Here is a 56,920-nt window from a genome sequence, read left to right on the forward strand (position 1 = left end):
CCGCGCCCCTTCCAGCCAGACACCGCACCGCATCGCGCTGCTGTTCAACGCCAACAAGGTCTACGACCGCGAGATCATCAGCGGCATCGGCCAGTACCTGCGCTCGACGCGCGTGGTGTGGGACCTGTTCCTCGAAGACGATTTCCGCTGCCGGCTCGCCGGCATCGAGCACTTCGACGGCGACGGCATCATGGCCGACTTCGACGATCCGGCCGTGGCCGACGCGCTCGCCGGCTCGCCGCTGCCGATCGTCGCGCTCGGCTCGTCTTACGAGGATCCGGCGCAGTATCCGGACGGCGTGCCGTATATCGCGACCGACAACGCGAAGCTCGTGTCGCTCGCGTACACGCACCTGATCGGCGCCGGGCTCGCGCACTTCGCGATGTACAGCCTGCCCGTCGCGCAGCAGAACCGCTGGGCGCAGCAGCGCGAGCTGGCGTTCGACCGGCTCGCGCGCGCGGACGGGCTCGACGCGCCGATCTACCGCGGGCTGTCGACGAGCGCATCGGCCTGGAACCACGCGATCGAGCAGTTGATCGGCTGGCTGCACGCGCTGCCGAAGCCCGTCGGCATCATCGCGGTGACCGATGCGCGCGCGCGGCACCTGCTGCAGGCCTGCCTGATCGCCGGCCTCGCGGTGCCGGAACAGGTCGCGATCATCGGCATCGACAACGATCCGCTCACCCGCACGCTGACGCGCATCCCGCTGTCGTCCGTGATCCAGGGCACCGAGGAAATGGGCCGGACCGCCGCGCACCTGCTGCACCAGATGCTGCGCGGCGCGCGTTTTCCCGACCGGCGGATTCTCGTGCCGCCCGTCGGGATCAACGTGCTCGAATCGACACGCCACCAGCCGCTCACGAGCCCGTACGTGATGCGTGCACGCCATTTCATCCGCCAGTACGCGTGCCAGGGCATCAAGACCGAGCAGGTCGCCGACTACGTCGGCGTGTCGCGCTCGCTGCTCGAGGAACACTTCCGGCGCGAACTGCAGCGCACCGTGCACCAGGAAATCCTGCGCCACAAGCTCGAAGCGGCACAGGCGCTGCTCGCCGGCCGGCAGGCGTCGAGCGCCGAAGTCGCGATCCGCTGCGGGTTCACGTCGCTCCAGTACATGTACGCGGTGTTCCGGCGCGAACTCGGCTGCACGCCGCGCGAATACCAGGAACGCGCGATCGCCGCGCATTGAAGCCGCCTTTACCCATCGAATCCGCCCATGCATATCGATACCGACTCTCTCCACCGGGCGCCCGGCGCCGCACGCGTGCATGCCGAGCCGTGGGGCACGCTGCCCGACGGCGACGCGGTGCGGCGCTATACGCTGCGCAACGCGCACGGGATGCGCGTGGTCGTCAGCGATCTCGGCGCGACCGTCGTGTCGTGGCTCGCACCCGACCGTGCCGGACGCTTCGCCGATATCGTGCTCGCGCACGACACGCCCGCCGAATACGTCGATTCGGGCGTCTACCTCGGCGCGACGATCGGCCGGTGGGCGAACCGGATCGCCGGCGCGCGCTTCACGCTCGACGGCGTCGACTACCGGCTCGATCGCAACGAGCGCGACAACCTGCTGCACGGCGGCGCGAACGGCTTTCACCGCCAGCGCTGGGCGGTCGTCGACGATGGCGGCGGGCTGACGCTGCAGCTCGATTCGCCCGAAGGCGACGCCGGTTTTCCGGGCAACGTGAGCGTGCAGGTTCGCTACGCGCTCGACGACGACGGCACGCTGACGATCGACTACACCGCCGTCACCGACGCGCCCACGCCGCTCAACCTGACGAATCACAGCTACTTCAACCTCAGCGGCCGCGCGGGCAGCGACGTACGCGGCCACGTGCTGAGCATCGACGCGGACGCGTTCCTCGAAGTCGACGACGCGCTGATCCCGACCGGCACCGCCGATGTGACCGGCACGGCGTTCGACTTCCGGCAGAGCGCGCCGCTCGGCGCGCGCCTCGACTGGCCGCACGCGCAACTCGCGCGGGCGCGCGGTTTCGATCACTGCTTCGTGCTGCGCGACGGCGCGCGCGCGGTCAGGCCGGTCGCGACCATCTACGATCCGGAAAGCGGCCGCGAGCTGATCGTGTCGACCGATCAGCGCGGCCTGCAACTCTATACGGGCAACTATCTGGATGGCGTGCGCGTGAGCGGCGGCACGCGCTGCGCGCGACACGCCGCGCTGTGCGTCGAGGCCGGCGGCTTTCCGGATCAGGTCAACATGGCCGACCTGCGCGACGACGTCATCGTTCAACCGGGCGCCGTCTATCGGCAGACCACGCAATACCGCGTCGGCGTTCGCGCATGACGCGGCGTGCGGCGTCGACCTGTCGAGCCGCCGCGCCGCACGCATTGTCGCGCGATCCGCTACACGCGCCGCATCGTCGCCGATACCAGCGCCGCATCCTCGCCCGTCCCGGCCGGCCGTGCCGCCGGCGCCGCATCGGCCGGCCGCGCACCGAGCCCCGTGCCGCCCGCGCGCCGCCGCGTCGCATGCCGCTCGATCACGCGCTGCAGCACGCAGAACACGCACAGCAGCGCGCCGATCACGATTCGCGTCCACCACGAACTCAACGTGCCGTCGAACGTGATCAGCACCTGGATCGTACCGAGGATGCCGACGCCGAACACCGAGCCGATCACGTAGCCCACGCCACCCGTCAGCAGCGTGCCGCCGATCACGGTCGCGGCGATCGCGTCGAGCTCCATCCCCTGCGCCTGCAGCCCGTAACCCGACAGCACGTACAGCGTGAACACCACGCCGCCGAGCGCCGAACAGAAGCCGCTCAGCGCGTAGACGCCGATCTTCGTGCGCGCGACCGGCAGCCCCATCAGCAGCGCCGAGCGCTCGTTGCCGCCGATCGCATACACGTTGCGGCCGAAGCGCGTGAAATGCGCGACGTAGATCGCGACGGCCAGCGTCGCGAGCGCGATCAGCGCGCCCGCGCTCAGCATCCCGCCGCCGACCGGCACGCTGATGCCCGCGATCGCATGGAACACCGGTTCGTTGATCGTGATCGACTGCGTCGTGATCAGGAAGCACGCGCCGCGCGCGAGAAACATCCCGGCCAGCGTGACGATGAACGGCTGCAGACGGAAGTAATGGATCAGCGCGCCCATCGCCGCGCCGTACAGCGCGCCGAACGCGAGCACGAGCGGCACGATCACCCACACGGGCCAGTGCAGCCGCTCGGCGCCGACCGCGCAGAAGATCGTTGTCAGCGCAACGACCGAGCCGACCGACAGATCGATGCCGCCCGACACGATCACGAAGGTCATCCCGATCGCGACGATCAGCAGGAATGCGTTGTCGACGAGCAGCCCGGTCAGCACCTGCATCGAGAAGAAGCCCGTGTACATCACGGACCCGAAGCCGAACAGCGCGGCGAACAGCACGATCGTCACGACGATCGGCAGCGTGCGCGGATCGGCAAGCCGTGCGAGGAATCGGTTCATCGCGGCGTCGCTCCGGTGGTGGCGCGCGAACGCGCGGCAGGCAGCAGTCGCGACGCGAACCGGACGACGAGCGCACGCGCCGCGTCCGACTGGATCAGCGTCACGACGATCACGACGACCGCCTTGACGACGAGCGTCGCCTCCGGCGGCACGCCGATCGAATAGGTCGTGTAGGTGAGCGTCTGGATGATCAGCGCGCCGAGCACCGAGCCGGCGAGGCTGAAGCGGCCGCCGAGCAGCGACGTGCCGCCGAGCGTCACCGCGAGGATCGCGTCGAGTTCGAGCAGCAGGCCCGCGTTGTTGCCGTCCGCACTGCGCACGTTCGAGCTCGCGAGGATGCCGGCCAGCGCCGACATCACGCCCGAACACAGATAGACGCCGAACACGACCGCGCCCGAGCGCAGCCCGACGAGCCGCGTCGCGACCGGGTTCACGCCGATCGCGCGAATGAACAGCCCGAGCGCCGTGCGGTTCACCAGCAGCGCGGTCGCCGCGATCGTCGCGGCCGCGATCCACACCGCGCACGGCACGGTCGCGAGATAACCGCCGCCCAGCGCGAGGTAGCCCGGCGCGCCGATCGGGATGATCTGACCGCCCGTCAGCAGTTGCGCGACGCCGCGGCCGGCCACCATCAGGATCAGCGTCGCGATGATCGGCTGCATCCCGACGAATGCGACGAGCAGCCCGTTCCACGCGCCGGCCAGCAGCCCGACACCGAGCGCGGCCGCGAGCGCCAGGCCGACCCGCGACGGGTCCGCATCGAGCACGATCGCCGCGGCCGCGCCGGCAATCGCGACGATCGCACCGACCGAGATGTCGATCCCGCGCGTCGCGATCACGAGCGTCATCCCGAGCGACACGAGCACGAGCGGCGCCGCGCGGTTCAGGATGTCGATCGGCGCGCCGAACAGGTGACCGTCGAGCAGCGCGATCGACAGGAAACCCGGACGATACGCGACGTCGAGCGCCAGCAGCAGTACGAGCGTCAGCACCGGCCACGCGAGCGGATGACGAAACAGCGTGCGCAGCCGCGTCATGACTGGCCTCCCGCGATCAGCCGGTACACCTGCTCCTCGGAAGCGTCGGCGCCGGTCAGTTCGGCGACCTTGCGCCGGTCGCGCAGCACCGCGATCCGGTGGCTCACGCGCACCACCTCGCCGATCTCCGACGAGATGAACAGGATCGCGAGCCCTGTCGCGCACAACGCGAGCACTCGCTCCATGATGTCGAACTTCGCGGCGACGTCGATGCCGCGCGTCGGCTCGTCGAGGATCAGCAGCTTCGGGGCCGTCGCGAGCCAGCGCGCGAGCAGCACCTTCTGCTGGTTGCCGCCCGACAGCAGCCCGATCGGCTGCTCCGCGTCGCGCGCCTTGATGCCGAGCCGGGCGATGTACGTCTCGGCGATCTCGCGCTGCCGCGCGCGCCCGATCAGCCGCCACCAGCCGCGTCGCGCCTGCAGCGCGAGGATGATGTTCTCGCGGATCGACAGCGCGGCGACGATGCCCTCCTTCTTGCGATCCTCCGGACAGTACGCGATGCCGTGCCGGACCGCATCGTGCGGCGACGCGAGCCGCGTGCGCGCGCCGTCGATCTCGATCGCGCCGGTGTCCGCGCGCTCGGCGGCAAACGCCAGCTGCGCGGTTTCGGTGCGCCCCGAGCCGAGCAGCCCGGCCAGCCCGACGATTTCGCCCGGACGCACGTCGAGATCGAGCGCACTCATCATCCCGCGCCGGCCGACCTGCTGCATCGACAGGAACGGCGCGGCGCCGCCGGCCGTGCGCTCGACGGCCGCCGCGCCGGCTTGCAGCGTGTCGGACATCCGTTCGCGGCCGGTCATCTTCGCGACCAGCGCGTCGACCGGCAGGTCGCGTGCCAGATACTCGCCTTCGCGCTCGCCGTTGCGCATCACGGTGATCCGGTCGGACACCGCATAGGTCTGCTCGAGAAAGTGCGTGACGAACAGGATCGCGATGCCCGACGCCTTCAGCCGGCGCAGCACGTCGAACAGCCGCGCGACCTCGCCGTCGTCGAGGCTCGACGTCGGCTCGTCGAGAATCAGCACGCGCGCGTCGACGGACACGGCGCGCGCGATCGCGACCATCTGCTGGACGGCGATCGGATACGCATCGAGCGAGCGCGTGACGTCGAGCGACAGGTCGAGCTCGCCCAGCGCCGCGCGCGAGCGCGCATGGATCGCGTTCCAGTCGATCGCGCCGCGCCGCATCGGCTGCCGGCCCGCGAAGATGTTCTCCGCGACCGACAGGTTCGCGCACAGGTTCACTTCCTGGTAGAGCGTCTGGATGCCGGCCGCCTCGGCCTCGCGCGGCGCGGCGAAGCGCACCGGCCGGCCGCCGACGCGAATCTCGCCTGCATCGTGCGCATGCACGCCGGTGAGCACGTTGATCAGCGTCGACTTGCCCGCGCCGTTCTGGCCCATCAGCGCGTGGATCTCGCCCGGAAACAGCCGGAAGTTCACGCGCTGCAGCGCGCTGACGCCCGGAAACGACTTGTCGATGCCGATCATCTCGACCACCGGCGGACTCTCCATGCAGCCTCCCTCGAAGCGGTTGCGATCCTCGGGCGGCCGCGATGCGGCGGCCCGAGCCGGACCTGCCCGGCCGGTCAGTACTTGCGGGTCGGCATCACCTGCGCGGCGACGCTCATCGGGAACACGGTCTCGTTCGTGACGATGCGCTTGGGCAGCGTCTTGCCGGCGACGACGTCCTTCACCGCGCTCATCAGTTGCGGGCCGAGCAGCGGGCTGCATTCGACGTCGACGTTGATCTTGCCGGCGATCATCGCCTGGAAGCCGCCCTTCGTCGCGTCGAACGACACGACGCTCACGTCCTTGCCGGGCTTGATCCCGGCTTCCTCCATCGCCTGGATCGCGCCGAGCGCCATGTCGTCGTTGTGTGCGTAGACGACGTTGATCTGCTTGCCGTAGGTCTTCGCGAACGCTTCCATCACCTGCTTGCCGCCGGCGAGCGTGAAGTCGCCGCTCTGCGACGCGATCACCTTGAATTTGGGATTGTTCTTGATCACTTCGAGCAGGCCCGCGCGCCGGTCGTTGGCCGGCGCGGAACCGACCGTGCCCTGCAGCTCGACGATGTTGATCGGGCCCGGGTCGTTCTTGTAGCGCTCTTCCATCCAGTGGCCCGCGCGGCGCCCTTCCTCGAGGAAGTCCGAGCCGATCATCGTCACGAACAGCGACGGATCCTTCACGTCGACCGCGCGGTCGGTCAGGATCACCGGGATGTGCGCGGCCTTCGCTTCGGTCAGCACGGGCTCCCAGCCCGATTCGACGACCGGCGAGAACGCGATCACGTCGACCTTCTGCGCGATGAACGAGCGAATCGCGCGAATCTGGTTCTCCTGCTTCTGCTGCGCGTCGGAGAATTTCAGGTTGATGCCGGCATCCTTCGCCGCGCTCTTCACCGACACGGTGTTCGCGGTGCGCCACGCGCTTTCCGCGCCGACCTGCGAGAACCCGAGCGTGATCGGCTTCTGCTGGGCGAACGTGTCCGGCGCCCATACCGTCGCCGCGGCGACGAGCGCACCGGCCGCCAGCTTCCTGATGAATGTCATGGTCCGTCTCCGATGATGTAATTGTCTGCCGCGGCGCTGTTCTGATTCTGCATGGCGCGAACGCGGTGCGGGGCCGGTGCCGGCCGGCGCGTTCGGCCGGCCCGGTCTGCATGCCCCGCATCAGTCTAGGAACAAGTCCGATAACCTTCCAATGAAATATTGGATTGAGGCGATATCGGAATCGGCATACGTATAAACACCTAAACGCACACCCCGCCCGTTACAGCCGGCCCTGGCCGCGTTTGCGACGCCCTCGCCCGCCACGCCATGTTCCGTTCGGCGAATCCGCCGAATGCCGCCTTCGTCATCGTGTGTTCGTTCGCACGCGTGGTATCGCGGCCGCAGCCGGGCCGGGAACGGCGCACGATTCTTGCTCCCCGGGGCTCGAACCGACGAACGAGCAGGAGCAGAACATGCGTGCAGGATGTCCGCCCGGAACACGGCCTGGCGATACGCGGATCGGCACACGCGTCGATCGACGCGCCGCGGCATGACGAAGCGCACGCCATCGCGGCCGAATACGCGCATGCCCGGCGGGCCCCTGCGTCATGTCGACGACCGTCGCCCCGGCTATACGCGCCGGCGGCTCCGCCACGGCTTTGCCTATTACGGACCTGACGGTGCGCGGGTTCGCGACGCCGACGAAATCGCCCGCATCGACGCGCTTGCGATTCCACCCGCGTACACCGACGTATGGATCTGCATGGACCCGCGCGGACATCTTCAGGCAACCGGCCGCGACGCGCGCGGGCGCAAGCAGTATCGCTATCACCCGCTGTGGCGCGAGACGCGGGACGCGAACAAGTACGCGCGGATGGCCGCCTTCGCGCGGGCGCTGCCGCGCATCCGCGCGCGCGTCGCGCGTGATCTGGCGTTGCCGGGCATGCCGCGCGACAAGGTCGTCGCGACGATCGTCCGATTGCTCGACACCACGCTCGCACGGATCGGCAACGCCGAATACGCGCGGGAAAACGGCTCGTACGGGCTGACGACGCTGCGCAAGCGCCATTTGAAGATCCAGTCCGGCCAGGTGCGGCTGCGCTTCGCCGGCAAGAGCGGGATCGAACACGACGTGACGGTCGACGACGCGCGGGTCGCGCGGATCGTGCGGCGCTGCGCGGAGCTGCCCGGTCACGAGCTGTTCCAGTACGTGGACGACGACGGCGCGCGCCATCCGGTCGGCTCGTCCGACGTGAACGACTACCTGCGTGACGCCGGCGGCGCCGATTTCACCGCGAAGGATTATCGGACCTGGGCCGGCAGCGTGCACGCACTCGGCTTGTTGCGGCGCGTGGAGCACCGCGGCATCACGCACGCGCGCAAGCAGATCGTCGAGACCGTGCGCGCGGTGGCGGACCTGCTGCGCAACACGCCGGCCGTGTGCCGGCGCTGCTACATCCATCCGGCCGTGCTGGACGCCTTCGAGGCGGGTGCGCTCGCCGCGCTCGCGGTCGAGCGGACGCCGCGCGGCCTGCGTGCGGACGAAGCGGCCTTCGTGGCGGTGCTCGGCGCCGTCGGCCGGCGCGCGGCGAAATGACCGTGCGCATCGTGCCGCCGCCCGTTTAGCGACCGGCACTGCCCGGAACCCGTGTCGTCTTCAACCGGGTTCCGGGCGCATGACCGACAGCCGGATCTGCCCGTTTCCCCGAACTCGTTCACACCACAGGCCCGCACGACGCCGCTGCATGCCAGCCCGGCCGCCCCTAGACGCGGCCCGCCAGATGAAACCGCGATGCCGGATGCCAAAGCTGCACCGACGTCGCGACGTGATCGCCCACCCAGGTACGGCGCCGCAGCAACAGGCACGGCTCGCCGATTTCCATCACGAGGTGCCGACGCACCTGCGCATTGGGCTTCTCCGCGTAGATCCTGAACTCGGCACGCTGGATCGGTGCCAGTCGCACCATGTAGTGATTCGGCGTCTCGAGCGTGAAATCCTGCTCGAGATAGTCGGGAAACAAGACCGGATTGACGTAGCGATCCTCGAACTGGATCGGCTCGTCTTCCTCGAAATGCACGATGCGCGAGTGAAACACCGGCCCCGACCGCAGCCCGAGCGCATCGATCGCTTCCGGGTCGACGCTGCGCTCGATCAGCAGCACCCGCGCGCTGTGCCGATGGCCCCGCTCCGCGATCTCGTCCGCGATGTTGCGGATTTCGAGCACCGTCGATTCGTAATGCCGGCGTTCGACGAACGTGCCGGCTCCCTGGATGCGGGTCAGCACGCGTTCGGCCGTCAGTTCGCGCAGCGCGCGCGACACCGTCATCCGGGCCACGCCGAATTCCTTGACCAGTTCGGCCTCGGTGGGAATCGCGCCGCCGGGCTTCCAGTCGCCCTTCGCGATCCGTTCGACCACGTAGCGCTTGATCTGCTGATAGGCCGGCAGTGCACGCGCCGGCCGGGCGGAAAGTTCGCGTTCCGTTTCGTTCATGCGCCCTCGACCGAATGAAAATTGGATGATTCGCCGCGCCCGGTCATCGTCACTGCAACGACGGCGGCACGCCCGCGACGATGCCTGCCGCGATCGCGATATCGTCCGCGAGCGGCCGGTCGTCGTGATACGCCGGCACGCGTTCGCGCACCTGCCGCCACAACGCATCGGTCGACGCGGCCCGCCCCGTTTCGCCCGATTGCAGGTCGTATGCCTGCGCGGCGGCCAGCAGCTCGATCGCGAGCACGCGCGTCGTATTCTCGATGATGTCGAGCGCCTTCAGCGCGGCCGGCGTCGCATGACACAGGTGATCTTCCTGCAGCCCCGACGTGATACCGCCGTCGAGGCTCGCCGGCGCCGCGAGACGCTGGTTCTGCGCGACCAGCGCGACCGCCGTGTACTGCGCGATCATGAAACCGGAGCAACTGCCGCCCGGCGTCGCGAGAAACGCCGGCAGCCCGCTGACGAGCGGATTCACGAGCCGGTCGAGACGTCGCTCGGCGATCGCCGCGACCTGGGCCATCGCGGCCGCGAGGCTGTCCATCGCGAGCGCGATACCCGCACCGACCGCATGGGCCTGCGAATGCGCGACGGGTGCCTCCCGCGTGCCGGCGACGATCGGATTGTCGGTGACGGACGCGAGCTCGCGATCGACCACCTCCGCCGTCACGGCGAACACGTCGCGCGCCGCGCCATGCACGTGCGGAATCGTGCGCAGGCTGAGCGGATCCTGCGTATGCCGGCCGCTCGCCGCGCACAGCATCCCGCTGCCCGCCAGCAGCGCACGCAAGCGCGCCCCGACCTGCCCGATGCCCGGCGAAATCCGCAGCGCGAGCGACGCCGGATCGAATGACGCGAGTTGCCCGCCGAGGTTCTCGAAGCTCATCGCCGCGATCCAGTCGGCCCAGTCGAGCAACCGTTCCGCGCGCGCGAGGGCGAGCGCGGCCAGGCCGGTGACGCACGGTGTGCCGTTGACGAGGCTCAACCCTTCCTTCGCGCCGAGGACGAGCGGCTCGCGACCGATACGGCGCAGCGCCTCGTCGCCGCGCATGCGCTCGCCGCGATGGCGCGCATGACCGTGACCGATGCAGACGAGCGCGACGTGAGCCATGTGGGTCAGATAGCCGACCGACCCGTGCGCCGGCACTTCGGGCAGGCAATCGTGCTCGAGCAATGCGACGAGCTGCTCGACGACGTCGACCCGCACGCCTGAATACCCGTGCACGTAATTGTTGATCGCCGCCGCGATGATCGCGCGCGTTTCCGCCGCGCCGAGCGGCACGCCGACGCCCACCGCGTGGCTCATCAGGATGTTGCGCGACAGCTCGCTCTGCTGGGCCGGCGATACGATCACGTTGCACAGCGCGCCGACCCCCGTGTTGACGCCGTACGCGCGAATGCCGCGCGCGACGATTTCGTCGACGAGTTCGCGAGCGGCGACGACGCGCGCGCGGGCGTCGTCGGTCAATGCCAGCGGCGCGCCTGCCGCCACCGCCGCAACCTGGCGCCAGTCGAGCGGCCGTGCCGCGCGGAATACGGTCATGACGGCCTCAGTTGGTGGTGCGGTCGTGGTGGCTCGACACGAATTGCCGGAAGCGCTCGGAGGTCTGGCCGCCGAAGACCGCGTCGGGCGTCCCGTCCGTGTCGACCTCGCCCTGATGCAGGAACATCACGCGATTCGACACGTGCCGCGCAAAGCCCATTTCATGCGTGACGACCAGCATCGTGCGGCCCTCTTCCGCGAGCGAGCGCATCACGCGCAGCACCTCGCCGACCAGCTCGGGGTCGAGTGCCGACGTCGGTTCGTCGAACAGCATCACTTTCGGATGCATCGCGAGCGCGCGGGCGATCGCGACGCGCTGCTGCTGCCCGCCCGACAGGTGGGCAGGATAGTAGCCGCGCTTGTCCGCGAGGCCGACGCGCGCCAGCAGCGCCTCGGCCTCCTCGACCGCTTCGGCGCGGCTGCGCTTTTGCACGCGCAGCGGCCCTTCGACGAGGTTGTCGAGCACCGTCATGTGCGACCACAGGTTGAAGTTCTGGAACACCATGCCGAGCTGCGAACGGATCCGGTCGACCTGGCGGCGGTCGCTCGGGTGCAGCTTGCCGTCGCGCGCGCGCTTCATCGCCAGTTCCTCGCCCGCGAGCGCGACGGAGCCGTCGTCGGGGGTCTCGAGCAGGTTCAGGCAGCGCAGGAACGTGCTCTTGCCCGATCCGCTCGCGCCGAGGATCGAGATGACGTCGCCCTCATGCGCGTCGAGCGAAATGCCCTTCAGCACATGATGATCGCCGAACGACTTGTGGATGTTCTTGACCGACAGCGCAACGGGAGCAGCGGTGTTCATCGAATTCTCCAGGAAGGAATGGCGCGCTCAGGAGGCGACGCGCCGGGCATTGCGGGCCGACGCGGGCGCACTGGACGGCTTCGGCGCACGCAGGTGCGCCGAGAGCCGCCATTCGAGCGCGCCGAGCAGGCGCACGACGATGAAGTTCAGGCCCAGATAGATGACGGCGGCGCAAACGAACACTTCGGTCGTCCGATAGGTTTGCTGAATGATCTGCTGCGCGACGCCCGTCACCTCCCACACGGTGACGAGGCTCGCGAGCGCGGTCGACTTGACGAGCAGCACGGCCTCGGTCGAATACGCGGGCAGGCACTGGCGCAGCGCGATCGGGCCGATCACGCGCCGCAACAACGCGAAACCGGACAGACCGATCGAGTAACCGGCTTCGATCTGCCCGACCGGCACGGCCATCAGCCCGCCGCGCAGGATCTCGGCCGTGTAGCCGGCCGTGCACAGTGCGAGCGACAGAACCGCGCAGACATAAGGTTCGCGCAGCAGCGGCCACATGAAGCTCTCGCGGATCACGCCGAACTGGCCGAGCCCGTAATACACGAGAAACATCTGGATCAGCAGCGGCGAGCCGCGAAACACCAGGATGTACGCGCGCGCAAAACGGTTCGGCAGCCAGTGCGGCGACACGCGCATCGTGACGATCACGAGCGACAGCAGGCCGCCGAGCACGAGCGACGCGAAGAACAGCCCGAGCGTGGTCGGCACGGCCGCGAGCAGCTGGCGCAGCGTATCGAGGAGAAAGCCGAAATCGATGGACATGCGCGTTCTCCGTCAGTTGCGCGCGAAATTGCGGCGGAACGACCGGCCGACGATCGCTTCCGCCCGGTTGAACACGCGGTTCGACAAGCCCGTCATCAGCAGGTACAGCGCACCGCCCGCGACGAAGAACACGAAGTACTGGTGGGTCGAATTGGCGGCGATCTGGCTCGTGCGCAGCAGCTCGGCCAGGCCGGTGACCGAGATCAGCGCCGAGTCCTTCAGGCTCAATTGCCATACGTTGCCGATACCGGGCAGCGCGAAGCGAAGCACCTGCGGAATCAGGATGCGGCGCAGCACCATGCTGCGGGGCATGCCGATCGAGCGTGCCGCCTCGAGCTCGCCCTTCGACACCGCGAGCACCGCCGCGCGATAGACCTCCGCCTGGTAGGCGCCCGAAATCATTCCGACCGCGAGCGCGCCGATCACGAACGGCGGCACGCCGATGAATCCTTCCGCGCCGAACCACTGGCCGACGGCCGTGACGAGCGTCGAGCCGCCGAAGTAGAACAGATAGATGACGAGCAGTTCGGGCACGCCGCGAAATACCGTCGTGTACAGGTCGCCGAGCAGCCGGGCGCTGCGGTAGCGCGACAGCTTGGCCGCCGCGATCGCCGCGCCGATCACCGCGCCGACCGCGAGCGCGGCGAGCGTCAGCGCCACCGTCATCAGCGCGGCGAGCAGCAGCACGCCGCCCCAGCCTTCGGTTCCGAAGCCGAGCATTTCAATAATCGCCATGCGTGCCTCCCGGCAAGCGTTGAGTGAATCGGCAGGATGCCGGCCGCCGCGCGTGTCGCTTACGCGGCGGCGGCCCAATGCGCGCTTACGGCGTGACGTCGGTCTTGAACCACTTGTCGGCGAGCTTCTTCACCGTGCCGTCCGCGAGCGCCGCGCCGATCGCCGTATCGAACTTCGTCTTCAGGTCGGCATCCTGCTTGCGGAACGCAAGCCCTTCGCCCGGCCCCCAGATCGGCCCGCCGAGCTTCGGACCCGCGAGCACGATCGACGCGTTGTCCTTCTTCGCGTTGTTCGCCGCGTAGTACGTGACGTCGTCGAACGATGCGTCGATGCGCCCGGCGACGAGGTCGAGATCGCGCTCGGGGGAGGTCTTGTACACGCGAATCGACGCGATGTCCTTGAAGCTGTCGTTGATGAATTTCGTGTAGACGGTGCCCGACTGGATGCCGATCGTCTTGCCCTTCAGCTGCTTGCGCAGCGCGTCGACGGTGGGCTTGTCCGCGTTGGCGTCGCCCGTCAGCTTGACGATCGGCGCGCCGGGCGCGGCCTTCGGCAGGATCTTGGTGTCGGTGACGGCGAACGTCGCGGGCGTCGCCGCGTACGGACGCGAGAACAGCAGGATCTTTTCGCGGTCCGGCGTGATGGAAATCGCATCCATCAGGATATCGAACTTGCCGGCCTGCAGGCCGGGGATCATCCCGTCCCAGTCCTGCGCGACCATGTTGCACTGCACCTTGATCCGTTCGCACACGTTGGCGAGCAGCTCCGGTTCGAAACCGCCCAGCTTGCCGCCGGGCAGCGTGAGGTTCCAGGGTGCGTAGCCGCCTTCGAGCGCGACCGTCACCGTTTTCCATTCCTTGGCCTGCACGGGAGCCGCGAGCGTTGCCGCCGCGGCCGCGATGATGCCGATCGTCCTGAGTGCCCAGTTGATGCGCTTGCCGTTCACGAGATTTCTCCTTGCGTTGAAGTTCGCCATCCCTTCGGTGCAGCAAGCCGCCTCAGGAATTTGTCTATACAAGCATGCAAGAAGAAAAACGGCGATACAAGCGATGATCAAAAAAAACCGGGGAAACGCGGGAAATCCCCTAATTTCAAGGCTTTCATGTGCCCCATCGAAGAGAATTCGGGCACGGGTTTGGTGCAGTTCGTGCAGATCAATCGCAAGGATGACTAGACAAATTCCGGATTCGATCGGCATCGCCGCTGCCGCGCGACGAGCCATTTCCGTCGATCCGATTCGCTATGCGCGCGCGATTAAAAGCAGTTGGTCGCCAGGGCTGACGTCACGCGTCGAATGTGCGCCAACGCTCACCCCGTGTATCAACACGGCTTCGATCCAGTGCCGCTCGTTGTCGGGTTGTGTGCATGCCGATGCGGAGCGGTCCGGGCTCCCGAAGGTGGAAGCCTGAACCGGCCCGACTGCAAATCCTTCGATCGCTCGATCGGCTTGCGCTTGCCGATCGATCCGGCACGGACGACATCGCGTACCGGACGGCACATCCGTGAACAGGCTTCCGGAAAACCTCGGCAGCGGGCATTTCAATCCCGGTATTTCGTTGCACTCGCCCGTGAATGGCCAGTTTCACGTCCTCCCGTTCGGGACGGGCACACCCGCGTTGCCGTCACGATGGTCCGGGGCCGATGCGGACCGGCATTGCGCCCCATCAGGCGCGCGCGTCGGGTTCAGTTCACGCAGCACGCTGGCGCGGCTGCCGTCGTCATTCGGCAATTGGGGCTGCCCGCGCGCGAACGCGGGCGCGACCGCCGCCGCGAGCAGCGCGGCGATCGCCAGTCGGGAAAAGCTTTTCATCGCCCGACTCCCCGCTTACTGCGCGCTGGCGGCCGGTACGGACACCGACGCGGTCGCCGTGCTCTGCTCGCCATGCGCAATTGCATAGAGTTCGCGATTGCGCGCGATCGTCTGCGTGCTCGGCGGATAGTCCCAGTTCGACGTCGGCACGGTGCCGTCACGCTGTGCCTGAACGAGATCGGCGATCACGTCGGCGCGGGTCGGACCCGATGACGACGTCTGTGCGAAAGCGGCCATCGGCGTGCCGATGGCGAGGGCGAGCAGCGCGGCAGCTGCGATCAATCTGCGATTCATGATGAAACTCCCCAGAACGGTTCGATGAGGACGCATCGTCGATGCGCCGCCGGCGGAACCGCGGATGCGATTCGCCGCCTGACGCTTTCATTCTGGTGATCGCGACCGGCACGACGCTGACGCCCGGATGACAATCCTGAAATCCGCCGCATCGCGCGCAGGTTCACGACGACGATAATCGACCTGCGCGGGCTGGCCGATCGGCGGCGGTACCCGAACGCGCGCCAATGCGAAACCGGCACCCGCCCGAAGACGGCCTGTCCTTCGTCACGCCGTCCGCCCGGGCGCGGCCGGCCAACGTCGGCGTGCTGGCCGAGTTCTTCGTCGCGAAGCTGACCGCGACCGGGTGGCGCGCCGGCAGCGTGTCGGGCCGCCCGACGATCAGCCGGCCGAGCGGGACGATCGACTGCCGCAGCCGGTCGGCGGGCAGGCTCGCGAGCGCGGCGCGAGACGCGGCAGGCACCGGGTCCACGAAATTGACGTCCGGACGGAAGCACGGCGACACGATCGCATCGAAGATGCGGTGGCACGATGCTGCCGGCCGCGCAGGCGCGCTTCGAGAATGCGGCGCCCGCGCGCCGCCCGTTCGACCATGGCGCGTTCTTCGCGACCGGCATCTTCGTGATGGCGTTGACGGCGATCGGCCTCGACTCGACGACCACCGCGATCGCGTCGCTGCGCGAACGCAATACGTTCAAGCTGTACGTGTGCTTACCCGTCTCGCGCGGATGGCGATGATCGCGCTGCAGGCGCTCGTGCTCATGACGGTCGCGCGCAGTCGCTCACGGCCGCCGAACTCGCGTGCAACGTCACCGACTACCCGCTGCCGTTCTTCAGCGACCTGACGATCCCGATGCACGACGCGTCGCCACGCTGTTTCGACGAAGGAAAGACACCAATGACATCGAGCAATCCCATAACCGGCTACCTGCTGCACGCAAGCAACCTCCTGCCCTCGATCGTGCTCCTGTTCTACGGGCGGCTCCGCCCCGCCCAGCCGGACCTGCGCGGGACGCACGCGTTCCTGATCGGCGACATGCTCGCGCTCGTGCACGGCGCCTGGCCGATCCGTCGCGCGAAACGCAACAGCATCGCGATCGGCATCGACCTGTTCTTCGTGATCGGCGCGGCGCTGGCGCTGGTGTCGCCGGCAGGTAGCCGTCTGTGGGGCGACTGTGGAGCGAGGAACTCGGGCTGGCCGCGACGCCCGTCCGCGTGCTGGTGGTCGGCATCATGCGTACCGCGTGGCCGGACGGCGGTTTCGTCGACGGCACGTTCGTCGACCATGCGCGTGCACGCTCGCTGTCGCTCGTGCTGCTCGCCGTCACGGCCGTCGCGCTCGCGGTGTCGATCACGATGCGGCACAGCCCGCTGTGGGGCGGCGTCGGGCCGGTCAATATCGCGTACGCGCAGCGGCAGCTTGCCGCCGCCGTCCCGCACGCCGTCGACCCGCCGGGCCTGATCGGACGGGTCCGCTACTGACACGCCGGTTCGCGGCGCCACGGAGAATGTCGCATGACGTTTCGACAGCCGCGCGGCCCGGGCACCGCGTCCGAACCGGACGCCGATCCCCGGCTTGCCGGCATCCGGGCCACGCTGTCCGATTCGGGGCGGTCGTGAACGTGCGCGGCGTGGCTGACGTGATCACGCCGCCGCCGCACGATCACGCGCGTCAGAACACCGCGTGCCCGCTGATCAGGCTCGGCAGCCAGGTCGAGAAAAACGGCATGTACGTGACGATGTTGATCGCACTGAAGATCGCGAGGTAGTACGGCCACGCCATCTTCGTGGTCTCGCCGATCGACACGTTGCCGATCGCGCAGCCGACGAACTGCACCGACCCGATCGGCGGATGCACGAGGCCGAGCGAGCAGTTCAGCAGCAGCATGATCCCGAACTGCACCGGCCCGACGCCGCACGCCATCGCGATCGGCAGGAACAGCGGTGTCGTGATCAGGATGTGCGCGGCCATGTCGACGAACGTGCCGAGAAACACCTGGATGATGTTGATGTACAGCAGCATCAGCCACGGCGCGGCGGTCGACTGCTTGAGTAGCCCTTCGATCGCATCCGGAATCTCCAGGTACGACATCTGGAAGCGCAGCATGTTGGACACCGCGATCAGCAGCAGCACGACGCCCGTCGTGCGCGCCGCATGCGACAGCGCGCGGCGCAGCTTCGCGGCCGTCAGCGTGCGGTAGACGAGCGCGGTCAGCACGAGCGAGTACACGACGGCGATCGCGGCCGCTTCGGTCGCGGTGGCGATGCCCTTCGCGACGCACACGAGGATGATCGCGATCACCATCAGCCCGGGCACCGCGCCGACGAAGCTGCGCAGCACCGCATACCAGCCGGGAAACGCGGGCAGCGCGGACGAGCCGTCCTCGCGGCGCGGGTAGCCGTGACGCACGGCCTGCCAGTACGCGGCGGCGAGCACGAAGCCCATCACCCACAGCACCGGCAGCAGCCCCGAGAACAGCAGGTCGCCGATCGACACGCCGCTCACCGGCTGGCCGTGCAGCATGCCGGTGATGCCCTGCGCGGCGAACGCGTAGATGATCATGTTGGTCGACGTCGGCATCAGCGCGCCGGCGAGCGACGCGTGCGTCGTCACGTTGACCGCGTACGCGGCGCTGTAGCCTTCGCGCTTCATCAGCGGAATCACCACGCCGCCCATCGCGGACGTATCGGCGGTCGGCGAGCCCGACACGCCGCCGAACAGCGTGCACGCGACGACGTTCGCCATCCCGAGGCCGCCGCGGAAATGGCCGACGGTCGCCTGCGCGAAGCGCAGGATCCGGTCCGCGATGCCGCCGTGCAGCATCAGTTCGCCGGAGAAGATGAAGAACGGCACCGCGAGGAACGAGAACGCGTTCATCCCCGAGATCATCGCCTGCATCGCGGTCGCGATCGGCAGGCCTTCGACCATGTAGGTCAGCACGCAGGCTATCCCGAGCGCGAACGACACGGGCACGCCGAGGACGAGAAAAATCAGAAAACTGACGGACAGGATCGCGAGTTCCATGGCGTTATTGTCCCGACGAAGAACGACGAAGCGCGAGCAGGTGCTCGAGCGAGAAGAGGATGATCGCAACCGCCGCGGGCATCGCGATCAGGTAGCGCACGCCTTCGGGCAGCCCGATGATCGGGATGCGGTCGCCCATCGTCTCGGCGGCCATGCTGCCGCAGCCGACCATGATCATCACCGCGAACGCCATCAGGCTCAGGTGCTGGATCCCGATGACCACGTTGCGCGCCTTCGGCGACAGCCGGCGCACGAGCGAATCGAGGCCGATATGGCCGCCGTCGCGCACCTTCATCGCCGCGCCGAACATCGCGATCACGATCACGAGCAGCAGCGCGATCGGCTCGACGAAATCCGGCGCGTTCTCGAACACGTAGCGCATCACGACCGCGTAGAACACCAGCACCGTGAGCACCGCGAGGCACGCCGACGCGATCACGGCCAGCACGCGGAACAGCACGTCGTTCACGCAGCGCAGGAGTGGCGCGGCATGCGGCCGCGCCGGCCCGGCGCCGTCCGGGGCCGAGGCCGACGAGCCGCCGGCCGCGGCGCCGTTCAGGGAAGTGCGACGCGTCACTTGGTGGCCTCGATCTCGTCGACGATCTGCTTCATCTGCGGCGTCTTTTCATACTTCGTCCACAGCGGCTGCATCGCCTTCACGAACGCCGCGCGGTCGATCTGCGCGGCCGGCAGGATCTTCGCGCCGCCCTTCGTCACCATCTGCTGCGCGGACGCCTCGCGCGCGGTCCACAGCTTCTGGTAGTACGGCACCGAATCGGCCGCCGCCTTCCGGATCGCCACCTGCTCCTGCGGCGACAGCGTGTCCCAGATCTTCTTCGAGAACACCAGCACTTCCGGCGTCATCGCGTGCTGCGTCTCCGAGTAATCGGGCGCCACTTCGTAGTGCTTGGTTTCCTCGTACGACGGCAGGTTGTTTTCCGCCGCGTCGACGAGGCCCGTCTTCAGGCCCGTGTACACCTCGGCGAACGGCATCGGCGTCGGCGTGCCGCCCATCGCCTTGATCTCGTCGACCATCAGGTCGGACGGTTGCACGCGCACCTTCAGCCCCTTCATGTCGGCCGGCGTGCGCACCGGGCGCTTCGCGTAGATCGAGCGCGCGCCGCTCTCGTAGAACGTCAGCGCGATCATCCCCTTCGCGCTGAACGCATCGAGGATCTTCTGGCCGGCCGGGCCGTACATCGCCTTGCGGAAATGGTCGACGTCGCGGAACAGGAACGGAAACGACGGGATCAGCGATTCCGGCACGATCTCGTTGAACGACGCGCCGTTCACCCGCGCCATGTCGATCGCGCCGATCCGCACCTGGTCGACCGTGTCCTTCTCCGAGCCCAGCGCGCTGTTGCCGAACACCTTGATCGAATCCTTCCCGCCCGTCGCCTTCGACAGCTCGTCGCCCATGAACTTCACGGCCATGTTGGTCGGGAAGTTGTCGCCGTGCACGTCCGCCGAGCGGAACACGCGCGCCTGCGCGGACATCGCGAAGCCGGCCATCAATGCGACGGCCAGGACGGTACGAGAGCCGGTGAATCGGTGCTTCATGGTGAGTCTCCTTGATGGTCGATCGTTGTTGTGCGGCGATCCGTCGGCAGGCACATGCGTCGGCGAGACGCTCCGCTGAACCGCAGAGTCATACGTCGTATGACGTGTCGAGCGAATGTACGTCGGTTAACCGTTTAACTCACTTGGTGCATACCCCTATGACCGTTACCATCAAGGGTTTTTGGCGTGAATCGGGGAATCGTTTCCTCTGTTTTTGCGCGTTTTTGGCGAAACGTTTTCCGGAAACGGGGCGGGATTCGGATCGAACAGGGGCGGGGCGATTTCCTGACGGCCAATCGCCTTCTTTCGTAGTGCCCCGTCTTGTTATAGGATGACTGACCACGGTGCGACCACGTCGACGCACTTTGCCGACCAAGTCCGAGCGTGCTCGGCCGGCTTGCCGCCTTGCCCGCGACGGCGGCGGCGGCGGCACTCACCGCGTGCGGCGGCGGCGATTCGAGCGCCCGCCGCGCGCCAACCGGGCGTCAATGCCCGGTTGGCGAATACCCCTTCAACGTGATCGGGCTGTCGACTGCCTCGACCTCGCGCCTGCCGTCACGGCGAGCGCCTGAAATAATGCTGCGCCAGCGCGACCCAATAGAGGACGCCCGCCGGAATGATGTCGTCGTTGAAGTCGTATTTCGGGTGATGCAGCGACGGGGCATCCGTTCCGGCCGGCGCATTGCCGATCAGCACGTAAGCGCCGGGCCGCTCTTCCAGCATGAAGCCGAAGTCTTCGGACGTCATGTTCGGCGGCACGTCGCGCAACAGGCGGTCGTCGCCGAACGTGTCGCGAACGACCGTTTCGCACAGCGCCGTCTCGGCCGGCGTGTTGACGGTCGCCGGATAGTACTGGAAGAACTCGACATCGACCTGCGCCCCATGCGCGGCGGCCAGCCCTTCGCATACGAGCCGGACATCGCGCTGCAGCCGTTGCTGCAATTCGGACGACAGCGTGCGAATCGTCCCGCGCAGCTCCGCGCTGTCCGGAATGACGTTGTCCGTCGTGCCCGCCTGGAACATGCAGACGGAAATGACGGCCGGATCGACCGGATCCTTGTGCCGCGCGGCGATGGTCTGGCACTGCAGCACCATCGCGCACGCGAGCGGCACCGGATCGATGCCCAGGTGCGGTTGAGCCGCGTGCGCGCCCTTGCCGGTGACCGTGATCCGGAAACGGGAACCCGCGGCCATGATCGGGCCGGTGCGCATCCCGAAATGCCCGGCCGGCAGGCCGGGCCAGTTGTGCATGCCGAATACGGCTTCCGTCGGGTAGCGATCGAACAGCCCGTCGTCGATCATCTTGCGCGCGCCCGCGCCGCCCTCTTCCCCGGGCTGAAACACGAAATGCACGGCGCCCGGCAGCTGCGGCAAGTCCTTCAGGATGCGCGCGGCGCCGAGCAGCATGACGGTATGGCCGTCGTGCCCGCACGCATGCATGATTCCGTGCGTGCACGACGCATGCGCGAAGTCGTTCGCTTCGTGAATCGGCAATGCATCCAGATCCGCGCGCAGCACGATGCCGCGGCGCGGGTCCGCGCCGGGCAGGCTCGCGACGACGCCCGTGCCGCCGAGCCCGCGCGACACCGCGTAGCCGAGCGCCTCGAGCTCGCGGGCGACGACGTCGGCCGTCCGGTGTTCCTCGAATCGCAGTTCGGGGTGCGCATGCAGATCGCGGCGCAATGTCGCCCAGTGCGCGTGATGCAGGTCCAGCGACGTGTCGGGGATGACGATGTTTTCCAAGTCGGCACCTCTGCCAGGCAAACCGGTTCAAATCGGGACCGCCGCCGCATCGCGTGCGGCGACAGCTTCAGTCGTCGAATCCGAGGATCGACTTGATTTCCATGTATTCCTCCATCCCTTCGATCCCGTACTCGCGGCCGTTGCCCGACTGCTTGTATCCGCCGAACGGCGCCTGCGGATCCCACGCCGGGTAGTTCAGGTGTACCTGGCCGGCCCGGATGCGCGCGGCCACCGCGCGCGCCTGCGCCTTGTCGGTGCCCTGCACATGCGCGCCCAGCCCGTAGACCGTGTCGTTCGCAATGGCGATCGCCTCGTCCACGGTATCGTAGGGAAGAATCGCGAGCACCGGACCGAAGATCTCCTGCTGCGCGATCGTCATGTCGGTGCGAACGTCGGAGAAAATCGTCGGCCGCGCATAAAAGCCCTTGTCGAACCCTTCCGGCCGGCCGGGACCGCCGGCGATCAGCTTCGCCCGTTCGTCGAGGCCCACGTCGATCATCTGCGCGACCCGGCCGAATTGCGCGCGATTGGCAAGCGGCCCGTGCGTCGTCGTCTCCGCGAACGGATCGCCGACCACCAGTTTCTGCGCGGCCGCGAGAGCCAGCGCCTCGACCGTGCCGAGCAGGTTGCGCGGCACGATCATGCGGGTCGGCGCGCTGCACGACTGCCCCATGTTCCGGAACGCGGCGGCCACGCCGGGCGCAATGGCCCGCTGCAGGTCCGCATCCGGCAAGACGATGTTCGGCGACTTGCCGCCCAGCTCCTGCGCGACGCGCTTGACGGTCGGCGCCGCCGCCTGCGCCACCAGCACGCCGGCACGCGTCGAGCCGGTGATCGACACCATGTCGACTTCCGGGTGCGAAGACAGCGCGGCGCCCACCACCGCGCCGTCGCCGCTCACCAGGTTGAATACGCCCACGGGCACGCCCGCATCGGCGATCACTTCCGCGAACAGCAGCGCGCTGAGCGGCGACAGCTCGCTGGGTTTCAGCACGACCGTACAGCCGGCCGCGAGCGCCGGGCCGACCTTCGCCGTGATCTGGTAGATCGGCCAGTTCCACGGCGTGATCAGCGCGCACACGCCGATCGGCTCGCGCACGATCGCGGTCGTTCCCCGCCGCGAGACGAACGGATAACGCGCGAGATTGTCGCGCGCGACGCGGATATGCTCGGCCGCGAGCGGCACGTGCGCGGCGCGCGCATAGCTGATCGGCGCGCCCATTTCCGTGGCCAGCGCCGCGGCGAACAGCTCCGCGCGCTCCAGCATCAACGCATGCACGCGATCGAGCAGCGCGGCGCGCGCCTGCGGCGACGTGGCCGCCCACGGTTCGAAGGCCCTGCGCGCGGCGCTGACGGCCCGGTCGGCGTCACGCGCGTTGCCGAGCGGGATCTCGCACAGTCCGTCTTCGGTGGACGGGCTGACGACCACGAACCGGTCGCCGCCGTCGGGCACGACCCAGTCGCCGTCGATGAAGAGGCGATCGAGCCTTCCGTTTTGCATCAGGTGAACAACAGGAGAATTCATTGCAGCGTGTCCTTGAGTCGATACCAGGCACCGACGAACGGCAGGAACCAGGGTTTGCCGAAGTGCCCGGGAATGGCCGGCCAGTCGAAGTCTTTCCAGGGGTTGAGATCCGCGCGCCCGTCCATGATCTCCGCCATCAGCGTGCCCATCAGCGTGGCCATGTGCGTGCCGTGGCCGCTATAGCCCATCGCGTAGTACACGCCGTCGCGCTCGCCCGCGCGCGGTAGTCGGTTGGCGGTCATGTCGACCATCCCGCCCCAACAGTAGTCGATGCGTACGCCGGCCAGTTCGGGAAACACGGCGGCCAGCTGCTGCCGCAGGATCGCCCCGCTCTTTTCGTCCGAACGCGGGTTCGACGCGGCGAACCGCGCGCGGCCGCCGAACAGCATCCGGTTGTCGGGCGTGACGCGAAAGAAATTGACGAAGTTCTTCGTGTCGGTGACCATCCGGCGCGTCGGCAACAGCCGGTCGAGCAGGTCGTCCGGCAACGGCTCGGTGACGATGATGAACGCACCGACCGGCACGATCCTGCGGCGAATCCAGCCGAACGGGCCGACCTGCGAAATGCCGCTCGCGAGCAGCACCTGGCGCGCACGGATCTCGCCGAGCGGCGTACGCGCCGCGTAAGCGCCGCCCGCTTGCCGCTTCAGCCCGAGCACCGGCGCATGCTCGAGGACGTGCGCGCCGCGCGCTTGCGCGGCGCGTGCCAGGCCGCGCACGTAACGGCCGACGTGCATCCCGGCACTCTTGCCGAACAGCAGCCCGCCGTGATAACGGTCCGAGCCGATCTCGTCACGCAGCTCGGCTTTCGTCACCATGCGCGTGTCGGGGTCCACGCTCGCCGCGAGCAGTGCCTGACTTCGCGCGAGCTTGTCGTAATGCTCAGGTTTCGCCGCGAGCTTGAGCTTGCCGCGGCGCACGAAATCGCAATCGATCGACTCCTCCCTGACCAGCCGCTCGACCGTGTCGACGCCTGCGTCGAACGCGCGATAGAGCCGATTGGCCAGTTCCGTGCCGATGCGCTGCGATAGCGCCGCGTAATCCTGCGCGAAGCCGTTGTTGCACATACCGCCGTTGCGTCCCGATGCCGCCTGCCCGACGGTGCCCGCCTCGCAGACGATCACGCGCGCCCCTTTCCTGGCCAGCGCCAGTGCGGCCGCCGAGCCGGTGATCCCGCCGCCCACCACCAGCACGTCGCAACTGCCGTCGCGCAACGCCGACGAGTTGCTCGCGAATGGCTCCGACGTATCGAGCCAGTAGGAACCGAAACGCATCCGTCACTCCCAGGTGGCCGCGCCGGACGGTCAGGCCGGCGAAGGTTCGCCGCGCCGGTCCGGCCGCTCGCGTGCGAGCGTCGCGGCCTTGCATCAGAAATCGGCGACCTTGCCCCATGCGGAATCGCTGAACCGGGCCGGCTGGTACGGCACCGGATCGACCAGCGGCGGCGCGCCCGTCGCAAGATCCGCGATCAGGTGCCCGGCGCCCGGCCCGATCCCGAAGCCGTGGCCGGAAAAGCCCGCCGCGAGGATCAGCCCCGGCACGCCCGGCACTTCGCCGATGCCCGGCACGCCGTCCGGCGTGCTGTCGACGAACCCGGCCCACGCGTGCGTGATCTTCGCGTCGCGAAGTTCGGGCATCAGTTCGACGGCGCGGCGGTAGGTTTCGTGGACCGTCGACATGTCCGGCTTCGGATCCAGGATGCGGACCGCCTCCATCGGCGTCGGCGCATCGAGGCGCCAGCGCTTCAGCGTTTCATGACCACCGCGCAGCCCTTCGAGCCCGCCCGGCAGCAGATTGCGCCAGCGCTTCGCGAACATCGGCACGAATTGCGGCGCGAATCGCAGGAACTGCGGCGTCAGGTCCACCCGAGCGCGGCCGCTGATCGCCAGCGCGTAGCGTCCGTCGCTGCGGCGCGTCACGGACACGCCGGACGTGTACATCGCATCCGGCAGCGGATGCTCGACCGGCGACACGCTCAGGATCGACTGACGGATCGACGCCTGCGGAAAACGGATGCCGAGCTGGCGGCAGAACGACGACGCCCAGGCGCCGCCCGCGAGCACGACGGTCTTGGTCTTGATCACGCCGGACTCCGTGACGACGGCGCTCACGCGTCCGCCCTCGCGTTCGATGCCGCGCGCCGCGCAGTACTGGTGGACACTGCCGCCGAGCTTCATCAGCGCGGCGGCGACGGCCGGCGCGGCCTTTTCCGGGTCGGCCGTGCCATCGGTCGGCGAAAACACGCCGCCTTTCCACGGCCGCCCGGTCGCGTGCCCGCGCTCGGTGGCCTGCTTGCCGTCGAGCATGTACGTCGCCACGCCCGCCGTCTTCGCGAACTCGCCCCAGCTGGCCCAGCGGGCCAGCTCGGCCTCGTCATTGCTCAGGTACAACAGGCCGCAGCGATGAAAACCCGTGTCCTCGCCCGATTCGATCGCGAATCGTTCCCACAGGTCGATGCTCTTGCTTGCCATCGGCAACTCGCGCGCATCGCGGTTCTGCTGCCGGCACCAGCCCCAGTTGCGGCTCGACTGCTCGGCGCCGATGCGCCCCTTCTCGACGAGCGCGACCGATACGCCGCGCCGGGCCAGATAGTAGGCGGTGAAGACGCCGATGATGCCGCCGCCGATCACGACGACATCGGCCGAAGCCGGCAGCGTGGCCGGGGTTTCGATATGGCGTAGCGGAGGAGTCATGCTCAGGCTCGCTCGGTGGATGCGTTGACGTTTTGCACGACGTAGAACTTCGCCACGCGTTCGCTGCTTTCCCACCCGATCGGCGTGCCTTGCGGCACGAACAGCGCATCGCCGGCGCCGAGCGACAGCACGCTGCCGTCCGGCGCGGCGAACCGTACGTCGCCGTCCAGCAGGAACATGAATTCGTTCACGCGATGCGGCCGGACGATCCGGTGATAGGGCGTCGAATCCCATGTGCCCGCGCAGTACGCGGCGCCGTCGTCGACGAACACGTTGTCGCTGCGGCACTGCGGCGCCGGGCCGAGCAGCACCTCCGCCGGCAGCGTGGCCGACGGCTTGAAGTCGGCATCGGCTCGCAGCGCGAACACGCCGCGCCGGGTCGGTGCCGCGCACGCGGCGGCGCAGAACGTGAACAGCACGCGCGATGCCGCGGTCACGCGCAGCGCCGTGCCGCCGCCGATCACGGCCCCGTCTCCCGGGCCCAGCACCAGCGGCGCGGCGCCGGCCGCTTCGAGCGTCAGCTCGCCCTCGATGATCGCGATGGTTTCGATGTGCGGAAAGCTCGCCACGTCGAGTTCGCCGGTGAACGCGACACGTCCGGCGGCCATCGCGTCGGGACCTTCCCACGCGATCTCCCGGGCTTGCGCGAAAGGATCGTTCGCGCCGAACGCCTGCTGGCGAAATACGGTTGACGAAGGCGCGCCATCGGCGCGGTGCAACACGAAAACTGCGGTCATATCTGCTCCTGTGCGGCGCGCGGCGGTGCGGTTAAACACTGCCGCGCGATATCGGAAATCGTCGTTCGCCGGCTCTGCTGCCGGACCTCCCCGGCATGCGAACCGTGCGTGTGTGCGCCTACGCCGCGTGACACGACGCTTCGCGGCGCTCGGCATGCCTGCGCGTCGAAGACGTGCGCGCCGTCGCACCGCCTGCCCGCGCGACCACGTAATCGCGCGGCGTGATCCCGAGCACCCGCCGGAAATGCCGGCACAGATGGCTCTGATCGAAGAAACCGACGTCGGTCGCGACGACCGACGGCGCCAGACCGGCGCGCAACAGGTCCTGCGCACGGCGTACCCGCACCAGGCACAGATACCGGTGCGGCGACAAGCCGGTTTCGCTGCGAAAGCGCGCGGTGAAACGCGACACGCTCAATCCGGCCACCGCCGCGAGCGTGTCGAGGTTCAGCGGCTGCGCGAACGATGCATCGATCGCGCGCAGCACGTCGCCGATCGCCGGCGAGACGGGCCGCGCGACACGAGACGAGCCAACGAGTTGCACTGTCATGTCGTATCCTCCCGGGCGCTCGCTTCAGTGCAGGAAATCCTGCATCCGGTAATACGCGCCGACGAGCGGCAGGAACCACGCGTGCCCGAAATGGCCCGGTATCGCCGGCCATTCGAGCTCGCGCCACGGGTTCGACGCGGCTGCGCCATACAGCACGTCGGCCATCACGCGGCCCATGTGCACCGACATCTGCACGCCGTGGCCGCTGTAGCCCATCGAGTAATAGAGCCCGTCGTGCTGGCCCGCGCGCGGCAGCCGGTCGGCGGTGATGTCGACGAGGCCGCCCCAGCAGTAGTCGAGCCGCACGTCGGCCAGTTCCGGGAAGTAGCCGGCCATGCCGGCGCGCAGGACGTCGCCGCTTTTCGTATCCGAGCGCGGGCTCGACATCGCGAAACGCGCGCGGCCGCCGAACAGCAGCCGGTTGTCGGGCGTCACGCGGAAGTAGTTGCCGATCTGGCGCGACGTCACGTAAGCGCGGCGATGCGGGAACAGCCGGTTCAGTTGCGCGTCGGCCAGCGGCTCGGTGACGACGATGAAGCTGCCGACCGGCGCGATGCGCCGCCGGAACCACGCGAACGGGCCGTGCTGCGATGCGCCGGTCGCGACCAGCACGCGATCGGCGACGATCGTGCCGCGGGTGCTGGTGATCGAGTGACGCTCGCCGTCGAGCCGGTCGAGCTGCGTGACGGCCGCCTGCTCGTACACGCGTGCGCCGGCACGCACGGCCGCTTGCGCGAGGCCGACGCCGAACTTGCCCATGTGCATCTGCGCGCCGTTGCGCTGCAGGAGCCCGCCGTAGAAACCGTCGGATGCGATTTCATCGCGGATCCGCGACGGCTCGATCAGCTCGATGTCGGGATCGACGTCGCGGCGCAACGCATCGAAGGTCTTTTCGAGCCCGGCGAAGTGCTGCGGCTTCGCGGCGAGCTTCAGCTTGCCCGCGCGCCGGAAATCGCAATCGATCGCCTGTTCGGTCACGATCGTCTCGACGCTCTTCACCGCGCTTTCGTACGCGAGATAAAACTGCTTCGCCTGCGTGGCGCCAATGCGCGCGGCCAGCGACGCGTAGTCCTGCGCGACGCCCGTATTGCACTGGCCGCCGTTGCGGCCGGACGCCTCGCCGGCCACCTGCGCGGCTTCGAGCACGACCACCGACACGCCGCGCTGCGCGAGCGCGAGCGCCGCCGACAAGCCGGTGAAACCGCCGCCGATCACGACGACGTCGGCCCGCCCTTCGACGGGACCAACGCTTCCGGCACGAAACGCGGGGCGGGTATCCAGCCAGTACGATTCCAGTTTCATTGGATCCTTCTTGTGCATGCCGGCAATGTCGATCGGCGAACGTTCAATGAGAATCATTTAATCACCGTCAAAAACCGCAGTTGCCGCGTATTCGCGCGCGGCACGCGTGCAAATTGCCGTTTTGCGCGACCGCCGCAGCAGACTATGCGGCGGGCCGTCCACCGCACCGCGCGATGAACGGTTCGCGCGCCTCGCACTACAGCTGTACCGGCGCGACGCCAGCGGAAATCGGCTCCGCCTGGAAGCGCGCGAGATCTTCCTCGCTGCGATGGCACAGCACCTGCGCGCCGTTCCCGAGCGTGCGCAGCGACGGGGCCGTGCGGTTGCACACGCCGTCCACACGCATCGCGCAGCGCGACAGGAACGGACACAGCTCGGCCTCGTTCTCGCGCTCGCCGATCGGCACCAGCGGCCGGTGGCAACGCTCGGCCGCATCGTCGAGCCAGCCCGCGCGCAACTCCGGCGCGGACGACACCAGCAAGTGCGAATACGGGTGATAAGGCGGCGCGCACAGCGCGTCGCGGCTGCCCGTCTCCACGCGGCGGCCCGCATACAGCACGACGATGTCGTCGCTGATCGCGCGCACCTTCGCGATGTCGTGCGTGATGAACACGTACGACACGCCGAGCTTCGCCTGCAGGTCGCGCAGCAGCTCGATGATCGCGGCGCCGACCACGGTGTCGAGCGCCGACGTGACCTCGTCGCACAGGATCAGGTCGGGCTCGGCCGCGAGCGCGCGCGCGAGGTTCACGCGCTGCTTCTGGCCGCCCGACAGCTCGCCGGTACGCCGCGAGGCCACCGCCGGCGGTAGCCGCACGAGTTCGAGCAGCTCCGCGACGCGCTGCCGCGCACGCGCGCCCTTGATGCCGTGATAGAACGCGAGCGGCCGTGCGAGCGTGCGCTCGACGGTATGCACCGGGTTGAGCGCGGTATCGGCGTTCTGGAACACGATCTGCACGCGGCGGTGCTGCTCCTTGGTGCGCTTGACGATATCGAGCGCGAGCGGCTCGCCGTCGAGCAGGATCTTGCCGCCCGTCGCCGGCACGAGGCCCGCGATCACCTTCGCGAGCGTGGTCTTGCCGGAGCCCGATTCGCCGATCACGCCGACCGTCTGGCCGCGCCCGATGCGCAGGTCGACTTCGTGCAGGATCACCTTCGCGGGCCACCCTTTGGCGGTACGGCCGCCGTAGCCGGCGATCGCGCCGCGCACGTCGAGCAGCGGCGTCGGCGCGGCCGGCTCCGGTGCTTGCCCCTGCGCGTCGCGTTCGGCATCGTTCGGCGTGACCGCCGCGATCAGGCTCTGCGTGTACGGGTGCGTCGGCGCATGCAGGATCTGTTCGGTGTCGCCCGCCTCGCGGATCACACCGTCGCTCAGCACGACGATCCGGTCGGCCATCTGCGCGACCACGGCCAGGTCGTGGGACACGTACACCGCACTCATCCCGTAGCGCCGGATCACGCTCTTGAACGCCTGCAGCACGTCGATCTGCGTGGTCACGTCGAGCGCGGTGGTCGGCTCGTCGAGGATCACCAGCTCCGGATCCGTGATCAGCGCCATCGCGGCCATCAGCCGCTGCAGTTGACCGCCCGATACCTGGTGCGGATAGCGCTTGCCGATCGTCTCCGGCTCCGGCAGCGCGAGCGCGCGAAACAGCTCGATCGCCTTCGCCTGCGCGTCGCGCTTCGTCATCGTCTTGTGGATCAGCGCGCTCTCGATCACCTGGTCGAGAATCGTGCGCGACGGGTTGAACGCGGCGGCCGCGCTCTGCGCGATATACGCGACCTTGCGGCCGCGCAGCGCGGTCAGCGCCGCTGCGGAAAGCGTGCACACGTCGGTGCCGTCGAGCTTCACCGAGCCGCCGGCGATCCGGCATCCGGCGCGCGCATGGCCCATCAGCGACAGCGCGATCGTCGTCTTGCCGGAGCCCGATTCGCCGATCAGCGCGAGCACCTCGCCGCGCGCGATGTCGAAGTCGACACCGTGGACGATTGTCGTTTCCTCGCCGCCCGGCCGGCCGCCGACCACGCGCAGCCCGCGCACCTCGACGAGCGGGTTCGATTCGTGTCGCATCAGTGTCCTCCGGCGGCGCCGGCCGCGCCCTTGCGGCGGCCGCGATGCGGCAGGCCGTCGATCATCAGGTTGACGCCCACCGTCAGGATCGCGATCGCGACCGCGGGCACGATCGCGACGGCCGAGCCGTCGCCGAGGCTCGCGATGTTCTCGCGCACGAGCGAGCCGAGGTCCGCGTACGGCGGTTGCACGCCGAGCCCGAGAAAGCTCAGGCCGCTCAGCAGCAGCACGACGAACGTGAAGCGCAGCCCGGTGTCCGCCAGCATCGGGTGGATCATGTTCGGCAGCATCTCGACGCACGCGATGTACAGCGCGCTTTCGCCGCGTGCACGCGCGACCTGCACGAATTCCAGTGTGCTGATGTTGACGGCGAGCGCGCGCGCGATCCGGTACGAGCCGGGCATGTAGCTGACCGCGGCGGTAAGGACCAGCAGCGGCAACGACGAGCCGAACGCGGCGACGAACATCAGCGCGAACATCTTCGACGGAATCGACGTGAGCGCGTCGAGCAGCCGGCTCATCGTCTCGTCGACCGCGCGGCCCGACACGGTCGCGAGCAACCCGAGCGTCGTGCCGGTCACGGCGGCGAGCAGCACCGCGGCCAGCGCGAGCAGCACGGTCAGCCGCGCGCCGTACAGGATCCGGCTCAGCATGTCGCGGCCGAGGAAGTCGGAGCCGAACGGCAGCTTCGCGCTGAACGGCGCGAACACGTCCGGCGTGACGATCGCGCCGACGTCGTGCGGCGCGAGCAGCGGCGCGAACACGGCGATGAACAGCATCAGGCCGACCATCGCCAGACCGACGCGGCCGCCGGTCGTCAAGGCGATGCGCGCGGTGCGGCGCTTGCGCGGCTGGTCGGGGGCAGGCGCGGCCGGCGGCATGCTGCCCCGCCCCAGGGGCGGGTCGTCGGATGGCGGCAGCGGGCTGCTGCGTTGTACGGGTTCGATCGGTTGCATGGGCGGCATCTCGGAAGGAAGACGAAACACTCAGGTGCGCAGTCGCGGGTTCGACACGATCGAGCACAGGTCGGCGAACAGCACGAGCGTCAGGTAAGCGACGCAGAAGATCAGCGTGCACGCCTGGACCAACGGGAAATCGCGGTTGCTGACGGCGTCGACCATCAGGCTCGCGAGGCCCGGATAGTTGAAGATCGTCTCGACGACGATCACGCCGCCGAGCAGATACGACAGGCTCAGCGCGATTGCATTGGCGATCGGGCCGATCGCGTTCGGCAGCGCATGGCGCAGCACGACGCGCGCGGGGCTTGCGCCCTTCAACGTGGCCATCTCGACGTACGACGCGCTCAGTTGCTCGATCACCGCGGCGCGCGTCATGCGCGCCATCTGCGCGATCACGACCGCGCACAGCGTCAACACCGGCATCGCATACGCACGCAGGAAATCGTGCAGGCTCTCGATCGGGCCGCTGTACGACAGCGCGGACAGCCAGTGCAGCTTCACCGCGAACACGAGCACGGCGACCGTCGCGATCAGGAATTCCGGCGTCGCGACGAGCGACAGCGTGCCGAGGCTGATCACGCGGTCGACCACCGTCTCGCGCTTGACCGCCGCGAGGATGCCGAGCAGCAGCGCGATCGGCACCGACACGGCGGTCGTGATCGCCGCAAGCGCGAGCGACTTCGGCAGGCGGCCGCCGATCAGCTCCGACACCGGCATGTCGCCGGACAGCGACCGGCCGAAATCGCCGTGCAACAGCCCGGCGAGCCAGTGCACGTAACGGACGTGCGCCGGCATGTCGAGACCGAACTGCTGGCGCAGCGCGGCGACCGTCTCCGGCGTCGCCGACTGGCCGAGCGCGGCCTGCGCGGCGTCGCCCGGCAGCAGGTTCGTGATCGTGAAGATGATCGCGGACACGATCAGCAGCGTCAGCGCGGTGACCGCGATGCGCCGGCCGATCAGCCCGATGAGAATTCGGTTCATGGAGCAGCACTCCCGAAAAAACCGTGCGTGGCCGGCGCGGGGGCCCGCACCGGCCGCGCGACGGCGGCCAGCCACGACGTCACGCGTTCCACCACACGTTCTCGGCGAACATGAAGCCCATCATCCCGCCGGTCGGGATCGAACCGAGGCCCGCGAGCCGCTTGTCGTACCCGTCGAGGAAGCTGATGAACGCCGGAATGCCGACCCGACCCTGCTGCGCCACGATCACCTGCATGTCGCCGTACATCTGCTTGCGCTTCGCGTCGTCGGTTTCCGAACGCGCGGCGAGCAGCAACTGGTCGAACTTCGCGTTCTTCCAGCCCGATTCGTTCCACGGCGCATCCGACTTGAAGAACTGCGTGAACAGCACGTCGGCGCTCGAACGCGGGTTGATGTTGCCGAACGTGAGCGGGTGCTTCATCCAGTGGTTCGACCAGTAGCCGTCGGGCGACGCGCGGTTGACCTGCAGGTTCAGCCCGATCTTCTGGCCGGCCTGCTGCAGCAGCACGGCCATTTCGATCGACCCGTTCGCGTCGGACGTCGCATAGATCGGCGGCAGCGTGGTGCCGAGCGCGCCCGCCTTCTGGAGCAGGAATTTCGCCTTGTCCGGATCGTGCGCCCGCTGCGGCAGCGACGCGTTGAAGTAGCGATGCCCCGGCGGGATCGGCTGGTCGTTGCCGATCACCGAGTAGCCGCGGAACACCGCCGTGCGGATCTGCTCGCGATCGAACAGGTACTTCATCCCTTCGACGAAATCGGGATTCGAGACGATCGGGTTGTCGCTGCGCATGATCAGGTCGGTATAGAGGCCCGACTTGGTTTCCTTCAGCGCGTAGCCCGGCGTCGACGAGACCCGCTGCGTCGAGCGCGGATCGATCGCGTTGATCAGGTGCACGTCGCCCGACAGCAGCGCGTTCAGGCGCGCGGCGCTGTCGCCGATGCCGATCAGCTCGATCTCGTCGAGATACGGCCTGCCCGGCTTGAAGTAGCTGTCGTTGCGCACGCCGATGGTCGCCACGCCCGGCTTGAACGACTTCAGCTTGTACGGGCCGCAGCCGATACCGGTGCTGAAGTCGGTCGTGCCGTCCTTGACGATCACGAGCTGCGGCGTCGCGAGGATCACCGGCAGATCGGCGTTCGCGCTCACGAGCGTCAGCGTGACTTCGTCGGGGCCGGTCGCCTTCGCATCCGCGAACTGTTCGGCGAGCGGCTTGACCTTCGACGCGGTGGCCGGGTTCTTGTGGCGCATCAGCGAAAACACCACGTCGGCCGGGCCGACGGGCTTGCCGTCGTGGAACGTGACGCCCTTGCGTAGCTTGATGATCCACGTCTTCGCATCGGTCGTCTGCAGCGACTCGGCGAGGTTCATCTGCGGCGTGAGGCTCGCATCGAGCTGCGTGAGACCGCTGTAGAACATGAAGAAACGGGTGTAGTCCGCGCCCGTCGAGCCCTTGGCCGGATCGAGCGTATCGGCCGTCGAGCCGGCTTCGTTCGCGACCCGGATCTTGCCGCCGCGCTTCGGCGCGGGCGCGGCGAATGCCGACTGCGCATCCATCAGCAGCCCGCCGCCGCCGACGGCCATCATGCCGCTCGCCGCCATGACCCGCATCATGTCGCGGCGCGTGAAGCCGCCCTTGCCGTCATTGTCGATATCGTCGCTCATCCGAACTGCTCCTGACTGTGGGAAGTGGGTCCAAGGGTCCAGCGTGGTTGTTCAATCCCGCCGCGCCCGCTTGCTGGTGGCGGGCGCGACGTCGTACACATGCAGTTCATTTAAGCATCGCCAAAATGCGGTTTGTCGCGATTCGGGCGGCCCGCACGATACGAATCGACCGTTTTGAGCCGCCCGCGCAGCATGAATTGCTGCGTGCGCGCATGTGTCGTCGTGCGCCCGGCGGCGTGTCGCGGCGGCTGCCCGACCCGTGTCGATACGGGAAATCGTAAGGCCGCAGCCGCCGCAGATTGCGCCGACAAAATTGCCCGTTCGGCATCCGGCGCGCGTTTGACTCACGCAAACCGCACGTTTGTGTCGAATGTGTGTGTGCGTGCCCAAGACGGTCGAAACGAGCGGCACGTTGCGGCGGATCGCCGCACGCACGAGCGGCGACGATGGGGATCGCGACGGGACGTCGCGCAGGAAAGTTCGGAAGAATGCCGCTCGATCGGAACGGCTTGGCGGGAAGACGGGAAGATGACGGGACTGCCCGGAAACCGGGCCCGTGCAGCCGTCAGGCGCCGCGGCCGCGAGCGGCGATGCATGCGTCACCGGGCATGTCGGCGCGCTCGCCGGGCGGGCGCCGGCACGGCGCCCAGGCGGCAGGATGATGCGCCCCCGCGAGCGGACGGCGCGAAGCCGTCACGCAGCGAGCCGGAATACCGATACGGCGGCCCGCAGGCGCGCCGCCTGCTCGTCCAGCGACGAGGCGGCGGCCGCTGCCTGCTCGACGAGCGCGGCGTTCTGCTGGGTGACTTCATCCATTTGCGCGACGGCCAGCCCGATTTGTTCGATGCCGGTGCTTTGCTCCGCCGATGCCGCGGAAATCTCGCCCATGATGTCCGCCACCCGGTCGATCGACCGGACGATCTCGGTCATGCGCTCGCCGGCCGTCTCGACGAGCCGGCTGCCGCTGCCGGCCCGCTCGACCGACGCGTCGATCAATCCCTTGATGTCCTTCGCGGCCGCCGCGCTGCGCTGCGCGAGCGAGCGGACTTCCGATGCGACGACGGCGAACCCCCGCCCCTCCTCGCCGGCCCGCGCGGCTTCCACCGCGGCGTTGAGCGCGAGAATGTTGGTCTGGAATGCGATGCTTTCGATGACGACGGTAATGTCGGCGATCCGCACCGATCCGTCCGAAATCTGCCGCATCGTTTCGACGACCGCGTGCACGGCGGCGCCGCCGAGCTCGGTCGCATCCTTGGCCTGGGCCACGAGCGCATTCGCCTGGCGCGCGTTGTCGGCGTTCTGTTTGACCGTGGACGTGATCTGCTCCATGCTCGCTGCCGTTTCCTGCAGCGACGCGGCCTGCTGCTCCGTGCGCTGCGACAGATCCAGGTTGCCTTGCGCGATCTCGCCGGTGCCGGTGGCGATCGAGTGGGTCGTGGTCTGGATCTCGGCGATGGTGTCGGTCAGCCGCGCCTTCATGTCGCCCAGCGCGACGAGCAAGCTGCCGGGCGCGGCGTGCGCCGTATCGAACTGCACGTCCAGTTCACCGGCGGCGATGCGGGCGGCGATCTGCGTCGCATGCGCGGGTTCCCCGCCCAGCGTGCGCCTGACGCTGCGCAGCACGCCCCATGCGATGGCCGCGAGCGCCGCGGCGATGACGAGCGCGACGGCGCCCAGCACCATCGCGAGCCGGGCAAACGCCGCGTTGATGTCGTCGTAGAAAAATCCCGTGCCGATCCACCAGTTCCAGTCCGGAATCGCGACCACGCCCTGCAGCTTCGGCTCCAGGTCCGCGTCGGGGCTGCGCTTGACCAGCACGTCGACGAGCGCGAAATGCGCCTGCGCCATCCCCGCGCGGTACGCCTCGCTGTCGGTCATGCCGCTGGTCGTGCGGTTGCCTTTCGCGCGCGTGCCGATGAATTTCGCGTTCGGGTGCACGAGGTTGACGCCGTCGGACGTCGTGACCCAGAAGTAGCTCTTCGAATTCGCGTTGAGCGCCGCCAGCGCGGCCTTGGCCTGCTGCTGCGCCTGCTCCTGCGTGAGCGTGCCGCTCGTCTGCATCGCGCGATACGAATCGACCAGATGCTCGGCCTTGGTCAGCAGAATGACGATCTCTTCGCGGCGGCTGTCGATCAGCGCGTCGCGCAGCGTGTGCAGCGACAACGCGGCCAGCAGGACGACGCCGAGCAGCGCCGCGGCGACGAGCATCAGCAGTTTGGTGGACAACTTCATGCGGGGGCCTCGAAATATTAACCGTTCGGTACATATATCGGCCCGGGCGGCCCCGCCTTGAACGACTCAATATCGGTAATTACCCTCATTTCGTGCGCTGACCGAACGCGCCGGGACGCGACGGCATCACGGCCGCGCCCCGGCGCTCGACGAATCGGCCGGCGCGGCCGGCTTACAGCCCGAGTTGCGTCGCGAGCTGACCGATGTCCGACACTTCGTAATAGTTGTAGAACGGCGTGCCCGGCTCGTGGCCGCGGTTCACGAATGCCTTGTGCTTGATGCCGAGATCCTCGGCCGTCATGAGGTCGTAGCGCAGGCTCGACGACACGTGCAGCACGTCCTCGGGCTTGCAGCCGAGCTTGTCGAACATGTATTCGAAGCCCTGCATCCGCGGCTTGTACGATTGCGCCTGCTGCGCGGTGAACACGGCGTGGAACGGCGCGCCCAGCTTGTCGACGTTGCTCATGATCTGCTCGTCCATCGCATTCGACAGGATCACCAGCTTGTACTTCGACGCCAGCCGCGACAGCCCGGCCGGCACGTCCGGATGCGGGCCCCACGTCGGCACCGCATGATAGAAAAGCTCGGCCTCGGCCTCGTCGAACTTCACGCCGAGCCGCGCGCAGGTGCGGCGGACCGCGTTGACGACGACGTCGCGGTACGGCTTCCACGCGCCGAGCACCTCGTCGAGCCGATAGGCGGCGAACGCGCGCACGAATGCCTCCATCGCGGCCGGCGACAGCCGGTCCGCATAGATTTCGCGCGCCGTCTCGGCCATCCGGAAATGGGTCAGCGTGCCGTAGCAGTCGAAGGTGATGTACTTCGGTTCAAACTGGATCATGGTGACGTCCTGTCGGTGTGAAGCCCCGGCAGGGCCGGGGACGGGCTGGATTTAACGAAATTGAATCAGGGCAAAAAGTCGTCCGCGCATCGTTCGGCGCCGCTCAAAACGCAGAATCGCCGCGTGTTGCCCGCCACATGCAGCACGATCTGCGGCACGATCGGGCGCGGCGCGGGCGGCGGGCGCCGATGGGCGCCGCGCTACCGCGGCGAGCCCGTCTGCCGATGCGGCCCTTCGGCAGGCGGCAGTGCCGCCGTGCCATTGATCGTAGTGGTATTCCACAGCACGCGTGGCCGGATTGACCCGTCTCGCCAGCACGATCCGGGCGTTCGTTCGCGCCGATCGAGCCGGTTTGCATCGAATTCGCGGGCGCGCCCGCCGCCGCCGGAAAACAGGCGAATCGTCCTATCCGCCCTGCGGCCTCGCTGGCACAGTGATGCGTCATTCCCACCCCTCCGGAGTCCGGCGTGTCCGACCTCAATCCTTCCAGCACGCTTACCTATCGCCCGTTCGCCGAAACCGACCTGCCCGCCGCGCACCGGCTGTCGGAAGCCGTCAAGTGGCCGCACCGGCTCGACGACTGGCGCTTCGTGTTCCAGCTCGGCGGCGGCTTCGTCGCCGAAGACGAAACCGGCGTCGTCGGCACCGCGCTCGGCTGGCGCTTCGGCGAATCGCACGCGTCGCTCGGCATGGTCATCGTGTCGCCCGAGCGCCAGGGCCGCGGCATCGGGCGCGAGTTGCTCGCCCGCCTGGTCGACAGCTTCGGCCCGCGGACCGTGTTCCTGCACGCGACGCCGGCCGGCGAGCCGCTGTACGCGAAATTCGGGTTCGAAGCGATCGGCACGATCGATCAACACCAGGGCGCCGCCTTCCAGCCGCCGCTGATATCGCTGCCGCCCGGCGAGCGCCTGCGGCCGATCGGCGCGAACGACGGCCCGCGCCTTGCCGCGCTCGCGTCGCGCGCCGCGGGCTATCAGCGCGACGAAGTGATCGGCGCGCTGCTCGACGTCGCGAACGGCATCGCGCTCGATCGCGACGGCGAGCTGCTCGGCTTCGCGCTGTTCCGCCGCTTCGGCCGCGGCCACGCGATCGGCCCGGTGGTCGCACCGGACGCGCAGCGCGCGCAGGCGCTGATCAGTCACTGGCTCGCCCTGCACGAGGGCATGTTCGTGCGGCTCGACGTGCCGGGCGACAGCGGGCTGTCCGACTGGCTGCAGGGGCTCGGGCTGCCGCGCGTCGATACCGTCGTCGCGATGGCACGCGGCGCCGCGCCCGAGCGCGATCCGGCGCTGCGCGCGTACGCGATCGTGAACCAGGCACTCGGCTGAGCGGAACGAAGATGAGCTTCCTGTACAAGGCCGACCCGGTGCGCGGCGCGCAATGGGCACAGCGCTTCGCGCAGCGCGCACCCGATCTCGCGTTCCGGATCTGGCCGGACATCGGCGACCCGGAGGCGGTCCGCTATCTCGCCGCGTGGCAGCCGCCGGACGATCCGGCCGCGCTGCTCCCGAATCTCGAGGTCGTGTTCTCGGTCGGGGCCGGCATCGATCAGTTCGACCTGTCGCGCGTGCCGCCGCACATCCCCGTCGTGCGGATGATCGAGCCGGGCATCGTCGAGGGCATGGTCGAATACGTGACGCAGGCGGTGCTGACGATTCACCGCGACCTGTTCGACTACGCGGCGCAACAACGCGCGCAGGTGTGGCACGAGAAACCGGTGCGCGCCGCCGCGTCGACGCGGATCGGCGTCCTCGGGCTCGGCACGCTCGGCCAGGCGGTGCTCGACATGCTCCGGCGCTTCGGCTTCCCGTGCGCGGGCTGGAGCCGCACGCCGCGCACGCTCGACGGCATCGCGTGCTACGCCGGCGACGACGCGCTCGAACCGTTCCTCGCCCGCACCGACATCCTGATCTGCCTGCTGCCGCTGACCGACGGCACGCGCGGGCTGCTCGGCACACGCGTGTTCGATGCGCTGCCGCCCGGCGCGTCGCTCGTGCAGGTCGGGCGCGGGCCGCAGCTCGATGCGGCCGCGCTGCTCGCCGCGCTCGACAGCGGCCGGCTCGACAGCGCGATCCTCGATGTAACCGACCCCGAACCGTTGCCGGCCGGTCATCCGTTCTGGGCGCATCCGCGCATCCGGATCACGCCGCACATCGCGAGCGCCACGCGGCCCGACACCGCCGTGGACGCCGTGCTCGCGAATCTCGCGCGCCATCGTGCAGGACAACCGATGATCGGCGTCGTCGACCGCACACGCGGCTACTGACGCGCGCGTCCGGCACGGCGGGGTGCGCAGCAGAAAATGCCGAAGCGCCCCGTGCAAACGCCGCGCCCATACGTTTCGGGGCGCAAATTGAAAGCGCATGCGGATCGTTCGCCCGGTAGCATGAACTCACCGCTGACACCTGACGAGAGTCCTGCCCTGCCATGAACCACGCCGACCACGCTGCGCTGATCGAAGCCGATCGTCAGCATCTGATCCACCCCGTCGTCAACTATCGCGCACACGAGGCGCGCGGCGCCACCGTGCTCGAATCCGCGGACGGCGTGTTCCTGCGCGACGCCGACGGCCACACGCTGCTCGACGCGTTCTCGGGCCTGTGGTGCGTGAACGTCGGCTACGGCCGCGACAGCATCGTGAAAGCGGCCGCCGACCAGATGGCGAAGCTGCCCTACGCGACCGGCTATTTCCATTTCGGCTCGCAGCCGGCGATCGAGCTGGCCGAACGGCTCGCCGCGCTCGCGCCGCCGTCGCTGAACCACGTGTACTTCACGCTCGGCGGCTCGGATGCGGTCGACTCCGCGGTGCGCTTCATCACGCACTATTTCAACGCGACCGGCCGTCCGTCGAAAAAGCAGATGATCGCGCTCGAGCGCGGTTATCACGGCTCGTCGTCGATCGGCGCCGGCCTCACCGCGCTGCCGGCGTTCCACCGTCACTTCGACCTGCCGCGCGCGGACCAGCATCACATTCCGTCGCCCTACCCGTATCGCCATCCGCTCGGCGACGATCCGCAGGCGCTGATCGCCGCGTCGGTCGCCGCGCTCGAAGCGAAGGTCGCCGAACTCGGCGCGGACAACGTGGCCGCCTTCTTCTGCGAGCCCGTGCAGGGTTCCGGCGGCGTGATCGTGCCGCCGGCCGGCTGGCTGAAGGCGATGCGCGACGCATGCCGTCGCCTCGGCATCCTGTTCGTCGCCGACGAGGTGATCACCGGCTTCGGCCGCACGGGGCCGCTGTTCGCGTGCGAGACCGAACAGGTCGATCCGGACCTGATGACCGTCGCGAAGGGACTGACCGCCGGTTATGCGCCGATGGGCGCGGTGCTGATGTCCGATGAAATCTACGAAGGGATCGCGGGCAGCCGCGCCGAATCGGCCGTGGTCGGCCACGGCCATACGTATTCCGCGCATCCGGTCAGCGCGGCGATCGGCCTCGAGGTGCTGAAGCTCTATCACGAAGGCGGGCTGCTCGCGAACGGCCAGGCGCTGGCGCCGCGCTTCGCGGCGGGCCTCGACGCGCTGCGCGCGCATCCGCTCGTCGGCGATGCGCGTTCCGTCGGCCTGCTCGGTGCGCTCGAACTGGTGACCGACAAGGCCCGCAAGACGCGCTTCGACCCGGCGCTGAACGTGCCCGACAAGATCGCGGCGGCTGCTTACGCGAACGGCGTGGTGTTCCGCGCGTTCGGCGACGGCGTGCTCGGCTTCGCGCCGGCGCTGAGCTTCACCGCGGGCGAGTTCGACCTGTTGTTCGAACGCGTGCGCAAGACGCTCGACGACGTGCTGGGCGATGCCGGCGTGCAGCGCGCGCTCGACGCCGCGCACGCGCAGCCGGCCTGACCGGCCAAGGGAAAGCCGGGCTTGTGGCGGCCCTCGTTCGACTCTAAAGTAACCGGACATTCCATTTTTTCGCCTCTCACGTGAACATGACGGACAGCAAGCTGGATCGCATCGACCTGCGCATCCTCTCCCAGTTGCAGAAGCGCGGCCGCATGACCAACGTCGAGCTGGCCGATGCGGTCGGGCTGTCGCCCAGTCCTTGCCTGATCCGCGTGAAGCGGCTCGAGAAGGCCGGCTACATCGGCGGCTACGGCGCGCACATCCAGCTCGAGAAACTCGGCGACGTGCAGGTCGTGTTCACCGAGGTCACGCTGGCCGACCACCGGCGCGAGGACTTCGACCGCTTCGTCGCGGCGATCCGCAACGTCGACGAGATCGTCGAGTGCCATCTCGCGAGCGGCGGCTACGACTACCTGCTGAAGTTCATCACGCGCAGCGTGAGCCATTACCAGACGATCGTCGAGGGGCTGCTCGAGCAGAACATCGGCATCGAAAAGTATTTCAGTTATGTGATCATCAAGTCGCCGTTCGTCAAACGGCACTATCCGCTCGAATCGCTGTTCGGCGACCGGCACTGACGCACGGTGCCCGCCTGCCTCGAACGCGGCAGCGTGCTGTCCGCGCGGGGTAGTCGCGCGCCCGCGCCGCCGCCGAACCGCTTCATCCAAGGACCTGTCATGCCGCTTACGCTGTCCCGAACCGAACTGCTGCGTACCGCCAACCTGATCGATGGTACCTGGCGCGATGCGCTCGACGGCGCACGCTTCGACGTCACCGATCCGGCGACGCTCGAGACCGTTGCCCACGCACCCGACAGCGGAGCCGCCGACGCGCGCGCCGCGACCGACGCGGCGGCACGCGCGCTGCCCGCATGGCGCGCGACGCCCGCTCGCGAACGCGCCGCGATCCTGCGCGCGTGGCACGCGGCGATCATCGCGCACACCGACGATCTCGCGAAGCTGATGTCGCGCGAACAGGGCAAGCCGCTCGCCGAAGCGCGCGGCGAAGTCGCCTACGGCGCGTCGTACGTGCTGTGGTTTGCCGAGGAAGCGACGCGCACGTACGGCGACCTGATTCCGCAGCAGCAGCGCGGCAAACGGCTGAGCGCGGTCAAGGAACCGATCGGCATCGTCGCCGCGATCACGCCGTGGAATTTCCCGCTCGCGATGATCGCGCGCAAGATCGCGCCCGCCCTCGCGGCCGGCTGCACGGTCGTCGCGAAGCCGGCGGAAGACACGCCGCTGACCGCGCTCGCGCTCGCCTTCCTCGCGCAGGAAGCCGGCGTGCCGCCCGGCGTGCTGAACCTGATCGCCGCCTCGCGCGAGCGCGGGGTCGCTGCCGTGGCCGATTGGCTCGCCGACGGCCGCGTGCGCAAGATCACGTTCACCGGATCGACGCCCGTCGGCAAGCTGCTCGCGCGCGAATCGGCGGCGACGCTGAAGAAGCTGTCGCTGGAGCTCGGCGGCAATGCGCCGTTCATCGTGTTCGACGATGCCGAGCTCGATAGCGCGGTCGACGGGCTGATGGCGTCCAAGTTCCGCAACGGCGGCCAGACCTGCGTGTCGCCGAATCGCGTGTATGTGCAGCGCGGCGTCTACGACGCGTTCGCCGCGAAGCTCGCGGCACGCGTCGCCGCGCTGAAGGTCGCGCCGGCGACCGACCCGGCCGCGCAGATCGGCCCGATGATCAACGCGCGCGCGGTCGACAAGATCGCCCGCCACGTCGGCGACGCTGTCGAACGCGGCGCGCGCGTGCTCGCCGGCGGCAAGCGTCTGGCCGAACTCGGCCCGAACTTCTACGCCCCGACGGTGCTCGCCGACGCGACCGCCGACATGCAACTGAACTGCGAGGAAACGTTCGGCCCGATCGCGGCGCTGTTCCGCTTCGATACCGAGGACGAGGCCGTCGGCGCAGCGAACGACACGCCGTTCGGGCTCGCCGCGTATTTCTACACGCAGGACGTGCGGCGCATCGCGCGCGTGTCGGCACGGCTCGAAACGGGCATCGTCGGCATCAACGAAGGCGCGCTCGCGAGCGAGGCCGCGCCGTTCGGCGGGGTGAAGGAATCGGGCTACGGCCGCGAAGGCTCGCGCTACGGCCTCGACGATTACCTGTCGATCAAGTACCTGTGCCAGGGCGGGCTCGAGTGAATCCGGCCGGACGCGACGGCCTGCCGCGCACCGCAGGGTCGGGCCGGCCGTCACGCATCGTCACGTCTGCATGACCAGCGACGTCAGCTGCGCCGCGCGCGCCACGTCCGTCTTCGTGTAGATCGACTTGATCTGCGCGCGGACCGTACCGATCGACACGCCGCGCAGCGCCGCGCATTCCTGCGGCGAGCGCCCGTCGCAGCACAGCAGCACCGCGAGGTCGGCTTCGGCCGACGACAGCCCGTAGAACACGCGCAATCGCTGCGCGCGCGCCGACGGCGAGCGCAGGTCCGCGGCGGTCATCAATGCCGTCACGCCCGGCCGTTCGCGCGCGAGGTGCGACTGTTCGGGAACGGGGATCAACGCCAGCGGCAGCGGCTCGCCCGTCGTCCGCCGCAGCAGCAGCCCGCCGCGCGCGAACGCATGCCGCCATTGCGCGTCGTCGACGCATCCTTCCGGCGCGAAACGCCCGTTCACGACCCGCAGCGCCGGTTCGGCGGCGATCAGTTGATCGGCCGCACGGTTCGTGTAGCGCAGTTCGCGCCGCGCGCCGAGCAGGAACACCGGCACCGGAATCGCGTCGAGCGCCGATTCCGCGGCGGCCACGCGCGCTTCGAGTTCGCCGATGCGCGCCTGGATCCGCAGCGCGCGGCTGATGTGCGCGCCCATGATTTCGATCATGCGGCGCTGATCGTCGGACAGCCCCTGCGAGTCGGGGCCGCCCTGCACGCTGAGGAACGCGCCCGAGCCTTCGCCGCGATGGATGTACAGGCCCGAGATGCTGCCGAGCCCGAACGGGTGCATGAATTCCTGATAGAACACGCTGTGCGCGCGCTGGTGCGCGGACAGGTGCTTGACGTCCTCGAACCAGCGCCCCGTCGGCCAGTCCGCGGCGATCGGCACGACCGGGTCGTACAGGTAGAACTCGGTGTTGTAGCTGTGGTAGCACGCGGCGACCCACGACGCGTCGTCGCCGGCCGCCTGCTCGATCGCCGGCACCCTCGCCTTGTCGTCGAACGACAGCAGCGTGGCCATGCGCACACCGACAGACGATCGCAGCCCGTCCAGCACCGCTTCCCATCGTTGATCGCCCAGTGCCGCCGCGTAGATGTCGTCGATCCACGCCGATTGAATCAATCCGTTCAGTTGCATCTGGCTACCCCGCGCCGTGCGTTTCTGTCGAACGTCTTCAGCGCATCTTACTCAATGAACGAGATCGTTCAAATTAACCGGGTACGTTTGGTCTGAAATACCACGTTTGTTACCGTTTCTCGTCTGATGTATTGGCAATCCTGGCAAGACAGCGCGGCCGACGCCGGCACGAACCGCGCCGCGGCCGGCTTTTCATCCGGATCAGGGTATGCCATGATGCAGCGCATGACGATCCGAAACGCCACGTCCTCGCTGCACCATCACCACGGCCGCCCTCCATTGCGCCGTGGGTCGTTTCGCATCCAGTCATCGATCGGGTAGCTCCCCGGTCAACACGACAACCAAGGCGCCTCCGGCGCCTTTTTTGTTTTTTGCCGCCGAAAAAGCCCGCTGCGCCGCCCCATCGATAACGTCCGGAGTGTTTTCAATGCAACAACCGTGGAAAGACATTGCCCTGTCGGATTTGCCGCTGCGGGACGATCTGACGTTGCGGCATGCGTACGGCGCGCCGCAGCTCGACGTGCCGGTCCGCCTGAACGTCAACGAGAATCCGTATCCGCCGTCGCCGGCGCTCGTCGAACGCATCGCGACCGCGGTGGCCGATGCGGCGCGCGACGCGAACCGCTATCCCGATCGCGACTTCGCCGAACTGCGATCGCATCTCGCCGCCTACCTGACGCACGACACCGGCGTGCCGGTCGACGCGAGCCGCGTCTGGGCGGCCAACGGGTCGAACGAGGTGATCCAGCAGATCCTGCAGGCATTCGGCGGCCCGGGGCGCTCGGTGCTGGCCTTTACGCCCGCGTATCCGATGTATGACGAATACTGCCGGACGACCTTCACGCGCCTGCACACGTTGCCGCGCGACGAGGATTTCGCGCTGGACCTCGATCGGGCGCTCGACGGCATCCGCGAACACCGGCCGAGCGTGATCCTGCTCACGTCACCGAACAACCCGACGGGAACCGCGCTGCCGATCGACGACATCCGCGCGATTCTCGACCTCGCGCCGGGTGTGGTCGTCGTCGACGAAGCGTATGCGGAATTCCGTCGTCACGGCGTCCGCAGCGCGGTGACGCTGCTGCCCGACCATCCGCGGCTGATCGTGACGCGTACGTTGAGCAAGGCATTCAAGTTCGCGGGGGGCCGCATCGGGTATTGCGCATGCGCGCCGGCGATCGTGGACGCGCTGAAGCGGGTTCGCCTGCCGTATCACCTGTCCGCGTTGACGCAGGCGGCGGCCTGCGCGGCGCTCGCCGCGCGTGACGAAATGCTGTCGCAGGTCGACGCGATCAAGGTCGAGCGCGACGCGACCGTGTGCTGGCTGCGCGGCCGGGGCCTCGCGGTCGCCGATTCGGATGCGAACTTCGTGATGTTCGGCAAGTTTGCGGATCGCCACCGGATCTGGAGCGGACTCCTGCGCCACGGTGTCCTGATTCGCGAGTCCGGGCCGCCCGAGTACCTGCGCGTCTCGATCGGCACCGCTCTGGAGATGGCTGCGTTTCGCGCGGCGCTGCTCGACGTGATGGCGCGCGAATAAGCAATGGGGTGCTTACTTCATCGTCGCGAGCCGCGATTCCAGTTCGTCGATCTTCGCGAGCACGGCTTCGCTGAGCTTCCTGACGTGACGCGGCACGTCGGGCGCCGACAGCAGTTCCTCGATGCGCCCGCGCCAGTAGCTCGGATGCCTGACGCGCGCCGCGCCCGACATCGATACGTCGTCAGCGATCGCATCGCTGTCCAGGAGAGCCACCATTCTCTGGATGTGAGAAAGCTCTCGTTCCACGTAGTCTCTTGCCAGCATATTGATTGCCATTCCCCGAAATACGACATCAGGCCTTCCGTCGTCAGCGCCATCGTGCCGCGATGCCAACGATGCACCGCCCACGCCGTGCGTCGTCCGCATGCAACGGCCGTGTCGTTCAACTGCGCGGACGATCGCATGCAATCGACACGGAATGGCAGGCCTGTTCGTTTGTTTTCGTTACATCCGCTCCCCGGTGCACTGTCGTCAATCGTAGGCGCACCGGCCCGCGCCGGCATCCCCAAAAATGGGGATGCCGGCCGATATCGTTTGCGCGACGGGTTACGGAAATGCCGGAGGCGGGGCACCTCCCGCCGATAAGACGGCGGTGCGAATTCGACCGGATCGGGGTTCAGGCGCGATGCGGCCCGCAATTCGGACGCGTTTGCCTTGCACCGTCGCGGCATGTCAGGTTCCGGGCACCGGTTGCGTCCGCAACGCCTGATGCCAGGTCTGCTGCGGGCCGTCCGCGACGGCGATCGGCGACCGTCCGTCGTGGAGCCGGCGGCACGTCAGACAGCGCATGGAGCCGGTCCAGCGCGCCACTGTCCATGTCGACGCGGGCAGCGGGCACGCGCCGCCTGTCGCACCTTGCATGTCGATTGGCGCGCTTTGCAAGTGAATTGGCGCGTAAAAGGCGGCATCATGACGCATCGCCTCTGCCACGGAACCCACGCCCATGAATATCGATACCGACCTCCCCGTGATGGTGACCGGCGCCACCGGATACGTCGCGGGCCGGCTCGTGCAACGGCTTCTCGAGGCCGGCCTGACAGTCCACGCGGCCGTCCGCGACCCCGACAGCCCGGACAAGCTGAAGCACCTCCGGCGCATCGCGGCGGGCACACCCGGCACGATCCGTTTTTTCCGCGCCGATCTGCTCGAACCCGGCTCGTACGCGGCTGCGATGGCCGGTTGCGGCATCGTGTTCCACACCGCGTCGCCGTTCACGGTCACCGTTCGCGACCCGCAGAAGGAACTCGTCGATCCGGCGCTGCTCGGCACGCGCAACGTGCTCGAAACGGCCAACCGCACACCGTCGGTGCGGCGCGTCGTGCTGACCAGCAGCTGCGCGGCGATCTACGGCGACAACGCCGATCTCGCCGCGACGCCGAACGGCGTGTTCACCGAGGCGATCTGGAACACCAGCTCGTCGCTCGCCCATCAGCCGTATTCGTATTCGAAGACCGTGGCGGAGCGCGAAGCGTGGAAAATCGCCGGCGCGCAGCACCGCTGGGATCTCGTGACCATCAATCCGTCGCTCGTGATCGGCCCCGGCATCAATCCGTACGCCACGTCGGAAAGCTTCGAGATCGTGCGGCAGATGGGCAACGGCACGATGAAAGCGGGCGTGCCGAATCTCGGCCTGGGCGCGGTCGACGTGCGCGACGTCGCCGATGCGCACGTCCGGGCCGCGTTTCTGGCGAGCGCCAACGGCCGCTACATCGTGTCCGGTCACGATACCAGCCTGCCGGCGATGGCCGCCACGCTGCTCGAGCGGTATGGCGCCGACTACCCGATTCCGCGGCGCATCCTGCCCAAATGGCTCGTGTGGCTGGTCGGTCCGCTCGCGAACAAAGGCGTGACGCGCCGCGTGATCGCGCGCAACGTCGGGCTTCCCTGGCGCGGCGACAACAGCCGCAGTCGCAACGAACTCGGCCTGCGCTATCGCCCGCTCGCCGAGTCGATGAACGACTTCTTTCAGCAGTTCGTCGAAACCGGGCAATTGCGGCGATGAACCGCTTCGCGATTTTACCGGGCTACCAGATCGTGATGGCCGACCTCGGCCTGCGTACCGACGAACTGCTGCGGCGCGCGCAATTGCCCGCCGATCTGTTCGCGCGGCCCGGGAACGGGCTGACCACCCGCGAGTACTTCCGCATGTGGCAGGCGGTGGAGGAGCTGGCCGGCGTGCCGGCCGTCGCGCTGCGCCTCCTCGACCTGCTCTCCGTCGAGGCCTTCGACCCGCTGTTGTTCGCCGCGCTGTGCAGTCCGGACCTGGAGGTCGCCATCCGGCGCATCGGCCAGTTCAAGCCGCTGATCGGCCCGATGCGCGTGCACGTCACGCACGATGCCGACGCGCTCGTGCTCGCCGTCGACTTCCTCGAACGCGAGGTGCCGCCGCCCGGCATGCTGCTCGCGGCCGAACTGGGCTTCTTCGTGAAGCTGGCGCGGCTGGCAACCCGCACCGCATTGCCCGCCCGCGCCGTCACGCTGCCGCGCGGCCTCGCGCCGCATCCCGGCTATGCGCGTTTTTTCGGCGTGGCGCCGCAATACGGCGACGCGCCCGCCGTGAGCTTCGCGCTGCAGGACGCGCGGCGCCCGTTCGTGACGGCCAACCATGCGATGTGGGCAATCTTCGAACCCGATCTGCGCCGCCGCCTCGACGCGCTGTCGGCGGGCGCGGGTATCGTCGAACGCGTGCGCGCGGCACTGCTCGAATTGATCCCGGGCGGCCTCGCCACCGCGGACGACGTCGCACGGACGCTTGCGATCAGCAAGCGCACGCTGCAGCGCCGGCTCGGCGACGACGGCGCAACCTTCAAGACCATCCTGGCCGATGTCCGCGAGAAGCTCGCGTGGCACTACCTCGATCGCTCGGATCTCCCCTACAGCCAGATCGCGTTCCTGCTCGGCTACCAGGATCCGAACTCGTTCTTCCGCGCGTTCAACGAATGGACCGGCATGACCCCCGACGCCGCACGCTCGCGGACGATGCCACGCTGACGCACAAGGTTGCCCCATCGTTGGACCGGCGGGCGATCAGCGTGTGGCGTCGTCGCGGTTCAGCCCGAAAATGAAATCGGCTTCCACCGCCGCGCCTTTGGGCAACTGCAGCACGCCGACCGACGAACGCGTGTGGACGCCGGCATCGCCGAGCACGGCGTACAGGACGTCGGACGCGCCGTCGGCCACTTCGCTTTGCATCGTGAAGCCGGGTGCACTGCGCACATAAACGGTGATGCGCGGCACCGTCGCGATCGCATCGAGCGTGCCGCAATGCTTGCGAATCAGCGACAGCGCACGCAGCGCCGATATGCCGGCCGCACGGCGGCCGTCGTCCAGCGAAACGGATTCGCCGACGATACCGACGAAATGCACGACTTCCCCGATTCGCGGAATCTGGCCTGAGATATAGGCCGTCCTTCCATCGACCAGAACGGGCGTGTACTTTCCGCCGATCCTGATTTCCGCGTCCGGATCGAATCCGAAATCGGCCGCGATCTGTTTCAGCTTATCGTCTCTGTTCATCCGTGAATTCCCCGATCCTTCATAAAAAAGATAAAGAATAATTGAGTCCCCGAATCTTGTCCCGAAGGCACCCATCCGCCGAAAATGACGCAATTGACACACTTATCAGGTGTTCGAAGCAGTCCCGCGCGCGATATCGACACCGTAATTCGTAGTCGGCGAGATTTTTTTCATCATTTCCGGTTGAAACCGCTATCATGTGAACACACAACCTGATGAGCGATATATGGCGACTTACAAGGAACTGAAAGCCCAAATGGACGCTTTGGCCGAAAAGGCCGAAGCCGCGCGCATCGCCGAATTCCAGGCGATCGTCGACGACATCCGTGCCAAGGTCGCGGAATACGGCATTACCGAAAAGGACATTTTCGGCACGCGTCGTGGTCGGCCGGCCAAGCAGGCAGCGGCGCCCGTGCAGGCGAAGTATCGCGACCCGAAGACCGGTGCAACCTGGTCGGGCCGCGGTCGCGCGCCGGCATGGATCAAGGATGCGAAGAACCGCAATCGATTCCTGATCCAGGAATAAGATTTTCGGCGCGTACCGGCGCGCGGTTCAGCGCGCTGTCCGGCGAGTGGGGCATCGATACCGGCGGGATTCAAAGACCGCTCCGGGTTAATACCCATTTGTCTCATTCGGCCCGCCGCACGCCAATTCCTTCCTCATCGTTCGTAATAAATCGCAAGCCAGACGGTTTGCGTTTCTTCATGCGTCCACGCAACACGATGGCGGCAATGCGGTTCGATCAGCACATAGTCGCCCGGATGCATCTCGTGCCGCGTCGAACCTTCTTCGAATTCGAGCACGGCCGCGCCCGACAGCAAGACGACCCATTCGGCACGCGCATCGTCATACCAGAATCCATCGGGGCTCGTATGTCCCATCGACACGATCCGCTCGACATTCAGGCGCTGTGCCGTGACGAGGAGATCGATCCGCTCGTCGCCGCCGCGTTGCCCTTCGACACTGAACAGGTTACCGGTTTGAAGTTGCATCGCTCGACCTCGTGATTGTCCTTCCGATGAAGGAAGCGGGTTGAAAGGCGCCGCGAAATGTTCACTGCAGTCCAGCCGTTACCGCGCCGCATCGGACGCTCGCCTGTCAATCAGTCTTCTCGCGCAAGTCGCAGCAAGATGTCGGCGAGGGCGCGAATTTTCGGTTGTGCCGCACGTTGAGGCGGATAGACGAGGAAGTAGGACAGGCCGTCCGGAACCACGTCCGCAAACGGCGTCACCAGCGATCCGGCACGGAGTCGGTCTCGTGCCATTCGCGGGTCGCCGATGGCCACGCCGTGCCCTTCCACCGATGCCGCGAGCGTCAATTCGAGGGTATCGAATACCAGTCCGCGTCCCGCATCGATCTGGCGCGCCCCGACATGATCGAGCCAGCATCGCCACTCCGCGTGGCTGGGCCCGGGATGAAGCAAATCGACCTGCGCAAGGTCGGCAACGGATTGAAGCGATGCGGCCAATGCGGGCGCGCACATCGGCGTGAGCATCTCGGAAAAGAGCGGTACCGCTTCCATGCCGGTCCACTGCCCCGTGCCGCGCACAATGACGGCATCGACGTCGGGCGTCGTGAAATCCGGCGTATCGTCCGCGGATGTCGAAATACGAAGTTCCGTACCGCTCATCGCGCGATGAATGTCCGGCAGCCGCGAGAGCAGCCAGCGAATGGCGAACGTGGACGGCAACTTCAACGTGAGCACCGAGGTCGCCCGTGCATGCACGTCCGCGTGCTGAACCAGTTGCGTGAGCACGTTGACCGCGACCGTCAGCAGCTCGCTTCCTTCCGCCGTCAACGTGAGACCCGATACACGGCGCACGAAGAGTGCGCATCGATAATGCGTTTCCAGTTGCTGTATCTGGCGGCTCACCGCGCCTTGCGTACGGCACAGGTGATCCGCGGCCTTGCTGACGCTGCCGAGCTGCGCCGCGGCGACGAACGACTGAATCGCCGCCAACGGCGGCAGGGGCCGCGTCAGGTCGGCCAGCGGGTATGCATGCGCCGCATACCCGGCTTGCAAATTTTTCGATTGTCCAGTCATCGGTGCGTCGCTATCGTGCGTCTACCGGATGCCCCGTTCACGCGAATGAACGGGGTTGTCAACGAATGATCGGAGGATAATCTTGGGCTCAACGTCGGCCTCACTATATACGGAACAGGTTCGCGCTTACCTTCGGGAACTGGAGCGAGGCGATGTCGATGCCATCTGCGCGCTCTTTACGCCGGACGCGCAGATTTTCTCGCCATTTCTCGGCTGGATGCACCCTGAGCGCTTCTTTTCGAAGGTTGCCGCCGCGTCGGGAGCAAGCAAGATTACACCGATCGATATCTGCGTCAGCACGAGCGGGGCTCGACGTGCGACAGGCTACTTCATCTACGACTGGGCGCTGAAAGACGGCTCGGTGGCGCACTTCGAGTGCGTCGACGTGTTCGAGTTCGACACCGCGGGGCGCATTGAACGAATGATCATCGTCTACGACACCCATCCGATTCGCAGTACGGTCGGCGACAAATACGCGTAGCCGAATCGATGTCGGCCAATCCCGACGGCTGGCGTGTGCGGTGGGCTGCTCCGCATGAAGTCGCACTTCCGCGCACGCTGGAGCCCCGCCGAGCAGCCGGCGTTCCGGGACGAGACGGAACGACCGTTTGACCTCGGACCCTGCCGTCAGGGCCGGAATGGATCGACACCCCCGATCGAGTTCGCCACGCACGGCCCATTTCCGCTCCCCAACTCCCCCCATCACACTACCGCCCGCAACCACCTCAACAACGCCCCCGGTACGCTCCCGTCCACCACCGGCGCCGGCGTCAGCAGGCAGTAATGCGAGCCATCCTCGACGAATCCCATCGGCGCGACCAGCACACCGCTTTCGATGTCGTCGCGCACGAGATGCCACGGCCCGATCGCCACCCCCAGCCCCGCAACGGCCGCCTGCAGGCTGAAATAGAAATGATCGAACGTCTGCCCGCGCCTGCTCGCGGCCGGCAGACCGGCCGCCACCGCCCACTCCTTCCACGCATTCGGCCGGGTCCGCGTATGCAGGAGCGGCGCCTCCTGCTTCAACGAACGCTGGCCGCGGCGCGCGGCAAACCACGCACCGGCTTTGTCCGGTCGACAAACCGGCCCCACCTGCTCGGCGAACAACGGCTCCGCGTGATACCCCGCCGGCCACGTGAAATCGTTGCGGCGAATCGCCATGTCGATCCCGCTGTCGAACGAAAACGGCCCGCCCGCGGCAACCAGGTGGATATCGACATCCGCCTGTCGCGCCTGGAAATCCGGCCAGCGCGGGATCAGCCAGCGCATCAGCAGCGTCGGCTCGCACGACAGTACCCACCGCCGGGCACGCTCAGCCTCGCCACGCAATTCCTGTGTGGCTCGACGCATCAGGCCGAGCCCGTCGTGAACGGCCTGCGCCAGCTTGCGTCCTGCATCGGTCAGGAATACGCGACGACTGCGCCGCAAAAAAAGCGCCACGCCGAGATCCTCCTCGAGCAGACGCACCGCGCGGCTGACCGCGCCGTGGGTCACGCAAAGCTCGTCCGCCGCACGGCTGAAATTCTCGTGACGCGCCGCCGCCTCGAAACAGCGCAGCGCCATCAGCGACGGCAGGTTCGCACGGGTCGATTGTGAGTCAAACTCACGATCGTCGTCAGAAATCATCGTTTTTCCTGATGGAATACGGTGGCTACGATTGTGCCATCAAGACTCCAACCGAAAGGAAAAGCGATGACCGAATTGATAGTTGTAGTCACCATCACGTTGCTGGCCGTCATCAGCCCGGGCCCGGACTTCGCGATGGTCACGCGCAACAGCCTCATGCTGTCGCGCCGCGCCGGCGTGCTCACCGCGCTCGGAATCGGGCTGGGCGTCACGGTTCACGTGAGCTACACGCTGCTGGGCATCGGGCTGCTGATCCGTCAATCGCTGTGGCTCTTCAACGCCATCAAGCTGATCGGCGCGATCTACCTGGTCTACCTGGGCGTCAAGATGCTCATGGCCAAGGCCCACGCCAGGCAACCCGACACGCCGGCGGCCCCGCTGTCCGATCTCGCCGCATTACGCACCGGTTTCCTGACCAACGCGCTGAACCCCAAAACCACGGTGTTCATCGTCAGCCTGTTCATGCAGGCCGTGCGGCCCGACACGCCGCTGATCGTACAGATCGGCTATGGCGCGTTCATCGCGGTCGCGCATGCCGGCTGGTTCAGCCTGGTGGCCGTCTGCTTTTCGGCGACGGCCGTCCGCGATCGCCTGCTGTCCTTGCGCCACTGGATCGACCGCACCTTCGGTTGCCTGCTCGTGGGATTCGGCGTCGCGCTCGCCGTCGCGCGCGGCGGGCGCTGACCTGACCGCCGACCATGCGGCAACGTCAGAACGTGCGCGCGATCGTCCGGGCTTCGTCGAGCGCGCGACTGCGATCGATCTTCCCGTCCGGGCCGAACAACGTGCGCTCCACGACAATCCCGGTGAGGTCGGTCACGCCCACGAACTTGAGCCACGTTTCCATGTACGGACGCTGCAGGTCGAACGCGGCGGCCGGCGTAAACGAACCCGGCGCCTCATAGCTGAGCCCGCGCGCATACACGACCGCCGCCTTCTTGCCGGCCAGCTTGCCGCTGAAACCCGTGCCGTCGAACGTGAACAGCACGTCTTTCTGCGAGATCACGTCGATCAGGTGCTTGAGCTTGTACGGAATGCTGAAATTCCACAGCGGTACGCCGAACAGGAACTTGTCCGCTTCGTGGAACGGCGCCGCGAGCCGTTCGATCTGCTGCCACGCCGCCGCCTGTTCCGGCGTCAGCGCCGTGCCGCCCAGTCCGGCATACTTCGCGGCCAGCGCGGCCGCATCGAATTCGGGCAACGCCACGTCCCAGATATCGAGTTTCTGGATGTCATGATCGGGATGCGCATGCCGGTACGCATCGAGAAATGCGTTGCACACGTCGATGGACGCCGAATATGCCTTGTTGGGGGAGCCTTCGATATAGAGCACGCGTGTCATGGAGCCAATCCTTGCGACGAGTGACGGCGACGCGCGGGATGCGCGATCGCCCACTGCGACTCGCAGCGTATCGGGTCGGCTTATAATCCGGAAACGATATTAATTGATCGAATTAACCTGGATTGATGATCAATGAATCCTCCCCTCGACACGGCATTGCTTCATACGTTTGTTGCGGTCGCCGACATACGAAGCTTTACCGGTGCCGGTCATCGGCTGAACCTCAGCCAGTCCGCGGTCAGCGCGCAGATCGTTCGGCTCGAGGAGCAGGTCGGCCGCGCCCTGTTCGTCCGCAATACGCGCAGCGTCACGCCCACCGCGCATGGCGAGACACTGCTCGGCTATGCACGCGCGATGCTCAACCTGAGCGAGGAAGCGCGGGCGAAACTGGGAAAAGGCGACGCCGTCGACATCAAGTTGCGGATCGGCGTGTCGGAGGATGTCGCGGAAGGCTGGCTGCCGGACCTGATGCGACGCCATGGCGCCGCGCGGCGCGGCCTGCGGATGGATCTGGTCGTCGACATCGGCGACAGCTTGTTCCAACGGTACGCAAACGGCGAGTTCGATCTCGTGATCGGCAGCCGGTGCTCGCATGCCGGCCAGGGCGCGACGTTGTGGCAGGAGCCGCTGGCCTGGGCGTTTGCGCGCCACGAGCCGCTTCCGGAAGGCGACGTGCCGCTCGCATGTTTCCCCGATCCGTGCCCTTACCGCGGCGCCGCGATCAAGGCACTCGCGCTGGCCGGCATGGACTACCGGATCGCGTGCGAAAGCCCGAGCGTGACCGGCATCCGGGCCTTCGCGCGAGCGGGTGTCGCGATCGCCCCGGTGCCGCGCAGCGCGATCGACGACACGCTCCGCGAGCTGGGCGTGGCCGAGGGTTTGCCGGCACTGCCGGACATGGCATTCGTGATGATGCATGACGCCCGGATGCCGGCCGCCGCCGAATTCGCCGCGACGATCCTGGACGAGACGACCGCCCGCACGGGCGCCGGCAAACGCGACCGGGCGTCGTGAGCGGCGCGATCTTTACCCTGCTTCTTCAATCGCAGGTGGATTACGCTCAGATCACCTCGAAGCGCAACCCGGCATGGCGAACCAGGCGCTCGATATAGCGCTCGTCGAACATCGTCGCGGGCGTCCAGAAGCCGCCGCCGCGCCCGCGCTTGACACCGTCGGCGCTGCCATCCAGCGCGAGGCTGAGGGCCGCCTGCCCGAGCATCTTGCCGGTCGACCCGTAACCCGGATCGCGATCGCCGGTGACTTTCACGCGCAAGATCCGCCCGTCGTCGGCCCGACCGAAGAAACGCAAGTCGTAGCGGCCGGCCTGCCGGGCCTCGACGCTCGGTCCCTCGCCGGGCTTCGGCAGCAGGAAGCGCTCCATCAGGCTGCGCACCGGCTTGACGAGGACGCCCACCATGAACGCGCCGAGTCCCGCGACGATCGTCAGCGCGGTCAGGCGGCCCCTGAGGCCCGCGCCCGTCATCACGGCTTCGTCATAGGTGAAGCGGCTGCCGTACGCATTGCCGGCCAGCGCATTGGAGCGATGCACGACGCGCTCGTTGATCGCCGCCATCACGAACGGGGCGATCCACGCATCGCAATCGCGATCGAATTCGGCGGACCGAACCGCATGCTGCCGCGCCGTAAAGCCATGCCCTTTCGGGCACAGCGAATAAGGATCGAGCAATTCGCGGCGCAACGCGGGATCGGCCGCCGCTTCCCGCACGACGTTGATCACGCTCGCCACGGTGCCGCCCGACGCGCCGCCCTTCAGCGTGCGGACGCGCATCTTCACCTGCCCGGCCGGCATGCCCCACTGCCGCCGCGCGTGTTGCTGCAGGAAGAAAACGCCCATGTCCGACGGCACCGAATCGAAGCCGCAGCAATGCACGATGCGCGCGCCCGATTGCCGGGCCGCGGGCTCGTACCGGTCGATCATCCGCCTGATCCACTGCGTCTCGCCGGTGAGGTCGCAGTAGTCGGTGCCGGTTTGCGCACAGACCCTGACGAGCGGTTCCCCGTAAAGGGCGTACGGCCCGACGGTCGACACGACCACCCGCGTTTGCGCGCACAGCGCCCGAAGCTGCGCTTCGTCGGCCGCGTCCGCCACGATGATCGGCACCGACTGCCCGGCCGCGCCGAGCGCCTCCCTGACTTGCGTGAGCTTCGCCTCCGAGCGGCCGGCGATCGCCCAGCGCAGCGTCTCGCCGGCGTCCGGCAGGTAGTCGGACAGATAGCGGGACAGGATCTGCCCGACAAAACTGGTGGCGCCAAATACGACGAGATCGTAGGCGGGTTGCTGCATGAGTGGCTCCTTCGGTGCGTGCGCGCGCGTCGCGCATCCCTATCGTCAGCGTGGCATTCCGGGGGCATCGAAGGTTTTCAGGGGCGTCTGTAGGTTCAGGACC

The 56,920-nt window shown here is 67.8% G+C and carries 54 protein-coding genes and 1 pseudogene (2 of these 55 only partly in view); 17 read left to right on the plus strand and 38 right to left on the minus strand.

All coding sequences use genetic code 11. The features are described 5' to 3' along the window. Both HWX00_RS13130 and HWX00_RS13135 read left to right on the plus strand, forming a co-directional pair. Positions 1–1,189 carry the 3' portion of a XylR family transcriptional regulator gene (locus tag HWX00_RS13130; protein ID WP_124608713.1) on the plus strand. 5 nt of this gene lie to the left of the window's left edge, so the window shows 1,189 of its 1,194 coding nt (coding positions 6–1,194); its start codon lies beyond the left edge, outside the window; it ends in the stop codon at positions 1,187–1,189. Between the two features lie 27 nt (positions 1,190–1,216). Continuing rightward, entirely contained in the window at positions 1,217–2,305 is a 1,089-nt protein-coding gene (locus HWX00_RS13135; RefSeq protein WP_175026818.1) for an aldose epimerase family protein, read from the plus strand. A gap of 59 nt (positions 2,306–2,364) precedes the next feature. Here HWX00_RS13135 and yjfF read toward each other — a convergent pair whose 3' ends face one another. The 4 genes from yjfF to HWX00_RS13155 all read right to left on the minus strand — a co-directional run bounded on the left by yjfF (position 2,365) and on the right by HWX00_RS13155 (position 7,038). Then, positions 2,365–3,453, minus strand: coding sequence for a galactofuranose ABC transporter, permease protein YjfF (yjfF, locus tag HWX00_RS13140; RefSeq protein WP_175026819.1), 1,089 nt, complete (start codon positions 3,451–3,453; stop codon positions 2,365–2,367). After that, the gene (locus HWX00_RS13145; RefSeq protein WP_049029265.1) at positions 3,450–4,490 is read right to left on the minus strand and encodes an ABC transporter permease; all 1,041 of its coding nucleotides are present in this window, start codon (positions 4,488–4,490) and stop codon (positions 3,450–3,452) included. The genes yjfF and HWX00_RS13145 overlap by 4 nt, the downstream gene beginning before the upstream one ends. Then, a complete protein-coding gene (locus HWX00_RS13150) occupies positions 4,487–6,001 on the minus strand; it encodes a sugar ABC transporter ATP-binding protein (RefSeq protein ID WP_175026820.1) in 1,515 nt (504 codons plus the stop codon). Before HWX00_RS13150 ends, HWX00_RS13145 begins: the two co-directional genes overlap by 4 nt. A gap of 74 nt (positions 6,002–6,075) precedes the next feature. Continuing rightward, positions 6,076–7,038, minus strand: a complete 963-nt coding sequence (locus tag HWX00_RS13155) for an ABC transporter substrate-binding protein (protein WP_175026821.1) — start codon at positions 7,036–7,038, stop codon at positions 6,076–6,078. Positions 7,039–7,528: 490 nt separating this feature from the next. Between HWX00_RS13155 and HWX00_RS13160 the strand changes: the two genes are divergently transcribed. After that, positions 7,529–8,575 carry a DNA topoisomerase IB gene (locus HWX00_RS13160; protein ID WP_175026822.1) on the plus strand — a complete coding sequence of 349 codons (1,047 nt, stop codon included), beginning with the start codon at positions 7,529–7,531 and terminating at the stop codon, positions 8,573–8,575. Between the two features lie 166 nt (positions 8,576–8,741). Here the strand turns inward: HWX00_RS13160 and hutC are convergent, their stop codons facing one another. The 9 genes from hutC to HWX00_RS37375 form a co-directional block, all read right to left on the minus strand. After that, a complete protein-coding gene (hutC, locus tag HWX00_RS13165) occupies positions 8,742–9,470 on the minus strand; it encodes a histidine utilization repressor (RefSeq protein WP_034191849.1) in 729 nt (242 codons plus the stop codon). Positions 9,471–9,519: 49 nt separating this feature from the next. Next, on the minus strand, positions 9,520–11,013 hold the full coding sequence (locus HWX00_RS13170) for an HAL/PAL/TAL family ammonia-lyase (protein ID WP_034191850.1): 1,494 nt from the start codon (positions 11,011–11,013) through the stop codon (positions 9,520–9,522). 7 nt (positions 11,014–11,020) lie between these two features. Next, a complete protein-coding gene (locus HWX00_RS13175; RefSeq protein WP_059562514.1) occupies positions 11,021–11,812 on the minus strand; it encodes an ABC transporter ATP-binding protein in 792 nt (263 codons plus the stop codon). Between the two features lie 27 nt (positions 11,813–11,839). After that, entirely contained in the window at positions 11,840–12,583 is a 744-nt protein-coding gene (locus tag HWX00_RS13180) for an ABC transporter permease (protein ID WP_034191852.1), read from the minus strand. 12 nt (positions 12,584–12,595) lie between these two features. Continuing rightward, positions 12,596–13,318, minus strand: a complete 723-nt coding sequence (locus tag HWX00_RS13185; RefSeq protein WP_175026823.1) for an ABC transporter permease — start codon at positions 13,316–13,318, stop codon at positions 12,596–12,598. Between the two features lie 85 nt (positions 13,319–13,403). Further along, complete coding sequence (locus HWX00_RS13190; protein ID WP_049035238.1) at positions 13,404–14,264, minus strand: transporter substrate-binding domain-containing protein; 861 nt, start codon at positions 14,262–14,264, stop codon at positions 13,404–13,406. Positions 14,265–14,900: 636 nt separating this feature from the next. Further along, the gene (locus HWX00_RS13195) at positions 14,901–15,128 is read right to left on the minus strand and encodes a hypothetical protein (RefSeq protein WP_124608708.1); all 228 of its coding nucleotides are present in this window, start codon (positions 15,126–15,128) and stop codon (positions 14,901–14,903) included. 15 nt (positions 15,129–15,143) lie between these two features. After that, positions 15,144–15,422, minus strand: coding sequence for a DUF4148 domain-containing protein (locus HWX00_RS13200; RefSeq protein WP_006405309.1), 279 nt, complete (start codon positions 15,420–15,422; stop codon positions 15,144–15,146). Positions 15,423–15,585: 163 nt separating this feature from the next. Then, the gene (locus HWX00_RS37375; protein ID WP_404823792.1) at positions 15,586–15,927 is read right to left on the minus strand and encodes a hypothetical protein; all 342 of its coding nucleotides are present in this window, start codon (positions 15,925–15,927) and stop codon (positions 15,586–15,588) included. Positions 15,928–15,953: 26 nt separating this feature from the next. Between HWX00_RS37375 and HWX00_RS36800 the strand changes: the two genes are divergently transcribed. Together HWX00_RS36800 and HWX00_RS13215 are read left to right on the plus strand one after the other, a co-directional pair. Next, positions 15,954–16,160 carry a hypothetical protein gene (locus tag HWX00_RS36800; protein ID WP_049035251.1) on the plus strand — a complete coding sequence of 69 codons (207 nt, stop codon included), beginning with the start codon at positions 15,954–15,956 and terminating at the stop codon, positions 16,158–16,160. A 426-nt stretch (positions 16,161–16,586) separates the two neighbouring features. Further along, a complete protein-coding gene (locus HWX00_RS13215; protein WP_175026824.1) occupies positions 16,587–16,904 on the plus strand; it encodes a lactate dehydrogenase in 318 nt (105 codons plus the stop codon). A 190-nt stretch (positions 16,905–17,094) separates the two neighbouring features. Here the strand turns inward: HWX00_RS13215 and HWX00_RS13220 are convergent, their stop codons facing one another. The 16 genes from HWX00_RS13220 to HWX00_RS13295 form a co-directional block, all read right to left on the minus strand. After that, positions 17,095–18,447, minus strand: a complete 1,353-nt coding sequence (locus HWX00_RS13220; RefSeq protein ID WP_034191857.1) for a TRAP transporter large permease — start codon at positions 18,445–18,447, stop codon at positions 17,095–17,097. 4 nt (positions 18,448–18,451) lie between these two features. Then, the gene (locus tag HWX00_RS13225) at positions 18,452–19,024 is read right to left on the minus strand and encodes a TRAP transporter small permease (protein ID WP_059562500.1); all 573 of its coding nucleotides are present in this window, start codon (positions 19,022–19,024) and stop codon (positions 18,452–18,454) included. Beyond that, positions 19,021–20,007 carry a TRAP transporter substrate-binding protein gene (locus tag HWX00_RS13230; RefSeq protein WP_175026825.1) on the minus strand — a complete coding sequence of 329 codons (987 nt, stop codon included), beginning with the start codon at positions 20,005–20,007 and terminating at the stop codon, positions 19,021–19,023. Before HWX00_RS13230 ends, HWX00_RS13225 begins: the two co-directional genes overlap by 4 nt. Before the next feature lie 555 nt (positions 20,008–20,562). Further along, positions 20,563–21,750, minus strand: a complete 1,188-nt coding sequence (locus tag HWX00_RS13235; protein ID WP_175026826.1) for a M20 aminoacylase family protein — start codon at positions 21,748–21,750, stop codon at positions 20,563–20,565. 67 nt (positions 21,751–21,817) lie between these two features. Continuing rightward, positions 21,818–23,275: an aldehyde dehydrogenase family protein gene (locus tag HWX00_RS13240; protein ID WP_175026827.1), complete on the minus strand. Its 1,458-nt coding sequence runs from the start codon at positions 23,273–23,275 to the stop codon at positions 21,818–21,820. Then, positions 23,272–24,549 carry an NAD(P)/FAD-dependent oxidoreductase gene (locus HWX00_RS13245; RefSeq protein WP_175026828.1) on the minus strand — a complete coding sequence of 426 codons (1,278 nt, stop codon included), beginning with the start codon at positions 24,547–24,549 and terminating at the stop codon, positions 23,272–23,274. Before HWX00_RS13245 ends, HWX00_RS13240 begins: the two co-directional genes overlap by 4 nt. A gap of 93 nt (positions 24,550–24,642) precedes the next feature. After that, entirely contained in the window at positions 24,643–25,968 is a 1,326-nt protein-coding gene (locus HWX00_RS13250; protein ID WP_027791938.1) for an NAD(P)/FAD-dependent oxidoreductase, read from the minus strand. Positions 25,969–25,970: 2 nt separating this feature from the next. Then, entirely contained in the window at positions 25,971–26,705 is a 735-nt protein-coding gene (locus HWX00_RS13255) for a cupin domain-containing protein (protein WP_034191863.1), read from the minus strand. 118 nt (positions 26,706–26,823) lie between these two features. Continuing rightward, a complete protein-coding gene (locus tag HWX00_RS13260) occupies positions 26,824–27,255 on the minus strand; it encodes a helix-turn-helix domain-containing protein (protein ID WP_027791940.1) in 432 nt (143 codons plus the stop codon). A gap of 24 nt (positions 27,256–27,279) precedes the next feature. Further along, positions 27,280–28,557, minus strand: a complete 1,278-nt coding sequence (locus HWX00_RS13265) for an NAD(P)/FAD-dependent oxidoreductase (RefSeq protein WP_034192031.1) — start codon at positions 28,555–28,557, stop codon at positions 27,280–27,282. Positions 28,558–28,753: 196 nt separating this feature from the next. After that, a complete protein-coding gene (locus HWX00_RS13270; protein WP_034191864.1) occupies positions 28,754–30,628 on the minus strand; it encodes an ABC transporter ATP-binding protein in 1,875 nt (624 codons plus the stop codon). Then, positions 30,628–31,584 carry an ABC transporter permease gene (locus HWX00_RS13275; protein WP_034191865.1) on the minus strand — a complete coding sequence of 319 codons (957 nt, stop codon included), beginning with the start codon at positions 31,582–31,584 and terminating at the stop codon, positions 30,628–30,630. Before HWX00_RS13275 ends, HWX00_RS13270 begins: the two co-directional genes overlap by 1 nt. Positions 31,585–31,614: 30 nt before the next feature. Beyond that, a complete protein-coding gene (locus HWX00_RS13280) occupies positions 31,615–32,568 on the minus strand; it encodes an ABC transporter permease (RefSeq protein WP_034191866.1) in 954 nt (317 codons plus the stop codon). A gap of 79 nt (positions 32,569–32,647) precedes the next feature. Further along, positions 32,648–34,231 (minus strand): ABC transporter substrate-binding protein, encoded by a 1,584-nt coding sequence (locus tag HWX00_RS13285; protein ID WP_034191867.1) that lies wholly within the window; start codon positions 34,229–34,231, stop codon positions 32,648–32,650. Positions 34,232–34,924: 693 nt separating this feature from the next. Next, positions 34,925–36,463, minus strand: a complete 1,539-nt coding sequence (locus HWX00_RS13290; RefSeq protein WP_034191868.1) for a methyl-accepting chemotaxis protein — start codon at positions 36,461–36,463, stop codon at positions 34,925–34,927. A gap of 172 nt (positions 36,464–36,635) precedes the next feature. Further along, a complete protein-coding gene (locus HWX00_RS13295; protein WP_034191869.1) occupies positions 36,636–37,304 on the minus strand; it encodes a haloacid dehalogenase type II in 669 nt (222 codons plus the stop codon). Between the two features lie 467 nt (positions 37,305–37,771). Between HWX00_RS13295 and HWX00_RS13300 the strand changes: the two genes are divergently transcribed. The 5 genes from HWX00_RS13300 (at position 37,772) to HWX00_RS13320 (ending at position 43,291) form a co-directional block, all read left to right on the plus strand. Next, on the plus strand, positions 37,772–38,632 hold the full coding sequence (locus HWX00_RS13300; protein ID WP_049031037.1) for a GNAT family N-acetyltransferase: 861 nt from the start codon (positions 37,772–37,774) through the stop codon (positions 38,630–38,632). A gap of 11 nt (positions 38,633–38,643) precedes the next feature. Continuing rightward, positions 38,644–39,570, plus strand: a complete 927-nt coding sequence (locus tag HWX00_RS13305) for a 2-hydroxyacid dehydrogenase (RefSeq protein ID WP_124608701.1) — start codon at positions 38,644–38,646, stop codon at positions 39,568–39,570. A gap of 161 nt (positions 39,571–39,731) precedes the next feature. After that, the gene (locus HWX00_RS13310; protein ID WP_069704873.1) at positions 39,732–41,141 is read left to right on the plus strand and encodes an aspartate aminotransferase family protein; all 1,410 of its coding nucleotides are present in this window, start codon (positions 39,732–39,734) and stop codon (positions 41,139–41,141) included. Positions 41,142–41,227: 86 nt separating this feature from the next. Continuing rightward, on the plus strand, positions 41,228–41,719 hold the full coding sequence (locus tag HWX00_RS13315) for an Lrp/AsnC family transcriptional regulator (protein ID WP_034191873.1): 492 nt from the start codon (positions 41,228–41,230) through the stop codon (positions 41,717–41,719). 99 nt (positions 41,720–41,818) lie between these two features. Beyond that, positions 41,819–43,291, plus strand: coding sequence for an NAD-dependent succinate-semialdehyde dehydrogenase (locus HWX00_RS13320; protein WP_034191874.1), 1,473 nt, complete (start codon positions 41,819–41,821; stop codon positions 43,289–43,291). Between the two features lie 60 nt (positions 43,292–43,351). On the opposite strand, the gene HWX00_RS13325 is transcribed toward HWX00_RS13320, so the two are convergent. Then, on the minus strand, positions 43,352–44,443 hold the full coding sequence (locus HWX00_RS13325; protein ID WP_124608699.1) for a helix-turn-helix transcriptional regulator: 1,092 nt from the start codon (positions 44,441–44,443) through the stop codon (positions 43,352–43,354). Between the two features lie 427 nt (positions 44,444–44,870). On the opposite strand from HWX00_RS13325, the gene HWX00_RS13330 reads away from it, so the two are divergent. Continuing rightward, the gene (locus tag HWX00_RS13330) at positions 44,871–45,983 is read left to right on the plus strand and encodes a histidinol-phosphate transaminase (protein WP_175026829.1); all 1,113 of its coding nucleotides are present in this window, start codon (positions 44,871–44,873) and stop codon (positions 45,981–45,983) included. A gap of 12 nt (positions 45,984–45,995) precedes the next feature. Here the strand turns inward: HWX00_RS13330 and HWX00_RS13335 are convergent, their stop codons facing one another. Further along, positions 45,996–46,247, minus strand: a complete 252-nt coding sequence (locus HWX00_RS13335; protein WP_034191877.1) for a hypothetical protein — start codon at positions 46,245–46,247, stop codon at positions 45,996–45,998. Positions 46,248–46,926: 679 nt separating this feature from the next. On the opposite strand from HWX00_RS13335, the gene HWX00_RS13340 reads away from it, so the two are divergent. Then, positions 46,927–47,985, plus strand: coding sequence for an NAD-dependent epimerase/dehydratase family protein (locus tag HWX00_RS13340; protein WP_175026830.1), 1,059 nt, complete (start codon positions 46,927–46,929; stop codon positions 47,983–47,985). Further along, positions 47,982–48,974: an AraC family transcriptional regulator gene (locus tag HWX00_RS13345; protein ID WP_034191879.1), complete on the plus strand. Its 993-nt coding sequence runs from the start codon at positions 47,982–47,984 to the stop codon at positions 48,972–48,974. The genes HWX00_RS13340 and HWX00_RS13345 overlap by 4 nt, the downstream gene beginning before the upstream one ends. Positions 48,975–49,010: 36 nt before the next feature. Here HWX00_RS13345 and HWX00_RS13350 read toward each other — a convergent pair whose 3' ends face one another. Next, positions 49,011–49,499: a RidA family protein gene (locus HWX00_RS13350; protein WP_059562470.1), complete on the minus strand. Its 489-nt coding sequence runs from the start codon at positions 49,497–49,499 to the stop codon at positions 49,011–49,013. A 226-nt stretch (positions 49,500–49,725) separates the two neighbouring features. On the opposite strand from HWX00_RS13350, the gene HWX00_RS13355 reads away from it, so the two are divergent. Beyond that, complete coding sequence (locus HWX00_RS13355; RefSeq protein ID WP_034191881.1) at positions 49,726–50,025, plus strand: H-NS histone family protein; 300 nt, start codon at positions 49,726–49,728, stop codon at positions 50,023–50,025. A gap of 134 nt (positions 50,026–50,159) precedes the next feature. On the opposite strand, the gene HWX00_RS13360 is transcribed toward HWX00_RS13355, so the two are convergent. Further along, on the minus strand, positions 50,160–50,492 hold the full coding sequence (locus tag HWX00_RS13360; protein ID WP_034191882.1) for a cupin domain-containing protein: 333 nt from the start codon (positions 50,490–50,492) through the stop codon (positions 50,160–50,162). Positions 50,493–50,602: 110 nt separating this feature from the next. Continuing rightward, the gene (locus tag HWX00_RS13365; protein ID WP_175026831.1) at positions 50,603–51,544 is read right to left on the minus strand and encodes a LysR substrate-binding domain-containing protein; all 942 of its coding nucleotides are present in this window, start codon (positions 51,542–51,544) and stop codon (positions 50,603–50,605) included. An 82-nt stretch (positions 51,545–51,626) separates the two neighbouring features. Here HWX00_RS13365 and HWX00_RS13370 point away from each other — a divergent pair, with 82 nt between their 5' ends. Then, positions 51,627–52,025: a nuclear transport factor 2 family protein gene (locus HWX00_RS13370; RefSeq protein ID WP_175026832.1), complete on the plus strand. Its 399-nt coding sequence runs from the start codon at positions 51,627–51,629 to the stop codon at positions 52,023–52,025. Positions 52,026–52,246: 221 nt separating this feature from the next. Here the strand turns inward: HWX00_RS13370 and HWX00_RS13375 are convergent, their stop codons facing one another. Further along, on the minus strand, positions 52,247–53,170 hold the full coding sequence (locus HWX00_RS13375; protein WP_059562464.1) for a LysR family transcriptional regulator: 924 nt from the start codon (positions 53,168–53,170) through the stop codon (positions 52,247–52,249). Between the two features lie 66 nt (positions 53,171–53,236). Here HWX00_RS13375 and HWX00_RS13380 point away from each other — a divergent pair, with 66 nt between their 5' ends. Next, positions 53,237–53,854: a LysE family translocator gene (locus HWX00_RS13380; RefSeq protein WP_175026895.1), complete on the plus strand. Its 618-nt coding sequence runs from the start codon at positions 53,237–53,239 to the stop codon at positions 53,852–53,854. A 25-nt stretch (positions 53,855–53,879) separates the two neighbouring features. Here the strand turns inward: HWX00_RS13380 and HWX00_RS13385 are convergent, their stop codons facing one another. Next, a complete protein-coding gene (locus HWX00_RS13385) occupies positions 53,880–54,512 on the minus strand; it encodes an FMN-dependent NADH-azoreductase (RefSeq protein WP_059562458.1) in 633 nt (210 codons plus the stop codon). 132 nt (positions 54,513–54,644) lie between these two features. Between HWX00_RS13385 and HWX00_RS13390 the strand changes: the two genes are divergently transcribed. Then, positions 54,645–55,526: a LysR substrate-binding domain-containing protein gene (locus HWX00_RS13390; protein WP_049036223.1), complete on the plus strand. Its 882-nt coding sequence runs from the start codon at positions 54,645–54,647 to the stop codon at positions 55,524–55,526. Positions 55,527–55,572: 46 nt separating this feature from the next. Here the strand turns inward: HWX00_RS13390 and HWX00_RS13395 are convergent, their stop codons facing one another. Together HWX00_RS13395 and HWX00_RS36625 are read right to left on the minus strand one after the other, a co-directional pair. Next, positions 55,573–56,817: a saccharopine dehydrogenase family protein gene (locus HWX00_RS13395; RefSeq protein ID WP_175026833.1), complete on the minus strand. Its 1,245-nt coding sequence runs from the start codon at positions 56,815–56,817 to the stop codon at positions 55,573–55,575. 45 nt (positions 56,818–56,862) lie between these two features. Beyond that, positions 56,863–56,920: pseudogene (locus HWX00_RS36625) on the minus strand (acetoacetate decarboxylase) (its annotated part continues 53 nt past the right edge of the window); the annotation flags it as partial.

Source organism: Burkholderia seminalis DSM 23518, from assembly GCF_902832885.1.
Lineage (GTDB): Bacteria > Pseudomonadota > Gammaproteobacteria > Burkholderiales > Burkholderiaceae > Burkholderia > Burkholderia seminalis.

Excerpts from the sequence above, each read along its gene's own strand:
- HWX00_RS13135 (WP_175026818.1), top strand. The coding sequence starts at position 1,217 with ATGCATATCGATACCGACTCTCTCCACCGGGCGCCCGGCGCCGCACGC.
- yjfF (WP_175026819.1), bottom strand. The coding sequence starts at position 3,453 with ATGAACCGATTCCTCGCACGGCTTGCCGATCCGCGCACGCTGCCGATC.
- HWX00_RS13145 (WP_049029265.1), bottom strand. The coding sequence starts at position 4,490 with ATGACGCGGCTGCGCACGCTGTTTCGTCATCCGCTCGCGTGGCCGGTG.
- HWX00_RS13150 (WP_175026820.1), bottom strand. The coding sequence starts at position 6,001 with ATGGAGAGTCCGCCGGTGGTCGAGATGATCGGCATCGACAAGTCGTTT.
- HWX00_RS13155 (WP_175026821.1), bottom strand. The coding sequence starts at position 7,038 with ATGACATTCATCAGGAAGCTGGCGGCCGGTGCGCTCGTCGCCGCGGCG.
- HWX00_RS13160 (WP_175026822.1), top strand. The coding sequence starts at position 7,529 with ATGACGAAGCGCACGCCATCGCGGCCGAATACGCGCATGCCCGGCGGG.
- hutC (WP_034191849.1), bottom strand. The coding sequence starts at position 9,470 with ATGAACGAAACGGAACGCGAACTTTCCGCCCGGCCGGCGCGTGCACTG.
- HWX00_RS13170 (WP_034191850.1), bottom strand. The coding sequence starts at position 11,013 with ATGACCGTATTCCGCGCGGCACGGCCGCTCGACTGGCGCCAGGTTGCG.
- HWX00_RS13175 (WP_059562514.1), bottom strand. The coding sequence starts at position 11,812 with ATGAACACCGCTGCTCCCGTTGCGCTGTCGGTCAAGAACATCCACAAG.
- HWX00_RS13180 (WP_034191852.1), bottom strand. The coding sequence starts at position 12,583 with ATGTCCATCGATTTCGGCTTTCTCCTCGATACGCTGCGCCAGCTGCTC.
- HWX00_RS13185 (WP_175026823.1), bottom strand. The coding sequence starts at position 13,318 with ATGGCGATTATTGAAATGCTCGGCTTCGGAACCGAAGGCTGGGGCGGC.
- HWX00_RS13195 (WP_124608708.1), bottom strand. The coding sequence starts at position 15,128 with ATGAAAAGCTTTTCCCGACTGGCGATCGCCGCGCTGCTCGCGGCGGCG.
- HWX00_RS13200 (WP_006405309.1), bottom strand. The coding sequence starts at position 15,422 with ATGAATCGCAGATTGATCGCAGCTGCCGCGCTGCTCGCCCTCGCCATC.
- HWX00_RS36800 (WP_049035251.1), top strand. The coding sequence starts at position 15,954 with ATGCTGCCGGCCGCGCAGGCGCGCTTCGAGAATGCGGCGCCCGCGCGC.
- HWX00_RS13220 (WP_034191857.1), bottom strand. The coding sequence starts at position 18,447 with ATGGAACTCGCGATCCTGTCCGTCAGTTTTCTGATTTTTCTCGTCCTC.
- HWX00_RS13230 (WP_175026825.1), bottom strand. The coding sequence starts at position 20,007 with ATGAAGCACCGATTCACCGGCTCTCGTACCGTCCTGGCCGTCGCATTG.
- HWX00_RS13240 (WP_175026827.1), bottom strand. The coding sequence starts at position 23,275 with ATGAATTCTCCTGTTGTTCACCTGATGCAAAACGGAAGGCTCGATCGC.
- HWX00_RS13245 (WP_175026828.1), bottom strand. The coding sequence starts at position 24,549 with ATGCGTTTCGGTTCCTACTGGCTCGATACGTCGGAGCCATTCGCGAGC.
- HWX00_RS13250 (WP_027791938.1), bottom strand. The coding sequence starts at position 25,968 with ATGACTCCTCCGCTACGCCATATCGAAACCCCGGCCACGCTGCCGGCT.
- HWX00_RS13255 (WP_034191863.1), bottom strand. The coding sequence starts at position 26,705 with ATGACCGCAGTTTTCGTGTTGCACCGCGCCGATGGCGCGCCTTCGTCA.
- HWX00_RS13260 (WP_027791940.1), bottom strand. The coding sequence starts at position 27,255 with ATGACAGTGCAACTCGTTGGCTCGTCTCGTGTCGCGCGGCCCGTCTCG.
- HWX00_RS13265 (WP_034192031.1), bottom strand. The coding sequence starts at position 28,557 with ATGAAACTGGAATCGTACTGGCTGGATACCCGCCCCGCGTTTCGTGCC.
- HWX00_RS13270 (WP_034191864.1), bottom strand. The coding sequence starts at position 30,628 with ATGCGACACGAATCGAACCCGCTCGTCGAGGTGCGCGGGCTGCGCGTG.
- HWX00_RS13275 (WP_034191865.1), bottom strand. The coding sequence starts at position 31,584 with ATGCAACCGATCGAACCCGTACAACGCAGCAGCCCGCTGCCGCCATCC.
- HWX00_RS13280 (WP_034191866.1), bottom strand. The coding sequence starts at position 32,568 with ATGAACCGAATTCTCATCGGGCTGATCGGCCGGCGCATCGCGGTCACC.
- HWX00_RS13285 (WP_034191867.1), bottom strand. The coding sequence starts at position 34,231 with ATGAGCGACGATATCGACAATGACGGCAAGGGCGGCTTCACGCGCCGC.
- HWX00_RS13290 (WP_034191868.1), bottom strand. The coding sequence starts at position 36,463 with ATGAAGTTGTCCACCAAACTGCTGATGCTCGTCGCCGCGGCGCTGCTC.
- HWX00_RS13295 (WP_034191869.1), bottom strand. The coding sequence starts at position 37,304 with ATGATCCAGTTTGAACCGAAGTACATCACCTTCGACTGCTACGGCACG.
- HWX00_RS13305 (WP_124608701.1), top strand. The coding sequence starts at position 38,644 with ATGAGCTTCCTGTACAAGGCCGACCCGGTGCGCGGCGCGCAATGGGCA.
- HWX00_RS13310 (WP_069704873.1), top strand. The coding sequence starts at position 39,732 with ATGAACCACGCCGACCACGCTGCGCTGATCGAAGCCGATCGTCAGCAT.
- HWX00_RS13315 (WP_034191873.1), top strand. The coding sequence starts at position 41,228 with ATGACGGACAGCAAGCTGGATCGCATCGACCTGCGCATCCTCTCCCAG.
- HWX00_RS13320 (WP_034191874.1), top strand. The coding sequence starts at position 41,819 with ATGCCGCTTACGCTGTCCCGAACCGAACTGCTGCGTACCGCCAACCTG.
- HWX00_RS13325 (WP_124608699.1), bottom strand. The coding sequence starts at position 44,443 with ATGCAACTGAACGGATTGATTCAATCGGCGTGGATCGACGACATCTAC.
- HWX00_RS13330 (WP_175026829.1), top strand. The coding sequence starts at position 44,871 with ATGCAACAACCGTGGAAAGACATTGCCCTGTCGGATTTGCCGCTGCGG.
- HWX00_RS13335 (WP_034191877.1), bottom strand. The coding sequence starts at position 46,247 with ATGCTGGCAAGAGACTACGTGGAACGAGAGCTTTCTCACATCCAGAGA.
- HWX00_RS13340 (WP_175026830.1), top strand. The coding sequence starts at position 46,927 with ATGAATATCGATACCGACCTCCCCGTGATGGTGACCGGCGCCACCGGA.
- HWX00_RS13345 (WP_034191879.1), top strand. The coding sequence starts at position 47,982 with ATGAACCGCTTCGCGATTTTACCGGGCTACCAGATCGTGATGGCCGAC.
- HWX00_RS13350 (WP_059562470.1), bottom strand. The coding sequence starts at position 49,499 with ATGAACAGAGACGATAAGCTGAAACAGATCGCGGCCGATTTCGGATTC.
- HWX00_RS13355 (WP_034191881.1), top strand. The coding sequence starts at position 49,726 with ATGGCGACTTACAAGGAACTGAAAGCCCAAATGGACGCTTTGGCCGAA.
- HWX00_RS13360 (WP_034191882.1), bottom strand. The coding sequence starts at position 50,492 with ATGCAACTTCAAACCGGTAACCTGTTCAGTGTCGAAGGGCAACGCGGC.
- HWX00_RS13365 (WP_175026831.1), bottom strand. The coding sequence starts at position 51,544 with ATGACTGGACAATCGAAAAATTTGCAAGCCGGGTATGCGGCGCATGCA.
- HWX00_RS13375 (WP_059562464.1), bottom strand. The coding sequence starts at position 53,170 with ATGATTTCTGACGACGATCGTGAGTTTGACTCACAATCGACCCGTGCG.
- HWX00_RS13380 (WP_175026895.1), top strand. The coding sequence starts at position 53,237 with ATGACCGAATTGATAGTTGTAGTCACCATCACGTTGCTGGCCGTCATC.
- HWX00_RS13385 (WP_059562458.1), bottom strand. The coding sequence starts at position 54,512 with ATGACACGCGTGCTCTATATCGAAGGCTCCCCCAACAAGGCATATTCG.
- HWX00_RS13390 (WP_049036223.1), top strand. The coding sequence starts at position 54,645 with ATGAATCCTCCCCTCGACACGGCATTGCTTCATACGTTTGTTGCGGTC.
- HWX00_RS13395 (WP_175026833.1), bottom strand. The coding sequence starts at position 56,817 with ATGCAGCAACCCGCCTACGATCTCGTCGTATTTGGCGCCACCAGTTTT.